This is a genomic window from Rhizobium chutanense (genome assembly GCF_002531935.1).
Classification (GTDB): Bacteria; Pseudomonadota; Alphaproteobacteria; order Rhizobiales; family Rhizobiaceae; genus Rhizobium; species Rhizobium chutanense.
In genome coordinates, this window is the sequence record NZ_NWSV01000007.1 from 111,850 (window position 1) to 168,161 (window position 56,312).

Below are 56,312 nucleotides of genomic sequence, written 5' to 3' on the forward strand. Positions count from 1 at the left end.
TTTGCCGCGACCTATTTCAGCCCGGAAAAATTCTGGAAGTTCGAAGTGCTGCCGGCGGCGGTCCGATAGTCGGCTGGGCGGCGTTGCGACGAGGGCAGGGCGGCACCAGGCAAGCCCTGGTCAGGCCTGCCGTCTTCGAGCGATCAGCAATACCGCCAACAAAAAGCTGAGCAGGCCGAGGGACGACGGCAGCCCCTGATGCCCGATCAGTTGCATCGCCAGTCCCGTTGCGGGCGAGCCGACGATGCCGCCGATGCCCCAGACGAAGGCGAAGGCGGCGTTGCCGGCGATCAGGACTTGACCGGTGAAACACTCGCCGAGCTGGATCAGCGAAAGGGTGTAGATCCCGAAGGAGACTCCGCCCCAGACAAAAACCAGCGGCCAGATGAGCCACGAATGAAAGACCAACGGCAGCAGCAGGCAGCCGGCCAGGCACGTGAGCGCACAGAAGAACATCGTCCGTCTCGAGCCGAACCCTTCGGCCACCCGCCCGAGCAGGATCTGCAGCACGGCATTGCCCGCAATGAAACAGGTGATGAGCGAAGCGATACGTTGCTCGCCGCTTCCGAGGGCGGCGCCATAGACCGTAAGCAGCGAAAGCAGGATCTGCTCGAAGGCGGCGGCGGTGAAAACCGCAAATAACAGCAGCGGCGCCAGCGCGACGAAGCCGCCGACCGATATTGCCTCGCCTTCATCAGGCATGTCGGGCAGGCGAGGGGCGACCGCAAGCACGATCAAGCCGCAGAGAAGGAAGGCCGCGATGCCGATCACGAAAGGCGGCCAACCCTCTGTTCCGGCGAGGCCGAGCGACAACGGGCCGATGGCAAAACCGGCCGAAACGATCGATGAATAGAAGCCCATGATCCGGCCCCGGCGTGACGCCGGCGCAATCTGGATCAGCCATGTTTCGCTGATCACGTAGAGCGGATTGGCGAAGAAGCCGAGCAGGAAGCGCAGCGGCATCCATATCAGCACGTCCTGCTTCCAGCCGATCGCAATCAGGGCGAGGGCGGCGAGAATCGAGCAGAGAATCGCCAGCCGCGCCCCGCCGACGCGCCGCGAAAGCGCCGGAATGAACGGCGCCGAGATGATGAAACCCAGCGGCGTCATCGCCGCCGACAGGCCGATCAGGCCTGAAGTCGTTCCCTGCCGCTCGAGGATGAAGCTGAGCAGCGGATAGGTCAGCCCCTGTGCTACGGCGAACACTGTGACGGTCGCGATGATTCCCGCCATCGCGGCCCAGGGAATGCGGTCCTCTCGGAGTGATGCCGTGCTGTGCGGCTGCCTATGCGACACGTCCGCCTGCTCGGCGCAGTGAATATCATTCACGGCAATCTCCATAGGGTTTGTAGGGCCGGGGGCCGTTCACCGGAAAGAGGATGAATTCTGCAGGAGAGGGTGAGCGCCGTCCTTAAGCTCTTCCAAAAAGTTCTCAAAAACGTCCAAACGGATTAAACAGGTCAGCATCGAGTTTGCCCCGCTACAATTTCAGCCGGATATCATCAGGACCATCAGGAATGACCGCCTCACCTTCTTTTCTCGGCCTTCCCGATCGCCTCGCCGATGGGCGTGTACCCCGAGCGGTGATCATTGCCGCCGCTCACGGCAGCACCTACCCAGACAAGGACAGCCGCGGCTACGCTCTCGCCGCTGACGTCATCCGCGCGGCCAGCCAAGACGATGCCGGGCTCGTCGAACACTGGGATTTCGATCTCGGCGGCCCGCTGTTCGATGGCAAGCCGGTCTCATGCATAGACGCCGGAAACATCGAAACCACCATGCATGACAATGCCGGCAACCGGAGGCGGATCGAGGTGAAGACGCGCGAGGTGCTGGCCTTGCAGGCGGTACCGATCCTTTTCGGCGGCGACTGTTCCCTGACCATTCCCTTCCTCGCCGGCTTTGCGGATCAAGGGCCGCTCTGGATCCTGCAGATCGACGCTCATATCGACTGGGGCGACGAATTGCATGGCGAACGCTACGGTTATTCAAGTCCGATGCGGCGGGCGAGTGAGATGCCGCATGTCGCGGGCATGGTGCAGGTCGGCCTGCGCAGCGTCGGCAGCGCGCGCACCGCCGACATAGAGGCGGCCCAGCATTATGGAAGCCGCTTCGTCACTGCTCGCGAGGTTCACGCTGAGGGCGCGGAAGCGGCTCTCCGGTATATTCCGGAAGGCGCCCGGGTCGTCGTCACCCTCGATTGCGACAGCATCGATCCCGCCATCATGCCTGCGGTGGCGGCGCGTACGCCTGGCGGCCTCACCTATACTCATGTGATCGACCTGATCGCCGGTCTTGGCAGGCGGGCGAGGATTGCGGGATTCGACCTTGTCGAATTCTATCCTCCCGCCGACATTGACGGCCTGTCGGCCCTGACCGCCGCGCGCCTTCTCGTCAACGCGATCGGCGCCATCGTCCGGCAGGATTGAAACCTGCTTCCGCTGGCCGCTGGTGCTTTCCGGATTCTAGGCAGCCTTGCCCAGACGAGGCTCCGTCCCGGCTAGCAGCCGCCGAATGTTGGCGCGATGGCGCACAATTACGTAAATGCCGCCCGCGATCACCAGCAGCCGATAGGGCAGCGGCTGTTCCATGCCAAAGACGAGCGCGATGGCCGTCAACGCCGCCAGCATCGAACTCAGGGAAACAATCCGGAAGGCCGCCAGCGCAAGGCCAAAAACCGTCACAGCCCCTAAGCCGACGGGCCATGACATCGCCAGCAACACGCCGAGCCCCGTCGCAACGGATTTGCCACCTGTAAAATTCAACCAGACCGAACGGCCATGCCCCAGCAATACGGCAAGTCCCGCTAGACAAACAGCCCAAGGCGCCAGGCTTTGCAGATCAAGCGCCGCCGGTGGCGTGGCTGATGAGGCCGTCGAGAGCCAGGGATAAAACCAGCGGGCAAAGACGACGGCTCCCACCCCTTTCAGCACATCGACCAGAAGCACCGCCAAGGCAGGCCATTTACCGAGCGTTCGCAACACGTTCGTCGCGCCGGTGGATTTGGAGCCATGCTCCCGGATATCGATGCCCTTGAGCAGTTTACCCGCCAGATAGCCCGTCGGTATGGAGCCAAGGAGATAAGCGATCGCCAATCCCACCGCACTTGCTATCCAGAACACCATGGAAGTCACCTCGACGCTCTCTTTCTCAGGGCGTTATCAATGGTCATTATCGTCGTGATCCGTGGAATACACCGCTCGCGTCCTTAGTTCCATCCGAGCTTTAAAGTCTCTAGGATGCGCAGCATGGGATTGCGCTTTGCCTTTGGTCCGTTCGTGCTTGATCCGGCTGCGGGAACGCTTCTTCGGAACGGCGATCCCGTGGCCGTTGGCCACCGAGGGTTAAATCTGCTTGCAGCCCTTATCGGGCGACCCGGCGCAATCCTCGGCAAGGCCGAACTGATGGATGCGGCCTGGCCGGGCAGGGCGGTCGAAGAAGGCAACCTTACCGTCCAGATCGCCCAGTTGCGGAAGCTGCTCGGTCCGCCCGCCGGCGGCGGTGAATGGATCTCCACGGTGCCGCGCGTCGGCTACCGCTTCATCGGGGTCATCAATCGGCTCGGCGCGACGCGAAAAGCTTTGCCGCTGCCCGACAAACCATCGATATCGGTATTGCCCTTCGTCAACATCAGCAACGATCCCGAGCAGGACGCCTTCGCGGATGGGCTGACCCAGGACCTGATTACCGATCTCTCCAGGATGCCGGGCCTGTTCGTCATCGCCCGCAACTCGGCCTTCGCCTACAAGGGGAAGGCGATGGACGGGCGCGGGATCGCCGAAGAGCTCGGCGTGCGCTATCTGCTGGAGGGGAGCGCAAGGCGCGCTGCGGGAAGGGTGCGCATCAACGCCCAGCTAATCGATGCGGCGAGCGGCGCGCATCTATGGGCAGAACGCTTCGATCGCAGCCTGGAGGATATCTTTGCCGTCCAGGACGAAGTCACCGGCAAGATCGTCGAGGCGTTGCTCGGCCGGCTGCGCACACCGCCGCCGCGCAATCGGCCGAGCAGCATCGAGGCCTACGATCTCTGCGTGCAGGCGCGCAGGCTGATGGACGACTCTCCGCAGTCGGCACAGGAAGCGCATCTGATGCTGACGCGCGCCATCTCCCTCGATCCCGACTATGCCGAGGCCCATCGCTGGCTGGCCATCAACCATTGGATGGGATGGGTCCATAGCGGCGGACCGACGGAATCCGCCCGTAGCCTCGCTTTGCAACTGGCACGCAGGGCTGTCGCGCTCGATCCCGAAGATGCCGGCTGTCGCTGGATCCTGGCCTATCTGCTTGCCTATGGACGCTGCTTCATCGAGGCGGATGCGGAATTCGCCAAGGCGCTCGAACTCGACCCGAACGAGGCCGACACCTTTGCGGCCCTATCCGACATCGCGGTCCTGTCCGGGCGGGTCGGGGAGGGCCTCGAACACATCGCCAAGGCCTTCCGGCTGAACCCGTTTCCGGCAAGCTGGTATTATCTGACGCTGGGCCAGGCGCAATATGCCGCCGGTGCGTACGAAGCCGCCGTCGAGACATTGCGCCGGGACGAGACCTATCGGACGAGCTCCCGCCGTTTCCTGGCAGCAAGCCTCGCCCAGCTCGGCCGGCTCGACGAGGCGCGCGCCGAGGCCGAACTTTTCCTCGTCGCCAACCCGCATTTTTCGACCCGCCACTGGGCGGCGACCGAACCCTTCCGCGACGCCGGGCTGCTTGCGCATTTCGTCGAGGGTTACCGCAAGGCCGGCCTTCCCTGACGCGCCATCGCAGCGCGTCGAGGAAGGATCACAACGATCATCCGTTTCAAACAGCCATATTCGACGCCGCCGACATCACCTCCCGGGGGGCGGGACCGCCGAACATATGACGGCCGCCGTCCTCGACTTCGGTGAAGCACCAGCGCACAACACCATCGCGATCGAGCAGGAATTCGCCGACCAGCTGGCCATGGCCGGTAGCGATCATTTGCGTGTCCTCCTCGGTGAATTCATAGCCATCGGCCTTATCGAGATATTCCACCGCCGCCATCACGTCCATGGGCTCTGGGAGTTCGCCCGGCATGTCGATACGCATCGAGGTCACCGTGCTCATGCTGACTTTGTGCGGCCAGTCGTTTTCGTCTTCCGTGAATTGAAGATTCGGCAGGCCGAAGGCCCTGTGCGACACTCGTTCCGGGTCTGAGGCCGCCAGCAGATTGGGAAGCGGATGATAGCGGAAATAGAGGCGGGCGCGGTCGATCGGCGTATTGACGACCGTCAGGCTGTCGATGCCTTTCTCCTGCAACGCATCGGTGAGTTCGGCCATGGCGGCGATCTGCCGGCGGCAGAAGGGGCAATGCAGCCCGCGGAACAAGCCGACGAGCACCGGCTTCTGGCCGCGAAAATCGTCGATGGCGATTTTGCCCTGGCGGGTGATCGCATCCAGCACCACGTTGGGCGCGCGATCTCCCGGCTGCAACGGTCTTTCCGAGTGGTTCTCCTGCATGATTAATTCCTCCCTATATGCATTTGAATCGATTTGCTTAATCGATCTCCAGCAATCCTCTCCGAACGAGGGCGTTCAGTCGAGAAACGGCAAAACGACGAGTGTGCCTGGATCGAGGTTGTGGCGGATGCACACATCCTGTGCCAGCGTGAAATACCGTTCTGCCTCGTCCATATCGTCATGTTCGAGGCTCAGTGTCGCCAAGCCATCATAACACGGAAAGAGCAGCTGCGGCTCGTCAATTTCCTGTGCAACCTCAAGGGCTTCCTCGTAATACTTACGGGCTAGCTTCGGCTGCCCGTGGCATTGATGAATCTGCCCAAGGACGATCAGCGGCACAGAGAGATGGTCGCGCTGATCGAGCGCCCGGTCGATTTCGACGGCCTTTTCCGCTGCCGGCACACCTTCGGCGGCGCAGCGGTCGGTGAAGGTGCAGCAGGAAACCGCAAGATTGGCGAGAAGGCGCGCCTGAAAGCCGAGATCGCCGATACGGGTCGCGACCTCAAGCCCGCGCCGGCAGATCTTGATGGCATTGGCCGGATCGACGATCGTGTAGAGCACGCCGAGATTGGAATAGGCGCGACAGGCGGCACTTTGCAGATCGGCCTTTTCGGCAACCGAGAGGCTGTGCTCCACTTCCTGCACGGCATCGCGGCGGCGACCGAGCCGCGCGAGAGCTGCCCCCTTGGTGTTCAGCGCCTCCGCCATCGCGCGCGCCGCCTCCCGGCCGGCCTCGGTCGTTCCGTCGATCGGCAAGGTTTGCAGGCATTGCAGCGCCTGCGTCGCCCACTCTGCGGCGGCCGCCTGATCGCCCATGCGGAAAGCCAGATGGCCGCGCTCCTGCAGGAGATGTGCATGTTCGACCGGCGCATCGATCTCCGCAATCATCACCTCGGCCGCGGCGCAATGCGTTTCCGCCTGGTCGCGGCGCCCCGCATCGAGATGCAGGCGGCCGATCTTCCGCAATATCCTCGCCGCGGCGATCCGGTCGTCTCTGGCGCGATGGATCGCAAGCGCCTGCTGATAGTGGTTCAACGCATCGTCGCGACGTCCGGCGGGAGCGCAGAGATCGGCAAGGCGCTCCAGCAGCGCCAATTGCTCTGTCGTGGCCTCCGGCTCGTTTGCAAAGGTCGCAAGGGCCTGGCGGTAGAGACGCATGGCATCGTCATTGGCGTAGGTCTTGCGCGCCAGATCGCCCGCCGCCATCAGATAGCTGGCGCCCTTGGCCTTTTCGGCGGTCAGGCTGAAGTGATGGCCGAGCTGGGCCAGATGCTCGGGCCGCTCGGGCGCCAGGCCATATTGGCGTTCCAGGACCCGGCCGATCCGAAGATGCAGCTCCATGCGTCGTTGCAACAGGAGATTGTGGTAGACGACATCGTGCATCAGCGTCTGGCTGAAGCGGTAGCCCGGAGATGTCGCGGCATCGGGCCCGCGCAATTCCTCCGTGATATTGGCATCGCAGAGATAATCCAACGCCGCATCGACGGCAGACGGGTCGGCGGCGATCGTGCGGAGCAGGGCGGTATCGAACTTCGGGCCGACCACCGCTGCCTCCTGGGCCAGGCGTCTGATCTCCTGCGGCAGACGGTCGACACGGGCAAGCAGCAGGGCTTGCAGGTTGACCGGTATATCGACGTCGGTGTCGTCGGCGGCGAGGTGCCAGCGCTGCCCATCATTGTGCAACGTGCCCATATCGATCAGCGCCCGAAGGATTTCTTCGATGAAAAGCGGATTGCCGCCCGCCCGGTCGAGAATGCGTTTGCGCATCGCCACCGGCAACTTGCCATAACCCTCGCCGAAAAAGGCGGCAAGCAGCCTCTGCCCATCGGCCGCGGCGAGGGCGCCGAGGCGTTGCACGGTGACGTTGACACGATTGGAATCCAGCGGGTCGGTCTGCGATGTCGGCCGGTAGACCGCAAGCAGCATCAGCCGGCTGCGTTCCAGCCGATCCATCATGAAGCGCAGCACCTCGAGCGAGGCGGCGTCCGCCCAGTGCAGATCCTCGATGACGAGCAGCAGCGGACTTTGCGCCAACCGCCGCTCGAAGACGGTGCGAACCGCATAGAAGATCTGCCGCCGCAACTGCTCCGGCTCGATGTGGCGCAACGCGCCATCGGGATCGCCGAGGCCGAGGACATGCTGAAACAGCGGCAAAAGCCCCTCGACATCCTCCTGGGTGAGATCGAGCGCGCGGAACCCGGTTGTCAGCAGCTGCCGTGTCCGGTCGAGATCATCCCGCTCGCCGATGCCGTAAGCGCTGCGTACGACCGCAGCGAGCGTGCCATAGGATTGTTCGCCGAGCGGAGAGCAGGTCGCCTTGCGGATGGCAAGACCCGGGAAACGGGTCGCGTTGCCGGCGATCGCCACGAATTCGTTGGCGAGCCGCGACTTGCCGATACCGGCTTCGCCGATCAGGCGGACGAGCTGTGCCGCACCGCTACAGGCAAGATCGAGGCATGTCAGGAGCCGCGACAGCTCCCCATCCCGTCCGATCATCGGCGCCTGAAGGCCGAAACTTTCCAGCCCGCGCGCCGTATGCGGCGCTTCCAGCAGCCCTGTCAGCCGGTGAACGAGGACGTTTCCGCTTTTGCCGCGCAAGGTCTGCGCGCCGAGGCTGTCGAAGGCAAAGGCATGGCGGGTGAGGCGATAGGTCAGCGGCCCTACCAGGATATCGTTTTCACCGGCCATGGATTGCAGCCGTTGGGCGGTGTTCACCGTGTCGCCGGTGACCGAATAGGATTTTGCACTGACCGCGCCGAAACCGCCGGTGACCACAGGCCCGCTGTTAATGCCGATATGCAGACGCAACGGCACGCCGGCGCGTGCGTGCCAGCGCTCGCCGACCTCGGTGGCCCGGCGGATCATATCGAGGGCGGCGCTGAGCGCCCGGACGGGATCGTCCTCATGGGCGACCGGCGCGCCGAACAGCGCCAGCAGCGCATCGCCGACGAATTTGTCGACGAAGCCGCCATAAGCCTCGACCGCCTGCGTCATCTCTTCGAACAATTCGTTCTGCAGCACCCGCATGACTTCGGGATCGATCTGCTCGCTCAGCGCCGTGAAGCCGCAGAGATCGGCAAACAGTACCGTCACCGGCCGCCGGTCGGCATCGCCATCTGATTTGGTGGGAACCGGCTCGATGTTCGGCTTCGATACGGGCTGGACCTTGCCGGTGATCGACGCGCCGCATCGGGGGCAGAAGGCAAAATCGGGCTGACAGGCATAACCGCAGGCGGCACAGGCAAGGGGTTGCCTTGCGCCGCATCGCGGACAGAAAGCAAAACCGCTCTGAATATCGAAACCGCAGCCGGCGCACTCCATCGCACGCGTCCCACGAAGCCCGATCGGTCACGGCGTTTTCACTCGTAACCGGCAGGCTTTAAACAGCGGCAGCATGAACCTGCTGCCCGGGGCCTGCAAGCACTAAACAAAGCGGCAGAACGACGATCGGTGTTTCCTCGCGCCGTTGAAGGACGCCGAAAGAAGAGCACGCATGCCGGAGGTGATCGATTGCGTGTGCGGGCGCAAAGGCTATAGCAGTAGGGTTGAGATCTGGACGTTCGCACGCCATGATGGCGGTGACGGCATTAGGAGGTGGATTTATGGCGTCGACGCCGCTGGAAATGCCGGCGAGTTCGACGCTCTGGGTCTTGGTCGCTTTCGACAGCTTGAAGACCTCGGCCTTGAACGGGATGACGGCTAAGTCATCCTGACTCGTCGAATAAGGGAAATTCTCTATCCCATTGTTTTCACAAAATTCCTGACGCGAAGCGCGTCGCGCACTTTCTACGCGTTTGTTCGACATGATCTACCGCGGTGCCATCGAGGTGATACTGAGGCGGTAGCGCGGCGTGTTCGATGACGTCTCCGTTCGGAGAATCGAATCCAGCGCAACACAATCTCCTAGATCTCGTTCAGGCCGGGGAGAGTGACATTCCAACTTTGCAGAAACAGGACACTTCAACTTTTGTGACTTCTAATGTAAATGCAACAAGGGCTGCTACGGGGCAGGGAGATCAGCCCCCGATCCGACCGGCTGGGCCGGGTTGCAAGGGAGGAACGGGGGCGGGTGGGATGCACCCCTTCGGCTTTAGCTTTCTCAGTAGCAATTGTTCCGTCACCGGTTGATAGTCGCTTGCACCCGCATGGGGCGGGGTATGGATCACAGCCGCACGATGCTTCCGGAGATCAACCTGCAAGGTGACGTCGACATCGCCGCGCTGTCACCACTTCTTCGCGGCATGCTTCTTTCGGTTGCCTATGCTGACGGTGAGGATGGCATAGGATTGACGGCAACCGGCGCCATGAACCGCAAGTTCGTGCATTGGGCCGCTGTGCACTTCCTCTGGCCAGGGTTCACAGCCGAAGATCTCTACAGCATGAACAAGGTGCTCAATGAAAGCGACATGCCGCCGCTTTGGGTCGTGCGCGACATGACCCGCCATCTGAAGCTTCTACGCCGTAAAAAGGATGTACTGCTGCCAACCAGACGCGGCCGGGAGTTTTTGGCGAACCCGCAAACCTTCTTCGATCTGGTCGCCACGGATTATCTCTATTCGTATGTCCACGCCACCGAGCGGGAAGAGGAGGTCCGAGCGCGGTTACGCTGGTGGCGCATGTTCCTCAATCTTCTCAATATCAAGACCAGAGAAGGTTGCACGCCAATGGACGTTGTGAAGGTCCTCTATCCAGACCTGGCGCCTCTGTCGGACACCGAAATGACCATAGAAGCCTGGGCGTTGAAGTCCGATCTCCAATATGGCGTCTTTCGACGCTTGTGCTGGCTTGGTTTGCTCTATGAGGCACGAGAGGGGCTCACGCTCTTCCAGGATGGATCCTTCCACAAGACGCCACTTTGGGCAGCTTGCCTGCAGTTGGATTCGGATACGCAAAGCGACATCGGCGTGCATTGACCATCTTTATTCCGCCGCTGGCTGCCTCAATAACGCTTTCTCTCGTCGCGCAATCACCGCAGGATCATTCATGAAATCCGTCCTCCGCCCCGGCTTGCCGTCATTTGTTCACTTCACGCCGGAACACTTCAGCTGGGGTGTGGAAACCAAGGCATTTCCTCGGCGTATTGTTCAATTGATCGATCAATGATCGTATCGATTCATCAGGAACTGACAGGACAGCAGTATCCCTAGGCAGGTAACGCCGAATCCGCCGATTCATGTTCTCAACGGAGCCTTTTTGCCAGGGCGCAGACGGATCGCAGAACCAGGCATCGGTTCCCATTCCTTGCTTCAGTCGCCGCCAGGAGACGAATTCAAACCCGCGATCAAACGTCAAACTTTGGCGGGCATGCCTGGGCAGGGGGCTGAGCACGTTGATGAGCCGCTCCATGATCGGCTTGGACTGCCGGTCGTTGTTCTTGAACAGCATTGTGAACCGGCTCGTCCGCTCGACAACCGTTGCCACATTGGCATTGCCCTGAACCCTTTCGAAGATCATGAGATCGGCTTCCCAGTGACCGAATTCCTTGCGATCGTTGATGGCTTCCGGCCGATGTTTGATCGAACGCTCATCTGGAAAGACTGGATTCTGCGGCTTGCGAGCATATCGCGGCCGGCGCTTTCTCCGCCGTTCCGGGAGGAGCCGCGCCAGTTGCTGCCGTTGTCCTTCTGGTGAATAGACATACCGGTAGATCGTCTCGTGACAGACGCTTGCCTTGGCCGCTGGTTCGATCTTCAGTCGTCCAGCAATCTGTTCCGGCGACCAGCCGGATTCCAACTTTCCGATCACTTCGTTCCGCAGATCCTCGCGACGAAAGAGCTTGCCGATCCGCCGGCGCCTTTCGCGCGCCATGTCGTTGGCGGTCATCGCCCAGTAGCCCTCGGCATCGGGGAATTCCTGATCGTGCCAGTAGTTGCGTTTGATCTCCCGGGAGATGGTCGCACGATCCCGGCCGAGGCGTCTGGCGATCTCAGACTGGCTAAACTTCTGATCCGACATCCTGGAAATCGATCGGCGTTCGTCAAAACTCAAATGGGAAAAGGTACGGCTCAAAACCATGGCTCCCGAAAAGTAGGCAGCTTAGCGCCTTGTTGCAGTTCGAGATAGAATGTCCCTTTGCCACAAACGAAAATCGCATAAGACAGATTATGGAACATAAGAATACCTTTTGATTACAACAACCTGCCTTCGCCAGTCATCTCACGGCCCATTCTCTTCAATCGTCCCGCTGCCGGACCTGCCCTTATTCCTGCGGTGTCGGGATGACTTTTGCGGGCCTCTGGAGTTCCGACGCGGCGGCGGTTGCCGCTGCATCCGTGCCGCTGGAGACATGAACCGTCGGGGTTGCAAACTGGATCCCTTTTTCCGCGAATGTCTTCTTGAGCATGGCGAGCGCCTTTCGGCGAACGCCGAATTGTTCGCCGGGTTTCGCCATGAACTTCAAACGAATCTGTACGCCATAGTCCGCCATCTGCTCGATCCCTTGCATTTTCAATGGTTCGATGATGTTAGGACCGAGTTCCGCATCCTCCAGAAGCTCGACGCCGATGCGCTTGATGGTCTTGCGGACCTCCTCGAGATCGCTGTCGTAATTCAGGGTAAGCGTGATGATGTCGATCACCCAGTCGCGGCTGAGGTTTTGCACTGCGCCGAGTTCGCCGAACGGAACGATGGTGACCGGGCCGCGGTGGTGTCGCAGACGGATCGATCGCAGCGAGAACCCCTCCACCGTCCCTTTATATTTCGCCGCCTGAATGTATTCGCCGATGCGGAAGGCGTCGTCGAACAGATAAAAGACGCCTGATATGATGTCCTTGACGAGTGTCTGTGCGCCGAAGCCGACGGCTATGCCGACGACGCCGGCGCCGGCCAGCAGCGGTCCGATCTGAATGCCGACGGCATCGAGGATCATCAGGAATCCGACAGCCCCGATCGCCAGGAACAACACATTGCGAAGGATAGGAAGAAGAGTATTCAAGCGCTGACGCCGGCGCGCTTCGGGGCCGTCGTGATGTCCTGCCTCAGCGCTTCTCGCCGCCGCCGCCATCTGACTGTCGATCAGCGTGCTGGCGAGCTTCCAGATGACGTCGGTCACCAGCAACACGATAACGATGCGGATTCCCGCGCGGATCAAACGCGTGGTCACCGTTTCGGCTGCGGCGAGGTCGCTGAGATTGACGTTCCACGAGCGGGCAATAAGCAGCGCGGCGACGACGATGAGGCCGTTACGCAGGGTTTGCATGATGACGACAGACCATCCGACGATGGCCGGATCTTCCATGGCGTGCTCGCCGCCAGATTGTATGATGTGACGAATGATATCACGGGCCACGGAAACGGTAAGCGGCAGAAGCGCGATGACGACCACCGTCCAAAAAGCAGCGCGGAGCCCGGACTCCCATAACAGCCACGACAGCACGATGCCCGCACTGAAGCCGACACAGATCAACCGGTTTACCGGCGGGCCATCGGAGCGAAATTGCCGCAGCCAGATCATTGCGATCAGGGCGACCGAAACGACAGCAAGCCATGCCGCGGTAAAGAGGTCGACCAGGATGGGCGAAGCCCCGATCGTCTCTATCACTTCGATGATGGCCCAGCCGGCCGCCAGCACCGCGACGATTCCGAGAAGCCAATAGTACCAGAACCAGGCAAGCGACGTGACAAGCGTCAGAAGCCGCATATGCGGCAGGCGGGCGCCCGGCGCGATGACGATGCGGCCGACAAGCACGCCGAGGCGCACCATCAGCGCGGCCGACAGCAGGATGAGTGCGACATCGCGAAACACGGCAGGCCACGGAAAGAGAATAAATGCGCCGAGGCTTCCGATCAGGTAGCCGATCAAGGCGAGAACACCCATCGAAAGCCGGGCCGCATGCAGCTTGATCCGTTGCCGGACGGTGTCGGCAGGCGCGGTCATCACAAAATGGAGAAGCCCCCGCCCCGACCACCAGGCAATCCGCTGCGCGATGAATCCGCCTGCGACGAAGAGTGCGACCGCCAGGATCAGGCCGACAGGGTCGATACGATTATCCGTTTGGAAGGCGCGAACCGCCGCCCGGATCTGCCCCGGGAGGGTCGGCACGGCATTGACGAGTGCGAGCAGCCTCTGGCGCAAATCCTGCAGTGAGGTGGCAATCGACGGCGGTGGCGCCTCTTGCGGGGCTGCCGCCGGCTGCGTCGGTTCCTGATTGCCGGGAACGATCCGGTTGACCAGCGCGCGTCCGGCATCGTCATTCGGCAATTCGATGATAACCCGGATCGGCGCCGGGGAATTGGTCGCTTCGGCCGCCGGTGCGGGGTTTGCGCCGGCGAGCAGAAGCGTTGACAATACTACCGTCAGGAATGTGGACACTTTGCCGAAGAAATGACGGTCGTCGTTGATGCGCATGTCGCCGTGATCCCCGCGAGAGTTGTCGTCGCGTCTGCTTGGTTGTTGGCAATTTCGGACTTTGTGAAGCGTTGCACAATCAACGTCAATCGACGAGCTTGCCGGGCGGACACAAAGCTGGCGGTTGCCCTTGCTTATGTCCGCACCGTCTTGAACCCTGCCCTGATCTCCTGACTGAAGAGTTCCGGCTCCTCCCAGGCCGCAAAGTGGCCGCCCTTGGAGACGCGGTTGTAGTAGATGAGCTTCGGATAGGCCTTCGACAACCAGTACTTTGGCGGCTTGTAGACCTCCCCGGGGAATATGGTGACGGCGACCGGCACTTTGACGGCGGTAAGCTTGGCGCCCGCCATGGCGTTTTCCCAATAGATACGGCCGCTCGAGGGGCCGGTGTTCGTCAGCCAGTACAGCGTGATGTTGTCGAGAATGGCATCCTTGCCAAGCGCCCGTTCGGGATCGCCTGGGGTGAACACCCAGTCGGCGATCTTGTCGTAAAGCCAGGCGGCGAGGCCGGCAGGAGAATCCGCAATGCCGTAACCGACCGTCTCCGGGCGCGTGCCCATGATCGCCGCATAGCCGAAGCCGTTGTTGAGAAAATCCCGCGCCTCATTGAATATGACCTTCTCATCCGCAGACAGGCTATCGGGTGCCGGCCCTCCAGTTTTAAGAGCCTGGGCTGCGTCCGACGGGAATGTCGTGGCCCGCTCGATCCTGTTGACGTGGATCGCGAGCAGCCCATCGGGCGCCTGGCGGCCCAGGGCGTCGCTGATGATCGCGCCCCAGTCGCCGCCCTGCGCGACATAGCTGTTATAGCCGAGCCGCTTCATCAGCACGTCCCAGGCCGCCGCTATCCGTTGCGGGTTCCAGCCCGCCGCCGCCGGTTTCCCGGAGAAACCGAATCCCGGAATCGACGGGATCACCAGGTGGAAGGCATCGTCAGCCGTGCCGCCATGCGCCGTCGGGTCCGTCAGCGGCCCGACGACGTCAAGCAGCTCGAACACCGAACCTGGCCAGCCATGGGTCATGATCAGCGGCAGCGCCTTTTGATGGCGGGAAAGAACATGGATGAAGTGGATGTCTACGCCATCGATATTGGTGAGAAACTGCGGAAAGCCGTTCAGTCTGCTCTCCGCCTTGCGCCAGTCGTAGGACGACTGCCAATAGCCCACCAGTTCCTTCAGCCGCGCGGGCTGGACGCCTTGCGAACGATCCATGACGGTTTCGCCGTCGGGCCAGCGGGTCTCGGCAAGACGCTGCCTGAGGTCCGTAAGCGCCGCCTCGGAGACCTCGACCTTGAACGGTCGGATCTCCTCGGATGCGGCGCCGACGACATCAGCGGCCTCCGACGTGCCTGGAAGGAGAACGGCGGATAGGCCGGCCGCGGCAATCCCGGACATAAGCGTGCGCCGGGATACGGACATGTGTTTCAAAGAGCTGAGCAATGCCATGACATCTGTCCTTTCATGACGCAGAGGGTCAACGCACAGGTTGGGCTTGGGAGGGGAGACGATGGCCCTGCCCCGCTTCTGTCTTGTCGTTCGAGGGCCGCGGCAGCCAAACCGCTCCAGCCCAACTTAAGGCTTGGCGCTAGTCAAGCAGCTTGCGTATGGCCATGATCCCTTTCGCCGCATCCGACCAGGATTGACGCCAGATTAACATGCCGATGCTGAGGATGGTCGCCACAGCGAAGGGGATCGGCCCGAGAAACCAGAAGGCGGCTGCGAAGGTAAAGTAGTAAGACCGTACACCGACGCTGAACGATCGAAGCGCGGGATTCAAAACCAGGGTCAGCGCGTTTGTCCAGCTGACGATATCCCTGTCTTCATCGCGCGAGGGGCTCGCCCCGATCGCCGCCAGGCAGTAGTTGATCTGCCGCACCGCCCATATGAAATCGGATAATCCCCGAAGCAGCGTGGCCATGACCAGCAGCACCTTGCATTGGAAAAACCAGGCAGGATCCTCTGCCGCAAACATCGCGATCAGCCCGCCGCCCGAACCATAGTTGGGTTCCATGAACAGCGCGCCGCTGAGCCCGACGATGACGATGAGATTGGCGGATCCGAAGAAGGATGCCGAATTGATCGTATGCCCGAGGATCGCGGCGTCGCCGATGAAATTATTGTCGCGCGTCAGCACCTCGCGCATCCAGGCGGCGCGAATCCGCACCATGTCGACGGAAAGACTGTCGTTCCTCCGCGGCCATCCCATTGCCATCAAAGGCTCGAGCGTCACCCAGACGAAAAGGAAGAAAACGATCGCCGCGACGTTCAGAAAATCCATGCTGCCCCCGAACTGAATCTGGATTTTCTGAAACACTACTGCGAGGTGCCGGCAGCTCCAAGCGGGATCACCCTCCCGGCGCGGTTCCCAAGCGAGGAAGCTTCGGTCTGGGCTCCGAAATGTGCCTTCAGTTGCGGTGGAAACGGGGGTATGATCGGGGGGCGAAATGGTCGCCCGTCCTGTCATTGATCGAGCGTCGTGTCCGCTCAAGAGCCGGGCTGGTGCGATCAATCGGCGCGCAGACTGGGGGATGCGGAATGAACCTTGTCAAAGGAGCCTTTGGAACGCCCGAAATTCCTGTTTCCGAGGAGCCTGGTATCTTTACGTGGGATTTGGCGACCGACACGGTTTATGCGGATTCGGCGCTGGCAATCCTTTTTGGGCTCGATCCGAAGCAGACCATTTCGGGACTGCCGGTTATAAAATATCTCGACCGCATTCATCCGGACGACAAGCCATCCGTGGCCAAGGCGATTTCAGATGCGGTGATTACAGGTGATCCGTACCGCTGCGACTATCGGGTGTTTGATCGAAGCGGGCAAATCATAACCGTGGCTGCCTTCGGTCGTTGCTTTAGGGATGAAGCCGGGAACCCGTCGCATTATGCGGGCATCGTCTTTCAGACGACTGATCATGCCCAGCAAGACGACCTGACTGCCCACTGCCGGGAGGCACTGAAAATCGCCCAGTCATCCGGCCTGCAAGCGACGGCCGATGCGCTTGAAGCAATTCTGAAAGTGCTTGCAAAGCCGGCAGCTTCCGGCTCCGTGGCGGTTCATTGATTCCTCCACGCAGCAGTGCCGATGATCTGAACCCCGTTGTCTGCTTTCCGATCCGTTACGGTCGTCTTGCCTCCGAGAGATGACCGGCAAATCCGGCGAGCATGACCCCGAATGGAATGTTTCGAACAACTCTGGCAGCAACGAAGGTTGCGGTGATCGCCGCGGCAAGTTTCAGCCAGGGATAGTCGCCAAGTTGGACGTGGGCGTCGGTATCGACCGATCTCGCCTTGGCTTTCAGCGCCGCCTCGGCGTCCTCGCGCAATACACCGATCCGGGCCTTCAGCAGCCTTAACTCGTGCCGCAGGGCGTTCAGATCCTGATCGGCTTTTTCACGCGCGGTCGGCACGGCGGCATCGGCAAAAGGCGGCTCGCCCTCTGCTATCAGTTCGTCGGGATCAGGAAGGCGGCCGTCGCGGTTAACAGATGACTGCATGGACATATCCTCGAATGAAATGCGTGTTGAGATCAGGCTCGGCATTCCAGCCGAGCCTGGGCTTATTTCGCGGCATCAGTGGTCGCGTCGGCCCCCTGGCTCTGATGAGATCCGCTCTGCGACTGAGTTTGTGATTGGCCCTGGGACGGGCGATTGGCGTCGGTCGCCGACGCGGGATCATTGCTGAAGGTGTAGGCGCGCACCTTGGCGCTTCCGTGTGTGCTGTCTCGCATCGCCATCGGGTGCATGCCGCCGGACGCCGCACTGCCGGAAACCGACGATGGCCGCTCGTCGAGCGCGTTCTCCGAGACGGCAAGATCATCCGACGCTTTGCCACCAGAGATCTGGCCGGCAAAACTGCTGTTGGAACCGCTTTCTGCCCCGTCCTCGGACGCCCAGAGATCCGCCCGCTCATCCATGTCGATGCTGCCTTCGTCGTCCAGGATATCGTGGACCGTCTCATAGAGCGCGTCATCGATATCGTTGACTTGAACGAGGAAGCCGCCTCGTCGCAACCCTTCTGCATAGACCGCCCGATCCTCGTCGGGGAAGAAGAAGTCTGCCAGCGCGTCGAAAAAGCCGCTGCGGTCATCGCTCATGGCCCCGGCATTTTTTCCATCCGCCTCATATCCCGGCATCAGCCTTATTCTCGCAACCGGCACGCCGGCGTCCTCCAGACGGGAGACGGCGGATTCGGCTTCCGATCGGCTGTCGAAAAATGCGGTGAGGCTGCTGCCGCCTGCCGCGCCTGAGAAGGCCGGATGGCTATCGCTGTGAATGTTGCTCATGGAAATCTCCTCTCGATGCATAGAGCCAGGCCGTCGACCCGACGTCTGGTTCCCTGACCGGAAAACCGGCGGACAGGAGGAATGTTCCAAGCGAATACCAGACAGAGACGCGGGCATTGGCGGCACTGCCTGCCCGGGCTTTGAGTGGCTCGTTGATATCGAGTTGAGGAACGGTTTGGCCCCATGGATCGTTGTCCGGCGGCACCGCCGGCGGTTGACGTCAAACCGCCGAGACGCTAGCACGGCTTTTGACGCATTGGGGATATTTCATATGGACATCTTTACGGCAGCCGGTCTGACGGCTTTGCTGCAGGTCATTGCTATCGACCTCGTTCTCGCCGGCGACAACGCCGTGGTTATCGGTCTTGCGGCTGCCGGTCTCGAGGCCACGCAGCGCCGCAAGGCGATCATCGTCGGCATTGCGGCCGCAACCGTCCTGCGCATTCTCTTTGCCAGCGTTGCGGTCTATCTGCTGGCAATCGTCGGTCTGCTGCTGGCTGGCGGACTTCTGCTGCTGTGGGTCTGCTGGAAGATGTGGCGTGAACTTCGTGCCGGCCACGGCGAAAGCCACGACACGGCAGGCGCCGAACACGCACCGAAGAAGACCTTCTTCCAGGCGGCAACCCAGATCGTCATCGCCGACGTCTCCATGTCGCTCGATAACGTGCTTGCCGTTGCCGGTGCCGCGCGGGAACATCCGAGCGTGCTGATGGTCGGTCTTGCTCTGTCGATCGCGCTGATGGGCATCGCCGCCAACCTGATTGCCCGGTTGCTCAACAACCATCGCTGGATCGCCTATATCGGTCTGCTGATCATCCTCTACGTTTCGCTCGACATGATCTATCGCGGCGCCGTCGAGGTTATGCCCTACGTATAGTAGCCGTGGGATCGGGGCTCAGGCCTCGATCCTGACCTCGGTTTCGAAGCTCATCTGGTCATAGGCCGGCACCACATGGTCCGGCGTCTCGGCCATCACCACGTCGTAATCGAGCGGCGTGTGCATATGGGTGAGGATCGCCCGTTTCGGCTTCAGCCGGCCGATCCAGTCGAGCGACTGTTCCAGCGACAGATGGCTCGGATGATAGCTATATTGCAGCGCGTCGATAATCAGCACATCGAGATTTTGAAGCTTGTCGACGGTCTGCGGCGGAAAATCGCTGATATCGCTGCAATAAGCCACATCGCCGATCCGAAAGCCGAGCGAGTAGATATCGCCGTGCTGCTGAATATGCGGATGAAATTGTATTTTGCCGCCGGGGCCGCGGATTTCGACGGGTTCGTCGAGGTTCTCGATGACGACAGGCAGCACGATCGGCGGATAATTGCTGCCCGGCGGCGTTTCCAGGCAATAGCCGAAGGCTTCGCGCAGCCTGTCCATCGTATATTGGTCGGCAAAGATCGGCACGCGGCGGCGCGTATTGTGAAAATAGCCGCGCAGATCGTCGATGCCATGAATATGATCCGCATGCGGATGGCTGTAGAGCACGGCATCGACATGGTCGGCCCCTGCCCTGATCATCTGCTCGCGAAAATCCGGTCCGGTGTCGATGACGACGGTGGTGACGCCGCCATCCGGCGCGAATTGCTGCACCATGAAGGCGGCGCGCGTGCGCCGGTTCTTCGGATTGTCGGGATTGCAGGCGCCCCAGTCGCCTGTAATGCGCGGTACGCCGGGTGACGACGAACAGCCGAGAATGGTGAAGCGCCGCCGGTAAAGCACGCTCTCAGACCCTCGGCATCTTCGTAAACAGCCGCAATGCGTTCTCCGTCGTGATCCGCGCGACCTCTGCGTAGGAAAGACCGATCGTCTCGGCAAGCACCTCGGCAGTGTTGACGACATAGGACGGTTCGTTGCGTTTGCCGCGCCAGCGCTTTGGCGCCAGATACGGCGCGTCCGTTTCCACCAGCAGCCGATCCCGAGGGATCGTCCTGGCGATCTCGCGCAGTTCCTCCGACTTCGGAAAGGTCAGAATGCCGGAGAAGGAAATGTATCCGCCGAGCGCGACGCCGGTCTCGGCAAGCTCCGGGCCGGCCGAGAAGCAGTGCAGGATGAAGGGGAAGGCACCCTTCCCGGTTTCCTCGGTCAGGATCGCAGCCATATCCTCATCGGCGCTGCGGCTGTGGATGACGAGCGGTAGCCCGGTCTCGCGCGCCGCGGCGATATGGCGGCGAAAGCCGGTCTGCTGGTCCTCGGGCTTCTGCGTGTCGTAGAAATAGTCGAGCCCGGCCTCGCCGATGGCGACGACCTTCTCATGGGCATTGGCAAGACGCACCAGCTCTTCCGTCTGGATATCAAGCTCTTCATCGGCATTGTTCGGATGCGTGCCGACCGAGCAGAACACCGAAGGATATTTCCCGGTGATCGCCAGAAGGGCGTCGAGCTTGCGCACCCGCGTCGAGATCGTCACCATCTGCCTGACGCCGGCCTGATGGGCGCGCGCGACAATCTCGTCGCGCTCCGCCTCGAAGTCGGCGAAATCCAGATGGCAATGCGTGTCGATCAGCACGGCCTCAAGCCTCCGGAGCCACGTAACGCGGGAAGACCGGCGTCGGCGCTTCGAGCGGCGTTCCGGCAACGAGACGGCCGGCCTGCCCGAGAGCGGCGAAGTCGCGTTTGTCTTCGGGTGCCGCCACCAGGTCGAGCAGCTTGCCGGACGATTCCGGCATGAAGGGCTGCAGCAGGATGGCGATCTGGCGCACGACTTCAGCGGTGACATAGAGCACCGTGCCCATCCGCTCCGGATCGGTCTTCTTCAGCGCCCACGGCGCCTGGCCGGCGAAATAACGGTCGGTCTCGGAAACCACCGCGATGATCGAGGCGAGCGCCCGGTGGATCTGCTGTTTGCCCATGTCCTCGCGCGTCGAGGCATGCAGCGCGTCGGCTTGGGCCAGCATCGCCTTGTCCTCGTCGCTCAGCGCCCCGCATTCCGGGATCTTGCCGTCGCAGTTCTTGACGATCATCGACAGCGAGCGGCTGGCGAGATTGCCGATGCCGTTGGCGAGGTCGGAATTGATGCGGATGCCGATCGCCTCTTCGCTATAGCTGCCGTCCTGGCCGAAGGAGACTTCGCGCAGGAAGAAATAGCGCACCTGATCGAGGCCGAAATGGTTCACCAGATTGACCGGATCGACGACGTTGCCGAGCGACTTCGACATCTTCTCGCCCTTGTTGAGCAGGAAGCCGTGGGCAAAGACGCGCTTCGGCAGCGGCAGCTTTGCCGACATCAGGAAGGCCGGCCAGTAGACGGCGTGGAAGCGGATGATGTCCTTGCCGATGATGTGCACGTCGGCAGGCCAATATTTCGCCCGCGGACCGTTCCTGTCCTCGATATAGCCGGTCGCGGTGATGTAGTTGGTCAGCGCGTCGACCCAGACATACATGACATGGGAGGGATCGTTCGGCACCTTGATGCCCCAGTCGAAGGTCGTGCGCGAGACCGAGAGGTCCTTGAGGCCTGACTTGACGAAGGAGATCACCTCGTTGCGGCGCTCGGCCGGACCGATGAAATCCGGGTTCGCCTCGTAATGGGCCAGCAGCTTCTCCTGGTATTCGGAGAGCTTGAAGAAATAGCTCGCCTCTTCCACCCATTCGACGGGCGTGCCCTGCGGCCCGTAGCGCACGCCGTCGGCGCGCAGCTCCGTCTCGTTTTCCTGATAATAGGCCTCGTCGCGCACCGAATACCATCCGGCATAGCTGTCCTTGTAGATGTCGCCGTTCTCGGCCATCAGGTTCCAGATGTTGCGCGATGTCTCGTGATGGCGCTCCTGCGTGGTGCGGATGAAGTCGTCATTCGAAGCGTTGAGCAGCTTGGCCATCGCCTGGAATTCGCCGGAGTTGCGGTCGGCAAGCGCCTGCGCGGTGATCCCCTCGCCGCGCGCCGTCTGCTGCATCTTCTGCCCGTGTTCGTCGGTGCCGGTCAGGAAGAACACGTCCTTGCCGTCAAGCCGCTGATAGCGCGCCATCGCATCCGTCGCGATCAGCTCATAGGCATGGCCGATATGCGGCTTGCCGTTGGGATAGGAAATCGCGGTGGTGATGTAGAAGGGTGTCTTGTCTGTCATGGCGGCCAATGTCCGGCTAACTCTATAAAAATGGTCAGCCGCTCTTAGCGCATGTCACCGTCAAGCGAAACATCAAGTTTTACCGTCGCCAATGATTTCCGGGAGGTTGGCATGGTGAACTTGACTCAGCTTGTGCCGCAATCTACCCCTCATGAAAAAGAGGGCGGAACAGAAGCAAGTGCCAGTTTTCATCTACCGGGATAGTCGTGGCCGCGCGCCGTCGGAGGCGCTTGCTTGACATTCGAGCCTCTCTATTCGCTTTCGGGCCTGTTCGTCGGCGCGCTCGTCGGCATCACCGGCGTTGGTGGTGGTTCATTGATGACCCCGCTGCTGGTGCTGCTCTTCGGCGTCCATCCCGCCACCGCGGTCGGCACCGATCTTCTCTACGCGGCAATCACCAAGACCGCCGGCACCGCGGTTCACGGCGCGCATGGGCGCATCAACTGGAAGATCGTCGGCGGCCTCGCAGTCGGCAGCGTGCCGGCCGCCCTGCTGATGCTCTGGCTGCTGGCCGGCGTCGACCGCAAGAGCATCGGCGTCACCAATACGATCACCACAGCACTCGGCTGGCTTCTCGTCATGACCGCGATCATGCTGGTCTTTCGGGGCCAGATCCTCGAATTGGCGCGTCGCGCCATCGGCGATCGCACGCCGCCGCGGCCGGCGATCATCCTCACCTTTACCGTCATTCTCGGATTCGTTCTCGGCGTCCTCGTCACCCTGACATCGGTCGGCGCCGGCGCGCTTGGTGTGACGATCCTGCTCGTGCTTTATCCCAGGCTCGATGTGCGCGAGATCGTCGGTTCCGATATCGTCCACGCCGTACCGCTGACACTGATCGGCGGCATGGGTTATTGGCTGATCGGCGAGATCGACTGGCCGATGCTGTTTGCCCTGCTTATCGGCTCTATCCCCGGCATCATCATCGGCAGTCTGCTGGCGCCGAAACTGCACGAACGCACCATCCGCATCCTCCTTGCCGCCACCCTTGCCGTCGTCGCTTGGAAGCTGCTGGCCAGCTGACCTACAGGCCCGGCTGCTTGATATCGGCGAGAATGCCGATGATCGTCTGCTTGCGGTCGAGATTATAGGCATCGGAGATGGTCAGCCGCTCGGTGATCTCGGAATAGAGCCGCGCCAGCCGCTCCGCCGCGGTGATCCGCCCCTCGCCTGCCGCCGCGCGGGCCCGGTTCATGATGTCGTCGCCGACATGATTGACGAAGAAATCGAAGATCGTGTCGCTTTCCCGGCCCGAAAGCGCGTCGGCCAGCCGATGCATCGCCTTGCGGGCCGTCGGCCCTTCGGCGGCAAGCATCTCGTCATAGGCGGCGATGATCTCGCCGCCGCCGTAGTTCAGCAGTTTCAGCGCCTCGCCGACGCTGCCCTTGGCGGCAGAAAGCACCGCCCCACCCTCGCCTGATAGGCCGAGATGGGCAAGGGCCGCCACCAGCGCATCGTCGGCAAGCGGCGCCAGTTTCAGCGGCAGGCAGCGCGAACGGATGGTCGGCAGCAACCGTCCCGGCGCATGCGAGAGCACCAGGAACAACGCCCGTTTCGGCGGTTCCTCGAGGATCTTCAGGATGGCGTTTGCCGCATTGCGGTTCATGTCGTCGGCCGGATCGATAATGACGATCCGCCAATTGCCGGTGCCGGAGGTCTGCGAGAAGAACTTGCCGGCCCGGCGCACCTCGTCGACGGTGATCGCCGATTTCACCTTGCCGGTCTTTTCATCCACCGGCCGGGCGAGATGCAGCAGATTGTGCGAGGCGCCGGAGGCGATCTGCCGGCTGACGGCTGAGGCCGGATCCGGGTCGCCGATCGTTTCCGGCGCGGTGGCGGGATCGGGATGCGAGAGCACGTGATTGGCGAAGCGGAAGGCGAGCGTCGCCTTGCCGATGCCCTCGGGCCCCTCGATCAGGATGGCGTGATGGCCCTTGCCGGAGCTGTATGTTTGCGCCAGGAAAGCCTCGGCCTCCGCATGGCCGAACAGCTTGGTATTCTCGCCCGGCCAGATGGCGCCGTCGAGCAGTCCGGGCCTCTCTTCACTCATGATGGGCGGCTTCCGGCATTCGCGCACGGCCTGCGGGCGACAGCAGTTGTTTGACGATCGCCAGGATCTCGGCGGCGATCGCCTCCTCGCTCTGCATGGCATTGACCACGTGGCAGCGCTCGGGCTCGCGCGCGGCGATATCGAGAAAGGCCTCGCGCCGTTTCTCGTGCGTTTCGAGCCGCTCCTTCTCGAAGCGATCGGGCGCATCGGCGGCAGCGCGCTTCTGCGCCCGCTCCAGCCCGATCTTGGCGGGGATGTCGAGGATCACGGTGCAATCCGGCATGACGCCGTTGATGGCGATGCGCTGCAGCGTCTCGATGAAATCCGGCTCGAGATTGCCGGTGATGCCCTGATAGACGCGCGAGGAATCCATGAAGCGGTCGCAGAGCACGATCTTGCCGGCGGTCAGCGCCGGCCGGATCACCTCTTCGACATGGTCGTTGCGCGCCGCCGCAAAGAGGATCGCTTCCATCCGCGTACCGTAGGCTTCGGCAGCCCCCGACAGCAGTACATGGCGCACGGCCTCCGCCCCTGCCGATCCGCCCGGTTCGCGCGTCATCAGCACGTCGTGGCCTTCGCCCTTCAGCGCCGCGGCGAGACGGCGGATCTGCGTGGACTTGCCAGCGCCTTCCCCGCCTTCAAACGTAACGAACAATCCCGTACCGGATGACAATGCCTATTTCCCGCATTCCAGGCGCCGTATATGCGCCCCATCTCTTCTATCTATCCGAAGATATCGGAGAGGAAAACCTTTCGCCGCGGCGACATATTCACCTTTCCCGGCAAAACGCATGAGAAGGCCTGCCGTTCAGCCGGGCGCCGACTTGTCCCAGAGCCAGGAGAAGAACAGCGATTCGCCGAGTTCCAGCATAGCGTCGACCGCCCGGCTGCTGAGCGAGCCTTCGCCGACCGCCTGTACGGTATAGAGCGGCACTTCCCTGAGAAGCCGGGACCCCGCGAAAATCCTCAGCGCGCCTGCCTGGGTATCCGCCTCTACCGGCGCCGTCAGCGGCCAGCGATAGACGATACGCGCCGACAGTCGGTCGGGATTGCTGATCGGAATGTAGACGCTGACCGGCGCCTTGGCGACGAGATCGACGGTGCGCGACGTGCCGCCATAGACGCTGGCGGCGCCGATCACTTCCTTGTCGGCGAAGATCTGTCGATTCTCGAAGGCCGTCAGCCCCCATTCGAGCACCCGCTTGGCCTCCTCCGTCCGCTCCTTGTCGGAGTCGATGCCGGCCAGCGCCAGAAACAGCCGCCGGCCGTCGCGCTCAACCGAAGCAACGATCGAATAGCCCTCGCCCTCGGTAAAGCCGGTGGCCAGCCCGTCGGCGCCGAGATCGAGCCCGAGCAGCGGGTTGCGGTTGCGCTGGAAGATCTTGTTCCACTCGAAATCCGGCTGGGCGAAATAGGGGTAAAGGTTGGGGTAGGACTGCTGCAGGGCCGTGGCCAGCGTCACCATCTCGCGCGCCGTCACCTTGCTCTTTCCATCGGGAAGGCCGGTGGAATTGCCGAATTCGGCTGTCTCCATGCCAAGCTCGCGGGCGCGCCGCGTCATCGACACGGCAAATTGCTGCTCGCTTCCGGCCATGCCCTCGGCGAGGATGATGCAGCTGTCATTGGCGCCCTGAATGGCGACGCCCTTGATCAGGTCCTCGACGCGCACGCGCGATTTGAGGCTGGCAAACATCGTTGCCGTCCGCGACGGCGCGCCGCCGGTTCGCCAGGCATATTCGGAAACCGGATATTCGGTATCGAACGTGATCTGGCCCTTCGTCACCGCCTCGAAGACGAGATCCATCGTCATCAGCTTGGCGAGCGAAGCCGGTGAAAAGCCCTGGTCCTCGTTCTTGGCGAGAAGCACGGTGCCGGTGGCGGCCTCGATCATATAGGCCTGCGCCGCTTTGGTGACGAAACCGGCGGTACCGCTATCGGCTGCGAATGCGCCGGTGGCGAGCGGCATGATGCAGAAAAGCAGGCGAAGCAAAGGCCTCAGCATCAAGAATTCCCATCGATCAGGGGGCGTATTTCAGGAGGTTAGAGCGAGAGGAAATCCGATGCAATTGCCGCGCTCAGCGCGCGGCGAATTTGGTCTGACGACGCTTGGCCGCGGCAAGGATCGACTCCTCAGTCAGTCCGTCATTGCGCACCATCACCGCATCGAAGGCGAGATCGACGGTCACCGTCTTCACGCCCTCGTCCTGATAACCGAGCGCGAGGGAGCCCAGCGGCCGTTCATAGGGCATGGGACCAATCTCCGGCAGCACGACCATCTGGTCGAAGGCCTGCTGGGCATTGTTGGCGGAGGGTGCTGATGGTGCCACCAGAACATGGGCGGGCGCTGCCAGGGCGGGGGCTGCGGCGGGCGCCACATTGTAGCGCGCGCTCGGCGTCGAACCGGCATAGGATGTCGCCGACATCGGCACCGGCACGTTGGCCGGCGTCTCGTAATCTTCCGAACTCTGGAGTTGGTCGCGGGTGATCTTGCGGCTGTTGGAGGCGACCATCACGCCGGTTGCGATCTGGCCTTCGGGATTGACGCCGGGAATGCGACTGCCCTTCGGCACATAGGAGGCCATCAGATAGGGCATGTCGTGGCCGTCCATGCGGGCGCGGCCGACATATTGCACGCGCACCTTGCCGGTGCCGCTGTGCTGCAGATCCAGCATGTCGGCCGTCTTGTTCGACAGGTCGATGATGCGGCCTTCGTGATAGGGACCGCGGTCGTTGACGCGCACGATGACCGACGAGCCGCTTTCGAGATTGGTGACGCGCGCATAGCTCGGCAGCGGGAAGGTCGGATGGGCGGCAGACAGATGCATCTGGTCGTAGACCTCGCCGTTCGCCGTCAGGCGCCCGTGAAAGGCCGAGCCATACCAGGAGGCGACGCCGACCTTGTTATAGGAGAAGTCTTCCTTTGGATAATACCACTTGCCCTTCACCTCGTAAGGATTGCCGACCATGTAGCGGCCGCCGCCCTTGGGGATATTATTGCCGGTGGCGACCCGCGGGCTTGCCTTCACGCCATATTCGGATTCGGAGAAATATTCTTTGCCGTGGGATTTCTTCTTCGGCACCGCCTGTGTCGTGCCACAGGCCGCAACCGTCGCACACATCGCCGAGATTGCCAGCCACCGTGCTGTCGTTGCGAAAGACGCCGCCCCGTATCCCAATTTCATATGCCCCACGCCGCTCAAAGATCGTTATGGTTAAGGAACTCTGCCCCATTGTGGGCCATTACGCCTTATCCCCGCCCGCCTAACGAGACTTTAATCTTGTTACGTTCGTGGCAAATTTACGAAGGATTTCGCAGCGATAGCGATAATTCTAATGATTATGGTTTACAAACTATTAACGCGAGCCTTGCCGCCTTGCCCTTCCGCCGTCGGAATAAGGCCCGGAATCCGCGTGCCGATGCGGGGCATATGGTAAATCCGAACTCGCTTCCGAAGGCCCGAAAAGCCCAAATTGGCACAGGCCGGAGCGGGCTTCCCAAGCGGCGCGCCACCGCTTGCCTCGCCTGGCGAAATGACGCTAAGCATTCTCCGCGCAGGGTCGGGGGATTGCCATGGGCGGAATTCTTAAAAACTTGATTTTGCTTGTTGCAATGACCGTCTCATCGGCGGTCAGCGCCGCCGCGGAAGACTTCCCCGCCTATTGGCGCAAGACGATGACCAATGATCCCGACACGAATTTCTATCTTGCCCAGGCCCTGAAGCCCTTACCGAACAAGGAAGCAGAAACCATCAGGGTGCTCAGGCTGTCGCTGATCGCCGGCAATCTGTGTCTCGGCGCCATTGTCAATACGAGGATGCGCGAGGCCTTTCTGCAGCAGGCCGGATATAACAGCCTGCGCGGAAAGGCCTGGGACGAAGCCGCCTTCCTTGCGAATGATTGGTTCAAATACTTCAACTACCGTTCCCTCGCCCATCTCTGCGCCGGCATCGACTATATGTTCGGGCCGGAGGGAAGGCTGGCGCCCAATCTGGTAAAAGCCGGCAAGGGCGAACCAAAGGGATCCTATGACCCTCTGGATTCCTACTACATGCGGCTTCCGCCCTTGCGCAAACCGAACGGGTAAGTCACGTCACCGATTGCAGGTGATGCAAGTACGCTGCCGGTGGACGATACCGAACCGACTTGGCCTTTTCCAAGGCTTCGATCGTATCCTCGACGCTGAGAAGGACAGTCATTTCCATCGATCGGAGCGCACCACCTGCACCTATAGCCAGCGCGACAGCCGCCATCGATACATTGTCGGGCGCCTCCCACAGATTCCAACCGTCATGCTCGCCGAAGGCGTACCAGAACCCATGGAGCTTTCCGCCCACCGATTCAATATAGGTCCGAGCCGCCTCCCGGCGATCTTCGGGGTTTTCGATCATACGCGCCCACGTCTCGGGCGTGTAACTGAAACGCGTGAGATACATGGCCATGGTTTGCGTCCTCCGCCACAACAGAACAGTAAACGCTCAAGTCGAGGAGAACGCCAGTTATTTTCGCCTGGACGTGCCAGATTCTGCAACCAAACCAAAGCCTTTGCTTGTTCGCCGTTCTCACTTTGCCTGCTCGTTCGTCGGTGCAAAAACCTTCAATGCCTGAGCCAACGAACATCGCGCATCACTTTGTCCCCCCGTGCATTCAAGAATACGAAGCCTTGCTCGGTCACCCAAGCAAGGCCCAATTCGAGCAAACGCTGTTCAAGCTTCGCCTTTTGCTCGGGATTATTTTCACCGAACAGGTATGGGAACATCACTGCCAATTCCGCCTCTGACGAGTTCGGATCACCAATCAGCATTGCTCTGATCTTCATTCCGCGCGCGTTAAAAGTCAGACGCGGAGCATCCCAAAGACCGAGCCGCGCCAAATTGGCCCTGCGTTCTTCCTGTCCTGCCAGATGCTGGCGGTCTGCATGTTGTCGGACGGCGGCAATTTCTTCTTCCGAGAAGTCATCTGTATCCGACAATTCAGCCTCCCTGGGACACATGCGTGACGATGTCATAGGTTTTTCGCGAGTGGCCAGAACTGATAATCTTTCCATCGACCTCCGACTTGGCAGCTTCTGTAAAATATTCGGGTGCAGAGTCCTTGTCCTCAACCCTGATGTGTTCGAAGTTCATCTTTCCTTCGAGGTTTGCGATTGCCTGTGAAGTCATGAGGCGTTCTTGGCTCTACAGCTGGTATCGGACGCGCTCTTCAATGAGGGCTTCGATACGATTGCGCCGTGCAACGGCAATTGCGATCAAAGGTGTGACGAGAACTGCCAGCGCCAAGCTCGCAACCGAAAGCGTCAGCAGCCAGCGTCCCAACTGCCGCACCAGGGACGCAAGATCGGCAGGGAGCCAATCGATCTCGCGGGGAGCATGGCCATTGGCGGAAACCCAATCCCGGATGATCGCCATGCGCTCGCGGTGAACGTCAGGATGTAAATCCTTCACATCCTCGATCCTGCTGAGGAAATCAGAGGCCTCGGCCACCTCACCCTCAAGATAGGCAATCTGTGCAAGCGTATAAGCCGCAAGCGAAGGATCGATATCCGGTTTCCCGACAGAGGAAGGGGTATTCTTTTCCGCAGCGATCGACCCGCGAAGATTGAGAGCCAAGCCCTGGAATCCGTTGGTGTCTGGCTGCGGAATATTTCCAGCCGCGACGGTTGATCCATCGGCTGCTAGTTTCAACTTTGAACGCAGAAGCTGCGAGAATTGCTGGGGTAACGCCTCATGGCGCGCGTGCTGTGCAACCTGAACATTTTGCAGAGCCAGGCATGCCAAGAAAGCCAGCGCGGTAAAAACGCCCAGATATCCTGATCGGCGTGTCGCCAGAACAATCGCGACGATGCAGACCGGATATTTGAGCCAGGTGAGCAAGAGCGACCAGCCAGTCCAGTCCCGCACGCCGACGATGACAGTAACGCCATCCTGCTGCGCATAATCGGCCGTATTTCCCGCAAGCGCCACAAAATGGAAAGCCGTGTTTTTTCCTGCAGCGGGCAGCCAAACCCAATAGGCGGCCAGAGCTGAAAGCGAGGCGCATGCCAGGAGACTGAGGGATGTTAGAAGATAGATGCGTGCGCGCGAGGCTATTGCATCAATCGCACGCTCGCCATTTGCAATCGAAGGCGATTGAACCGACTTTTTGGCAATGCTGGTGCCAAACAATCTCCCTGCATTCTTCAATGCATCCGGCAGCCTGGCCCGGCGATGCCCCAACTCGCGCTCAATCGAGGAAACCCTTCGGCTCCGGCGGGCTACCCACCAGCTGAACCCGTTCGCCAGAGGCGCCGCAATTCCAAACAGCAGGCCTGCCAACAGCAACAGAAATGCCTTCTGCGATTGGGCGGCATTGTCGACGATGAACTTTTCGCGAGCCTCCGGACCGAATCCGCCGGATGCGAGCGTAAAGTTCCGTATCGCCTGAAAGCGGGCGCGGTCGAAATTATTCTGGGGGACGTCGCTTGCCTCCAACCTATCAAGTGCAGCCGCAGCAGCGGCGGCATCGCCGCGGAGGGCCGCCACTTGCGCCAGGAAGTAAGGGGCGATTTTCGCATCGGTGCCCACATCGGTGTTTGCTTGGTCGATGTTGGAAGGGAGTTCGGAAAGGCGGATCACCCTGTATTTGGCATAGGTCTCCCGGACGCCGACATGCCTGGAGAGGTCGAAAATCAGTGCGAAAATAAGAGGGCTGGCCAAGACGCCGACGGCAACAAAGGCAATGATCCCACGGCGGGAAAGCGGCGCGTGGAAAGCCACGGCAATGAATGCGAACAGTGCGAGCGCATAAGGGCTGAAGTACAGGGATTGACCGAACAATCCCCATGGTATCAGAAAAAATGCAGCGGTCAGGCCAGCGAAAAACCAATGCCTTTTGATGATGGTGAAAACGGTCGCAAGCGCCAGGATGGCAGATATCATTTGCGCCGGCTGGGCGAACGGTATCGAGCCGATGGGAACTGAAGAAACCGCTGGCTTGACGTTCGCTAGTCCCAGTGCATTGGTGAAGGCATCGAGCACGTAGATCGAGCCATCCAGCATCCGCAGATCACTCGGATCAGATGGTCGCATGCACGCTGCTGCAAAGAGCAGCATGAAGGCGACGAAAGCAAATCCCTGGGCAACAAACGACAGCAGACCGGATCGACGCTCCAATCCGGCATGCTGGTCGTCAATTATGTGGTCGGTGGGTTTTCCCGTCCCGGAGCCGGAGGCAAGTGGAGACGAGGTTGCGCCGAGCACCCGCCTCCCAAAAGCCGAAGCGTCAGCCACGGGTGGCCCCGGCCGCCTTGACGCCGGACAGCATCTCGCCGCGAAGGCGTTCCAGCTCGCCAATCGCCTGACGACGATCCGTTGCGCCCTTCTCATGGACATCGCGAACGTCGGTCAGCGTGAGCAGGATCTTGTCATGGACGTGCTGAAGCGTTTCGACATCGACGACAAGACGCTGGTTGGATTTCGCCGTCGCCACCGAATTCTGGTGCAGAAGTTCGGCATTCCTGCGCATGATGGCGTTCGTCGCATCGTCGATCGTGTCGGCCAACGCGACGGCGCTTTTCTGTTCGTCCAGGGTCAGGGCCAACATGAAGGCGCGTTTCCACGCCGGCAACGTCAACTGGCGGATCGTCTGGAACTTGTCGACGAGCGCGAGATTGTTTGCCTGGATGATGCGAACCATCGGCAGGGTCTGCATCGCCGCATGCTGAAGCACCCGCATATCGTCCGCGCGCTTCGAAAGCTGCTGACGGTTTGCTTCGAGGACCGCGAGATACTCGCTCGAGGCAAGGTCACCGGATGCGTTACTGTGGCGGCCGATTTCGGCTTCCATGTCATGAAGCCGCAGTTCGATGGCTTCGACATGCTTGCCGAGCGCAGAATACTCGGTGCGAACGCCCTCGTACATGAGCTGATAGTCATGGTTTCGCCGCGACAGCGTCTGAGCCGTCGTCTCGATCTGCGCAACAAGCTTGTCGACCTGACCTTTGACGGTATCGAATCGAGCGATGGCGCGTTCCTTCGATCGCGCAAGCCGCTTCAAAAAGCCACCGATGACCGGAATTCGGCCTGCCGAATTGTCGAGTGACGACAGATTGAACTGTTGCGCCGCGAGCACGATCTCGTTCAGCTGAGCCCCGGTGTCGTCGAGGTCTGTCGCGCGCGCCGTTCGAAGAATCTCGTCGGCATATTGCGATGAGCGCTCGGCGACTTCCTGGCCGAACAGCTGGATGGAGAGGGCCGACGACAACTCGATGGTGGCTGCCAGACGCGCGACCTCAGGATCGACTTGGCGTTCGCCGGCGACCGCAGTTGATATGTCTTGCAGTGGCAATGCTGCGTTAATCATTCTTGTCCAACCTTCTTCAGGAAGCCTATGAGATTGCGGTGCGCATCAAGAAACGCGGTTACGACGGAGCTGCGAGCGGTGATTGCTTCGCCATGAATGATCGCCAGCGCGTTTCGCTGCCAAAGAGGCAACAACAGCGTTTCGATGTCGGTAAATCGGTCGAGCAAGGAAGCAAGCACACTTGCAGACAGTTCGATCTGCTGGATCGTCAGCGTATTGGCTGCTTCCATCGCCATAATGTTGTAGAGACGTCGCTCGAACCGGGCGACGAGCGACAGATCGGAGCCGTCCGACTGGGAAACAAGCAGCTTGGCATCGGATATCACGCGGGCAAGACGCCTCTGTTCGTCGAGGAGCTCTAACCGGGTTTTGTCGAAGACGCCCCGTATGCGTGTCCCGGCCTGGGCCGCCCGGCTCAGCTGCCGGAACAGATCGGCGACCCTGTGGCTGGCAAGTTCGAACTCCAGGCGGGCCTCGACGTCTGCTCCGGTGAAGCGGCCGATCAGGCCCTGCTTTCGCAACATCTTCTGGAGGTCGACCTCCTCCAGCATTACGATCAGTTCGTTCGCCGAGCTGCGGATGTCGCGCGCCGGAGCTGAGCTCAGGAGGTTGCCATCTATCCTCGGCGAGCGAGCCGCCATGTCAAGGACGGCAACCGCGTCGTCATCGATCACCGCAGCTGGAGTAGGCTGTTCCGCGTTGTCCGGACTGGAATAAGAATGATGGGTGTCGAGGGCCATAGCAATATTATGCTCAAAGAATGCAAATCTCTCAAAAAGACAATCTCGGCGGGAATATTGAAAATAAAATGAATCTGGTTGTGCGCCTTTTACCCGCACTGGAAAATGTTTTGCCTTTGCGCTCGGCGAGCGGATACGCGAGGTTGACGACGCTTGTAAGCCTTGGTTTCGAAGGAAATCAGGTCAGATCAGGCGCCGTATTCTTCTCGTCAACGCAAAGGACCACGCGAGAGACTCACCGAGTGCTTTAGAGAAGCCCAACCTTCTTGATGGTTGAAGCTCGTGCAGAACAGCAATTTTCGGAAACGACATATGGCGGAAGAGGTGGGATTCGAACCCACGGTACGGTTTCCCGCACGCCGGTTTTCAAGACCGGTTCCTTAAACCACTCGGACACTCTTCCATCTGCTTGAAAGGGTCAAGAAATCAACGTTCTGTTGATTTCTGTGAACCGGCCATTGCTGCCGATTGGCTACCCAATCACTCGATGGCTGGCTTTTTAGCAGCTTTGTTCCCAGCGTCAACTTGCTCTGCAGCATTTGCCGGTATCTCCATTGTGACATGCCGGTAGGTTCGAGCGTGACCCGATCTTTAGCGCTCTTCAGCCCGCGCGGGCCGATGTCAGATTGACGTTACGTCGTTGCCACGAGATCACGTGGTCGTCCTCTGGTCGGCGTCGCGAAGACTTTCAGAGATGGCCCTGCAACCTTTGCAACGTTGACGTCGCTCCGAATTGAGCTTGGTTCAACCTTCCAGGTGAGTGGCATTCTCAGTCAAGATTTTCATCAGACATCCCTTCACAAACTGGACCCTTGGCGTCTTAGCAGCCTGATCCTGCACGAGAAGCCACAGATCCAGCGCAAGTCTGGGAATATCCTCCAGCACGGGCACCAGCCCGGTTCGGTTCGCGGCAAAACACGGCAGAACCGCGATGCCGAGACCGCTTTCGACGGCGGTCTGCTGGGCGGTGAACGAGCTCAGCCGCATGGCCGGCTGCAGGTCGGGGAAAAGCTCGTCCAGCCACACGGACATCGAGAGGTAGCGCAGTTCCTCGCTCCAACCGATCATCCGGTGAGATTGCAGATCCCCGGCGGTCGACGGCTGGCCATGGATCTCCAGATAATCCCGATTGGCATAAAGGCCGAACGCGACTTTACCGACGCTGCGCATTCGGTAGCTGCCGCGCTCGGGCGGCACGATCCGAAGGACGATATCGGATTGCTGGCTGGCGAGCTGTACGGGCCGGACGCTGGAGCGGATGTCGAGCTGGATGCCGGGATGGTCCTGCAGGAAGCCGGCCAGATTGGGCAGCAGGATCTGCTGGCCGAGCAGTTCGGGCGCGTCGATGCGGACGGTGCCCGAGAGCGTGTCGCTGCTGTCCTTGGCCGATCGTTCGAAAGCCTTCAAGGACGTCTCGGCCTGTTCGGCCGGCATCTGCAGCTTCATCCCGGCCTCGGTCAGCTCATATCCGTCGAAATGATGCCGAAACAACGACAGTCCCAACGCCTGTTCGAGGGCGGTGATCCGGCGCGAGACCGTTGAGGTACTCACGCCCAATCGGCGTGACGCCGCGCTGAGCGATCTCGACTCGGCGACGGCGAGAAAGAATTTCAGGTCATTCCAGTCCATTCGTCTTTCCATTTTTGGAACGATGGTTGCCCAAATCGGCAATCGCCTACTGCCCCTGATTTGATATGATCGGGGCTGCAACGGCAAGGGAAATAACCGCCCCGGCTGGACTTCAAAGTCATAGAGTTTCCAAATTTGGTATGCCGATTTTCAAGCGGCCCAACAGGCGTGAGGCTTGTCACTATGATCGTTCAAGCTTGTATCAACGGCGCGCGCTCGAGCGATTTTCACCCGCGCCTTCCCCTGGCGATCGATGCCATGGTGCGCGATGCCACCGCTTCGGTCGCCGCCGGCGCGGCGGAATTGCACATTCATCCGCGTGCAGCGAATGGCAAGGAGAGCCTTGCCGCCGTCGACGACACCGTCGCTGCGATCCGCCGCGTCTGCCCGGGAACGCTCATCGGTGTGTCCACCGGTGCCTGGATCGAAGACGAACGGGAGAAAACGCGGGAAGCCATCCGCCGCTGGCGCGTCCTGCCGGACTATGCCTCGGTGAACCTGTCGGAAGACGATGCGCCCGGTCTCATGCAACTGCTGCGGCAGAAGGGCGTAGGGATCGAAGCCGGGCTGGCATCGGTTGCCGATGCGCAACGCTATATCGGCCTCGAAGACCATGATCGGGTCTTTCGCGTCCTCATCGAGCTCGATCACGAACAGGATCTGCAGCGCGCGCGTGATATCGCCGACGGCATCATCGAAGTGCTCGAGCGCAGCCGCGGCCATCGGCCGATCCTGCTGCACGGTTTCGACCGGACCGTCTGGCCCTTCGTCAGATTGGCGCGCGAGCGGCGCTATTCCACTCGCATCGGCCTTGAAGACGGCAAGCATCTCCCGGACGGAACGATTGCGCGGGACAATGCCGCGTTGGTCACCGCCGCCGTCGCGATCCTCAGCAGCCAATCGCCCTGACCCGATGGCGACTTTTTTTCTCCGTCGTCGGGTCAGCCTGATCCGGTCGACCTATCGTTCCCACGAGGCAACCATGACAATTGCAATAGACGCTTTCCGCTTTTCAGAATTCGGCGCACCTGATGTCCTGCGTCGGGAAACCATCGAACTCACCGCGCCGGCTGCCGGCGAAATCCAGATCAAACACCTGGCCATCGGCGTCAACTATATCGACGTCTACCATCGCAAGGGCGTCTTTGCGGCACCGCTTTCCTTGCCGAGCGGCCTCGGCGTCGAAGGAGTCGGTATCGTCACCGCTCTTGGCGATGGCGCCGGCAATATTAAAATCGGCGACCGCGTCGCCTATGTCGGCGGTCCGCCGAACGGCTATTCCACGCATCGAAACCTGCCCGCCGCACGCGCTTTGCCGGTGCCGGAGGCCCTGGACAGCGAAACCGTCGCCGCCCTGGTTTTCAAGGGGCTGACGGTCGAATACCTGATCCATCGCTGCGTGCCGGTGAGCAAAGGCGACACCGTCCTCTTCCACGCCGCGGCAGGCGGCGTCGGCTCGATCGCCACCCAATGGCTGAAGCATCTCGGCGCCACAGTGATCGGCACCGTCGGCTCGCAGGAAAAGGCCGAGATCGCCCGGGCAAACGGCTGCGACCACACGATTATCTATAGCAGGGAGGATTTCAAAGCCCGGGTTGCCGAGATCACCGGCGGCAAGGGCGTGAGCGTCGTTTACGACTCCGTCGGCGCCGACACCTTTGCCGGGTCGCTGGAGTGCCTCAGCCCGCGCGGCACGCTGGTCAGCTTCGGGGAAGCCTCCGGCCCTGTCGCGCCTTTGAATGTGGCATCGCTCGGCGCCAGGGGTTCGCTGTTCGTCACCCGCCCGTCCATCGCGCACTACACGGCCGATCGCGGCGAGTATGAGGCGGCCGCCAGGAATCTTTTTGCCGCCATCGAGGCCGGTATCGTCAAGGCGCCGAACCTGTCGAAGTACAAGCTCAGCGATGCGGTCAAGGCGCATGAAGATATGGAAGCCCGCCGCACGCGCGGTTCGATCATCCTCATTCCCTGACGCCCTGCCCCGATCGCGATCTCGCTATATCAAAGGAGAAGCCGATGCCGAAAACCATCGTGGCCCCCGAGGGAATCGGCGCGCCGATCGCGCCCTACTCGCCCGGCGTGCTTGCCGATGGCGTGCTCTATATCTCAGGGACGTTAGCCCTCGATGCGAACAACCACGTCATGTATCCGGGCGATGCCGGCGCTCAGACCCGCCATGTGCTGGAGACCATCAAGCTGGTGATCGAAACCGCCGGCGGCACGATGGAAGATGTGGCGATGAATCATATCTTCATCAGCGACTGGGCGAATTACCAGGCCGTCAACAAGGCCTATGCGGAATATTTCCCCGGTGACAAACCCGCGCGCTACTGCCTCCAATGCGGCCTTGTGAAGCCGGATGCGCTGGTCGAAATCGCGACCGTCGCTCATATAGGAAGACGGGCGGGAGATTGCGGCTCGTGAGAGCCCTCAGGAGAAGTGCCGGTATATCAGGACGCCGACAGACCCCCAGAAGATAAGCGGCGTAAATATCATTCCCGCAACGAAAATCTTTGTCACCGCAAACTCCGCAATTTCAGTCATGCCGCAAACCTATTGCAACGACGTGGGTTTGCCATGGGCATAAAGTCCGGGACAGATCGGGCCTTGGTCTGAGTTTTGCAGCAATTCCAAAATGCGACAGTGCCATCCGCATGGAGGCGATTATTGCCTATTCTGCGTGAGAACGGCTAACCGAGAGCGGCCAGCCGCTCGATGAAGCGCTCCTTCTGAGCATGGCGTTCGCGGATCGAATGCAGGCGGCGGGTGAAATCGGCCTTGCCGCCATTTTCTTCGGCAATTGTCTTGAGGTCGGCGAGGAGGCTGGCGGCCGCGTTATAGCCGGGCGCGTTGCGTCGCGCGATCTCGGTCTCGACCTCGCGCCAGACGGCATCGCCCCGTTGTATGATCGCGTTGAGCCGTGCGCGGCGGGCGTTAGCCTCTTTCTCCTCCTGCCGCTTTCTTTCTGCCGCGAGCCGCTCCTCCTCCTCGCGTTTGCGGATACCGCGAATCGCGCCGGCACGGGCCTGCAATTCCCCAGCCGTATGCGTGGCGGCTGCTGAATTCGCGCTCGGAAGGCTCCGGGCGCTTTTCCGCAACTCGCTTGCCACATACGGATCGCCCTCGATCAGACGGACCAGCATTTCCGTCTTCTCGCTATCGGGCAAGGCGGCGACGAACCGCCGGATGGCATCTGACGCCATGGGGCTGCTCAATACCGTCTCGGCCGGGCGTTCGGCGGCAGCCGCAACGAGGTCGGCATCGAGACCGAAGAAATGCGCGAAGGCTTCAAGCTCATCGGTCATCGGACCTATCCCGGGCAGCGGCGCCACCTCCTCCGGCCCGAGTGTTTCCGCTTGGACCGCCATCAGCCACAGCAGATAGAAGAGCCTGAGATCACCGCCGAGCACAGCGGCGCGCAACGGTGTCAGCGCCGCAAGCCAACCCGATCCGTCGTCACTGTAATCCTCTGGTTCCTGATCCTCGCATACAATGTCGAGGATCAGGTTTTCGCCCGAGGGCGTGAGTTCGACACCATCGACCTCGCGGAGAAATCCGTCGAACTGTTGCAGGTCGACAAGCCGCTTGGGAAAACGGATCATCAGGCGCCGCGTCCCCCAGTTCGCGAGATAAAGGTGCAGGTCGAACCAGCGTTCCATGAGGTCGGCCGGGTTACCCTTGAGGTCGCCCCAATCGTAGGAGTTGGTGAAGCTTGTGGACGTGATCCGCGCCCGTGTCGATAAATCCCGAAGGGATTGGCGATCTGCCTCGCTGAGGGGGCGGTCGATCGTTTGGAATTCGTAATATTGATATTCGCTCATGGCCGTGGTGATCGAGATTTCATCGTGGACGAAGGCGGTTCCAGTCTGCGATCCCGCTTTGATCAGACCGGATGCAGCACGCCGAGAACTTCGAGGATTCGCAGCGTCTCGGCAAGCATCCGGTTTCTCGCTCCACGATGTCCTAATCCTTGTTGCTTGCGCGTCATATCCTCAGCCCATATCGTTGCGGCCCAACCGGACCTCATCAACGAGGCTGGACAAAAAGGCAAACCGGCGGAAAGAGGACCTGACAATGAAATTGGGCTGGCAACCAAGGAAATGGCTCGAGAAAAAGATCAAACGAGGCGTCCACAGCTACCCCGCCGGTACGATTGCCTACTATGGACCCGACAACAGCCGCGCCACGAAGGTTGCCGTCGCCATCATCCCGGCACGGGATTCGGAGCCGGCCGATTTGCGCCGGTGGTTTGCTGAAAGCGGCGATCTCAGGAGGGATGAGGCGGTGATTGCCGAGATCGCCGCCTTCCTGCGCGAGAATGACGTCAAGTCGGTGACAGCGACGGACGGAATCTTCGGATGCCCTCACGAGGAGGGAATCGATTATCCGCTTGGCGAAGCCTGCCCGGAGTGCTCGTATTGGAAGGGACGAAACCGTTGGACCGGCAAGCTTGAGGCAAGTTGAATTGCGACGGTCCCGACCGATCTCCCCGTTCGTCATGGTTGACTAAGCCGTCTCGCCATGATTTCCCGTCCGGGATTATCGAATGAGGACATCATGGCCGACGACATCATCGTAAAGGACAGCAACGGAAGCCAGCTTCACGACGGCGATTCCGTAACCCTGATCAAGGACCTCAAGGTCAAGGGAACCTCGGAGACGCTGAAGCGTGGAACGCTGGTGAAGGGCATTCGCCTGACCGACAATCCCGGTGAGATCGAGTGCAACACCAAGCAGGTCAAAGGCCTGGTGCTGAAAACCGAGTTTTTGAAGAAGGCGTAGGGCCACCCCGCTCCATTAATCGCCCTCCTGCGGCACTTCCTCGGTAATCACTTCGAAACGGGCGAGTGTTGCCGGGCCGAACGCCGTCGACATCGCGACATCGGTGGCGTCGCGGCCGGTCGCCATCAATATTCTGCCGATGCGCGGCGTGTTATGGCGGGCATCGACCGTATGCCAGTGGCCACCGAGAAAGACCTCGAACCAAGCGCTGAAATCCATCGGATTGGGATCGATCGGAACGCCGATATCGCCGAGGTAACCGGTGCAATATCGCGCCGGGATATTCATGCATCGGCAAAGCGCGATGGCGAGATGGGCAAAGTCGCGGCAGACGCCTGATTTGTCGATGAAGCCGCCATGCGCGGTCCTGAGCAGGTCGGCCTTCAGGTAGTCGAAGGTGATGTGGTCATGGACGAAATCGCAGATCGCCTGAACGCGCGCCCAGCCGAGCGGCGTCGACGAGAAGGTTGCCCAGGCGAAATCGGCAAGCCTGTCGGTGTCGCAATAGCGGCTGCCGAGCAGGAAGACGAGCACCTCGTCCGGCAGGTCGTTGATCGCGTGCTGGACGGCATCCTCAGGAATGACGTCGGGTTGCCCGCTGTCGTAGATCTCGAACTCCGTGGAGATCGTCGTGACTCCCGCCGGGGCGACGATACGGCTGCAGGCATTGCCGAAACCATCGGTATATTCCCAGGCCTCGATCGCCCGGTCGAAGGTCACGACCTGCTCGCTGAGAAGATCGGCGCGGCGGGAAGGATGAATGTTGAGAACGAGCAGCATCGGTGTCGGCTGTATGCATTCATAGCCCAGATGAAACCCGGCGCGTATCTTCATTGTGGCTTCCTCGCGTCCCGCACAGATGCGTGACTATGCAACGTCGATGGCGCTGCCCGGTTCCCGCGAGCTGCGGCTGCGGCCAAACTGGGGATAATCCAGGCTCACCTCGTGGTGACGTTGACCTGCACCGTCATGCTGTCGAAATCCGCTCCATCCCCGTCATAACTGCCGCTCAGCGGTACGGCCTGGCGCGGATCGCGGGCGACCGCGACACGAATGAGATCGCGATTGCCGACGATCCCATTGGTCGGATCGAACTCCGCCCAGCCGGCGCCCGGAAGATAAATCTGGCACCATGCATGGGTGGACCCGCCGCCGAGCACGGTCGAGCCGTCCCGGTCGGGAACATAGACATAGCCCGTGACAAAGCGCGCCGCGAGGCCGAGCACGCGTGCCGCCTCCATCATCAGAAGCGCAAAATCCCGGCAGGTGCCGGAGCGAAGCTGCAAAGTCTGCAGCGGCGTCTGGGTTCCGTGCTCCATCCGGCGCTGATAGACGAAGCTCTCCCGAATGGCGTAACACATGGTCATCAGCAGATGCCCGGTCTCCGTCGGACGTCCCCGGCGCAAGAACTGGCGCGCCCAGCGTCCGACCTCGTCGTTGGGGTCGGGATAGTGGCGTTGCATCGCCGGCGTCAGATCGGCAATCTCGTCCTTGTCGTAGGAGAAGGGATAGATGAGCGCTTGGTCGTCGACCTTGAGATCCAGGGCGACCTGCGGCGTATGATCGAGCGTGATCCAGGTTTCGAACCGAAGCTCGGAGGACGGCTTCGAAATATCGACGAGCGCCACGCAATTGCCGAAAACATCGTGGATCCAGCGCACATGGCTTTCCTCAGGATAGGTCGTCAACGACACGTCGATCAGCCGCTGGTCGAAACTGTCGCGCGGCCGGAACATCAACCGATGCTCGCCGAAATCGACCTCCCTGACGTAGCGATAGGAGGTAATGTGGCGGACGGAGAAAATCGTCATCGGCCGCCGTCCGATAATCTGTCCACTGTCCTTCTCCAAGGCGGCGGCGCCACCTCTCCTATGCGAAAGCGCCCTGCTCGCTTCCCCGCTCATCCCGATTTCTTGTCATATAAGCACATTCGAAAGATTGCTATTGTGCGTCAACCGATCGACGGCAGAGCCGTCCAACCTAAGAGGATAACATGCATATCATCTGGGACGTTCTGACACTTCTGCTGACAATCGGCTCGCTCTATGGCGGTCGCGAATACCGGATTATTCGCGCCCGTGCCCGCGCTCAGAACTGGGGCAATTTCTGATCTTTCGATAGGCTGGTCGCATGGCCTCGCTGCCGGAAGGGCGCCGGTCGCGGATACGTCGAATGACGTAAAGCCATGCGCTTCAGCAAGTGCTTTATTAGCCGAGACGGCGTCAACCCGTCCATTCTCCTGTTATTCCAAGCCCGCCTCACCCCAGGCGGGCTTCTTTTCGCGGCAATTCTTCTGTCGCGCGTATCTTCCTGGCGCCTGCCTCACTTCTTGGCGCCGGCCGAAAGCACCCGATGCGTGGCATTGTCCATCGCGTGGCTCGCCTCCTGTCCATCCTTCTTCAGCCCGTATGCGGTATTGCCGCAGCCGGACAGGAGGAGCAGGCAGATACCGGCGATGGCGATTGCAGCTTTTGACATCAAGTGTTCCCCCGGATCGAAATGGCTTCCGGATAAAATGATGCGCTTCGCGCCAAAATCAATCCGCATGAATCGCATGGGCGACGGATTAATCCGCTGAAAGATGCCGCGAACGACTGAAGTGTAGTCACCCCAAGGCAGTACCTGCCATCGCGCTTTCGGGCGCTGCTTTTCAAAACATTCTCAGATCATCTCTCATGACGTGCGCCAATTACTCCAGTATTTATTCTTCCGTATTGTAAAGGAACACATGTATCATTTTGATATTTTAAGTTTTACTCAAATTGGATGCTTAACTATTTATTAGTAATAACCTTGCGCCGCGGCCGCTTGAGTTTATTCTTTTCTCAAAGGGGAGAGAGAAGAATGTTTAACAAAAGCCTGATCATGCCTTTCGGCTTTGCGATGCTCGCCATATCGGGCCTTCTGTTCCAGCTGGTTGTGTATGCGCTGGAAACGCCGGTCACCCATTTGCAGCCGTAAGCCGCTTTAAATTCTGCCGGGAGTGGAATTTCCTTCCGTTTCATGCATTCTTCGAGTCGGTTTACCAGGAGGGAGCTAACCATGGAAAACGCAGGTGTAGGTTGGATTGCAGCCATCATTATCGGCGGCATCGCCGGATGGCTGGCGGAAAAGGTCATGAGCAGCAACATGGGCTTGCTCATGAATATATTGCTCGGCATCGTCGGCGCCATTGTCGCCAACTGGATCCTGGGTCTGTTGCACATCCAGCCGCTTGCCGGTTGGCTGGGTTACCTGATCACCGGTTTCGTCGGTGCCTGCATCCTGATTTTCGTCGGCCGCCTCATCCGCCGCTGACCCCGGTCGCGACAGCTGACCCGGTCGCGATAGCTCGCCATCGAAACACCAAAAGCCGGGCAATCATGGCGCCCGGCTTTTCATTGTCCAGAAGTCTTTTTCAGCGACGGCTCAGCAGCCCGAAAACATAGGCGATGCCTGCCGTCACCGCCAGCGCCATGAGCGGTTCTTCGCGAACCTTGTCACGCAGCTGTTCCGTCATCAGCGATGCCTCGTCTGTTACCGCCGACTTTGCCCCCTGCCCGAGCGCGACCACGCTTTCCGTCAGCCGGGCGAGGTCGTTGCGAAGGGCTGCGACCTGGGCCGACAGGTCGTCTGCCGCCATATCGGCCTTGACGCGCGCAGCGGTGGATTCGGCGGAAGCGGATTTCAATTCTGCCATGGTCTGCTCCTGTTTCATGGGATGCCGCTTCAACGAAATGGCGGCCCGAAAGGTTCCGCCGCAACCGATCTTTTGTTCGCCGTAAAGCCGCCTCGGCCGAGCGGCAGGCTTGTGCAGCTTTTCGCGCGACAAACCCTTCATTTCCTGTCGGGTTTGTTTTAAGGAACGTCGAATGTCCGCCCGCGCGCGGGCTCAATGATACTGCGAGGTTTGCGTTTCTATGTTCCATATCCTGAGAAGAGCCGCTCAGACCTGGGTCGCCAAGCTGCTGATGCTTCTGCTGGTCGCGTCCTTCGGCATCTGGGGCGTCTCCCGGTCGCTGATAACGGGCGGCAACAGCACCACGGTCGTGACCGTCGGCGATCAGCATGTGGACGTCAACGAATTCCACCTCGCCTATCAGCGCCAGGTGGCAAGCCTCAGCCAGCAGTTCGGCATGCGTCTCACCCCGGAACAGGCCCGCGCCTTCGGCGTCGAACAGCAGGTGCTCGCCCAGCTCGTCGCCGGCGCCTCGCTCGATCAGCTCGCCGAAGACATGAACCTCGGCCTCTCCGAGGATCGCCTCGCCCAGCTGATCGCCGACGATCCGGCTTTCAAGGCGGTCAACGGCAAGTTCGACCGTGAACTCTTCATCTCGCGCCTGCGCAATGCCAATATCCGCCAGGACGATTACATCAAGGAGCGCAGCAAGGTCGCCGTCCGCAGCCAGGTCGTCGACGCCATTTCGAATGGTTTCACCGCCCCGAAGACGCTGGTCGATGCCCTGAAGCTCTATGGCGATGAAAGCCGCAGCATCGACTATCTGCTGCTCACGAACGCCAATATCGAGCCGATCAAGGCGCCCGCCGACGACGTGCTGGCGACCTGGTTCGACGGCGTCAAGCAGCGCTACCAGGCGCCTGAATACCGCAAGCTCGTCTATCTCAAGCTGCAGCCCGCCGATATCGCCGACGCTGCGACCGTCACCGACGACCAGATCCATGAAGCCTTCGACAAGAGCAAGGATACGTATCGCACGCCGGAAAGCCGCACCATCGAACAGCTGACCTTTGCCAGCAAGGATCTTGCCGCCGCCGCCGAAACGGCGCTGAAGGGCGGCACCAGCTTCGACCAGCTGGTCTCCGACCAGGGCAAGACGGCAAGCGACGTGCTGCTCGGCGAATTCACCAAGGACAAGGTTCCCGACCAGGCCGTTGCCGATGCCGCCTTCGCAGTTTCGAAGGATGGCGGCACGACGCCTGTCGTCGAAGGCTCCTTCGGCTCCGTCATCCTGCGCATCACCAACATCAAGCCGGAAACGGTGAAGAATTTCGACGAGGTGAAGGAAGACATCCGCAAGCAGCTGGCGCTGTCAAACGCCTCTCAGGAAGTGATCAACGTGCATGATCGTATCGAGGATCTGCGTGCCGGGGGGGCGACGCTCGAGGATATCGCCGGCCAGCTGAAGCTCACCGCCGTAGCCGTCGACGCCGTCGACATGACCGGCGCAGACAAGGACGGCAAAGAGGTCAAGGATATCCCGGCCAAGCAGCAGCTGCTCGGCGAAGCCTTCAAGACCGAAGTTGGTGTCGATGCGCCGCCTCTGCCGATCGGCAATGACGGTTATGTCTGGTTCAATGTCCGCGAGATCACGCCGACCCGCGAGCGCCCGGTCACCGAGGTGCACGAAAAGGCGGTCGAGGACTGGACGGCGGAACAGCAGAAAGCCGAACTCGCCAAGAAGGCCGACGAATTGAAGGCTGAGGCAGCCAAGGGCAAGGCGCTTGCCGATATCGCGACGCCGCTCGGCATCGCCGTCGAAAGCAAGAGCGGCGTCACCCGCTCCACCGATGATCCGGTGCTCGGCCGCGCCGGCGTCACCGCCGCCTTCTCCGGGCCGATCGATACGGTCGCGAGCGCTGTCGGCGCCGATCCCTCGACGCAGATCCTGATGAAGGTCACCGAGGTCAACAGCCAGCCGACCAGCGACGCGCTGAACAACCGCGACGCCCAGATCACCGCCATGGCCAACGCCGCCGGCGATGATATTCTCGATCAGATGGTCAACCTGCTGCAGACGCAGTACGGCGCTCAGATCAACCAGACGCTCGCCGAACAGGCAACGACCCGCTAGGAGGCTTTATGACCGATCTGAAGCCGTTTCTGGCCAAGGCCGCAAGCCGCGAGCCGCTGACGCGTGACGAGGCTCGCGCTGCCTTCGACATCCTGATGTCGGGCCAGGCGACACCCTCGCAGATCGGCGGCTTCCTGATGGCGCTGCGCGTGCGCGGCGAAACCGTCAACGAGATAGTCGGTGCCGTCACCGCGATGCGCTCCAAGATGCTGACCGTCGATGCGCCGGCCGATGCGATCGACATCGTCGGCACCGGCGGCGATGCCAGCGGCACCTACAATATCTCGACGCTGGCGGCGCTGATCGTCGCCGGCGCCGGCGTTCCCGTCGCCAAGCACGGCAACCGGGCGCTGAGTTCGAAATCGGGCGCGGCGGACAATCTGGCCGCTCTTGGGGTCAAGCTCGATGTCGGTCCCGAAATCATCTCCCGCTGCATCGCTGACGCCGGCGTCGGCTTCATGTTCGCGCAGATGCATCACTCGGCCATGCGCCATGTCGGCCCGTCCAGGGTCGAACTCGGCACGCGCACCATCTTCAATCTGCTCGGCCCGCTTTCCAATCCGGCCGGTGTCCGCCGCCAGCTACTCGGCGTCTTCTCGCCGCAATGGCTGGTGCCGCTTGCCGAAGTCATGCGCGATCTCGGCTCCGAATGCGTCTGGGTGGTCCATGGCGACGGTCTCGACGAAATCACCACCACCGGCATTACCAAAGTCGCCGCCCTCGAAGACGGCAAGATCCGCACTTTCGAATTGTCGCCGGCCGATTTCGGTGTCAGCCCCTGCGTGCTCGCCGACATCAAGGGCGGTGATGGCGTCGCCAATGCCGCAGCGCTTCGCGAGGTGCTCAGCGGCGCAAAGAATGCGTATCGCGATGTCTCGCTCGCCAACGCCGCCGCCTCGCTGGTCATCGCAGGCAAGGCGGAGACGATCCGCGACGGCATGACGCTGGCCGCGCAGTCGCTGGATAGCGGCGCAACCGCGCTCGCCCTCGACAAACTCATCGCCGTTTCCAACGATATCGACTAGGATTGGCCGATGACCGATATCCTGAAGAAGATCGAACTCTATAAGCGCGAGGAAATCGCCGCCGCCAAGGCTGCCGTGTCGCTTGCCGACCTCAAGGCGATGCAGGCCGGCCAGTCCGCCCCGCGCGGATTTCACAAGGCCCTCGTTGCCAAGCGTGATGCCGGCCATTTCGGCCTGATCGCCGAGATCAAGAAGGCGAGCCCGTCCAAGGGGCTGATCCGTCCGGATTTCGATCCGCCGGCGCTGGCCAAGGCCTATGAAGCCGGCGGCGCGGCATGCCTGTCGGTCCTGACCGACACGCCGAGTTTCCAGGGCGCGCCGGAATTCCTGACGGCGGCGCGGGCCGCCTGCGCCCTGCCCGCCCTGCGCAAGGACTTCATGTTCGAGACCTATCAGGTCCATGAGGCGCGCGCCTGGGGCGCCGACTGCATTCTGCTGATCATGGCGTCGCTGAGCGATGACGACGCAGAGCGGCTGCAGGACGAAGCTTTCTCGCTCGGCATGGACGTGCTGGTCGAGGTTCACGACGCACCGGAGATGGAGCGCGCGCTGAAGCTTTCGTCGCCGCTTATCGGCATCAACAACCGCAATCTGCGCACCTTCGAGGTCAGCCTGACGGTCAGCGAGGCGCTGGCTGCGATGATTCCGGCAGACCGGCTGCTCGTCGGCGAAAGCGGCATCTTCACCCATGCCGATTGCCAGCGCCTGCAGGCCGTCGAGATCAATACCTTCCTTGTCGGCGAGAGCCTGATGCGCAAGGACGATGTGGCCGCCGCCACCCGCGCGCTGCTCTTCGGCGAAGCCGCCATCGCGGCCGAATGATATGAGCGGCGCAAAGCCAGGGCTCACCCATATCGATGCCTCCGGTGAGGCGCATATGGTCGATGTTTCCGACAAGGCCGAGACGGTGCGCATCGCCACGGCCGAAGGCCATGTGAAGATGGCGCCGCAAACGCTGGCCCTCATCCGCCAAGGCAATGCCAAGAAGGGCGATGTCATCGGCACCGCGCGCCTTGCCGGCATCATGGCGGCAAAACGCACCGCCGATCTCATCCCGCTCTGCCATCCGCTGATGTTGACGAAAGTCACGGTCGAGATCGAGGAGGATGCCGCCCTGCCCGGCCTGCGCGTCACGGCGACCGCCAAGCTGACCGGCAAGACCGGTGTGGAGATGGAGGCGCTGACCGCCGTCTCGGTGACTTGCCTGACGATCTACGACATGGCCAAGGCGGCCGATAAGGCAATGGAGATCGGCGGCATCCGGCTGCTTGAAAAGTCCGGCGGTAAATCCGGCGATTTCCGTCATCCGGAGGCAAAATGAACCTTCTCTCGGTCGCCGAGGCCCTGAACCGCTTGCTGTCTCGCGCCAAGCCGGTCGCGGCATCCCAAACGCTGCCGCTTGCCGAGGCCGAGGGCCGAGTTCTCGCCGTCGATCTCACGGCCGGCCTCACCCAGCCGCCCTTCAATGCCTCCGCCATGGATGGCTATGCATTACGCCGTGAAGACGCACCGGAGCCGGGCGCCGTGTTGAAGGTCATCGGCACGTCTGCCGCCGGCCACGGCTTCGAGGCAAACGTCGGCAAGGGAGAGGCCGTCCGCATCTTCACCGGCGCGCCGGTTCCGCCAGGCGCCGATAGCGTTCTGCTGCAGGAGGATGCGGAGAAGATCGAAGGCGGCATCCGAACCAATTTCCCGGTGCGACAGGGCCAGCATGTGCGTCCCCGCGGCCAGGATTTCGTCGAAGGCGAAGTTGTGCTGCCTGCCGGCACGGTGATAGATTTCTCGCGGTTGACGGTCGCCGCCGGCATGAATCGGCCCGACGTCGAGATTCTCAAGCGTCCGCTGATCGCCATTCTCGCAACCGGCGACGAGCTGCTGCCGCCCGGAAGCACGCCCGGCCCGTCACAGATCATCGCCTCCAATACGTTCGGTATTGCAGCCCTTGCCCGCAAAGCCGGCGCCGATGTGCTCGATCTCGGCATTGTGCCGGACGACAAGGTTAAAATCACCGCGGCGATCGACACGGCGCGCGACGCCAAAGTCGATGTCATCGTCACACTCGGCGGCGCGTCGGTCGGCGACCATGATCTGGTGCAGGCGACTTTGATCGAGGCCGGCATGCAGCTCGATTTCTGGCGCATCGCCATGCGCCCGGGCAAACCGCTGATGGTCGGCAGCTTCGGCGAGACGCATGTGCTCGGCCTGCCTGGCAATCCGGTCTCGAGCCTCGTCTGTTCGCTGCTCTTCCTGGAACCGTTGATCCGCAAACTCGCCTCCCTGCCGCCGGTGCAACGCGAGACAATGGTGGAGGCGGCCGTCACACTGCGCGCCAATGATCACCGGCAGGACTATATTAGGGCCAGGCTTTCGAAATCCACCGTCGGCAACTGGCTGGCCGAGCCCTTCGGCAAGCAGGATTCCTCGATGATGAAGATCTTCGCGCAAGCCGACTGCCTCATCATCCGCCCGCCACACGCGGGGGAATTGCCGGCCGGGGCGCCCTGCCCGGTCATGCTGCTGCGGCCGGACCTTCTGGCGTGAAATTACAGTTGCAATGTATTTCGACTTCTAAGCGATTTTTACCGGCTCCTCCCCGCCGACAACGCGCAGGAACCTGGTTTGTAGCTAATGCCAATGTTATCTCGCTGCATGATATCGGCTGTCGTCCTCCTCGCGGCCTCTTCGTCCGCCGTTGCGGCGGCAGAAAGAAGCCCCGCATTGAAGCCTCCTGCTAACACCAACGCTCCCTGGGCGATTGAGTGGCTAAGCCCCGATTTGAAAGATGCAGCGACGCCAAGAACTCTAGTACTTTGCTCGGATCGTATGGACGAGCAGCTCAGACGATATCGGTCGCTGATTGAAAAACTCAGTGTGCTGAAAGGCTATACGATCCTGGATGGAAGCAAGCCTCAGACGCACAAGCAAGAAGCCGGATCGATCGGCTACGTCATCTTCGCGCATCGGGGCAACGAGGACCTCGCCGTAAACAGTTGCGTTGCGAACTATCCTGAAGTTCGTGCATTTGTCGCCGATTTCATAGAAAAGGAGCTATCGTCTCAACAAAATAGCGTTCAAGACCTGATACGACTTGGAATCTTGCCGAAGGGAGCACTGCCGCGTCAATGCTTTGGAAAAACCTATTACCCGGCAGAGGGGACAAAGACGTGGCTGGCTGACGTCGGCATCGACGGTTCCTCCGACAATAGATGTCTTGACGAGTTCCTTCCATTCACCTTCGGCATCAATCCCAATTACTGTAGTTCATCCGCTGTTTGCCGCTGATGCAGAAAATGAAGGCCAGACCGCAGGCATCGACCACGCAGTCATTGTCTACGGGCAGATGAGGTAATGCGAGCATGTAGGCAAAATGTTGATCTTGCTTTTCAACCGTTGCCCGAGAGCGAGAAGATGCCCGCCTGCACAGCCTTGCTCTCCCTGCCTGCCCCGAAATCAGCAACCGCATGGGTGGCGATTCGGCTGAGCTCCCCTTGCGGAAGATAGGCGCGCTCGGGATCGCCGATCAGCACCTCGATGCCGTTTGCCTGGCACCGCCGCAGGAGGGCCATCACCCGCACGGCAAGGGCGGGATCGTAGAACAGGTCGCCGACTAAGAGAACATCCGTCTCCGGCGGCGGCGCCTCGATGATATCGGCGGCGACAGCAAAGATATTCACGCCGTTGATCACCGCATTGAGGGCGATCGCGGCAATCGCATTGGCATCGATATCGACCGCGGTCACCTTGGCCGCTCCGGCCTTTGCCGCCGCGATGGCGACGAGCCCGGAGCCGGCGCCGAGATCGAGGACACGGCGGCCGGCAACGATTTCCGGCCGATCGAACAGATGACGGGCAAGCACGGCGCCGCCGGCCCAGGGATAGGCCCAGTACGGCGGCGGATCGGTCTCTCCGCGGCCTGCAAGCCGCCAGAGCCCGCTCGCCGGCCCCGCGGTATGGAGTTGGATCTCGGGGACAGAGGGGACCGCTGAGATCGGCAGATTGGCCCTGATGAACACGGCGGGATCCGGACGCGGCGTGCCGAGGCGTTTCATTGTCGTCTGGTCCTGCCGGTCACGAAATCATGCGGCGATCGAAATCAGCCGGGCTTCTTTTTCGAGAATTTACCTTTCGGCCCAGCGCCGCCTTTGCCCTCGTGCTTGCCGCCCTCGAATTTCGGCTTGTCATATCTAGGCTTGTCGGATTTCTGGCCATCGAAACCGGGCTTGCCCGGCTTTTTGCTCCAGGGCTTGCTATCCCGTCTTTCCCCGGCGTTATTGTCGGCTGCCGCGTATCCGCCGCCCGAGCCTTTGCCGAACTTGTTATTGGGCCGCTCGCCACGGGAGGAGTCATCCGATCGGTCGTCACGCGACGGCTTGCCGGCATAAGGCTTTGGCGACGGCGCCCGGCTGAAATCCGGCGTGCCGGAAAGTCGGGTCACGCGGATGCCGCGTTCCAGCGTCTTGTTCGGCCCGAGGGCTTCCTGGAAACCATCGGCGTTTGCCGCGGCGATCTCCACGAAGGTTTCCTCAGGCTGCATCTTGATGGCGCCGATCTCGCGCTTCGTCACATTGCCGTTGCGGCAGAGCATCGGGATCAGCCAGCGCGGCTCGGCATTCTGCTTGCGTCCGACCGAGACGGAGAACCAGACGCTGGCGCCGAAATCCTCGCGCGGACCCTTCTGCGCCGGCGCGTAAGATTCGGCATTGTCGCGGCGCTTGCGGCTGCGGTCGTCTTGCACGGTGACCTCGATCAGATCCTCCGGCGCCGAATGATTGGTGCGATAAAGGCGCAGGAAGGCGGCGGCCAGCTTTTCCGCGCCGTGGCTGGAAAGCAGCTGCTGCACCAGTCCCTGTTCTTCTTCTTGCGGCGCTTCGCTGAAGATCGGATCGGCGAGCAGCCGCTCATCGTCGCGCTCGTTGACCTCCTCGGCCGAAGGCGGCCGCGCCCAGGCGGCCGAAATACCGGCATTCTCCAGCAGCCGCTCGGCCTTGCGCCGCGCGTTCAGCGGCACGATCATGGCGCTGATGCCCTTGCGTCCGGCCCGGCCGGTGCGGCCGCTGCGGTGCAGCAGCGTTTCCGGATTGGTCGGCAGGTCGGCATGGATCACGAGATCGAGGCCCGGCAGATCGATGCCGCGGGCGGCGACGTCGGTCGCGATGCAGACGCGGGCGCGCCCGTCGCGCATGGCCTGCAGCGCATGGCTGCGTTCGTTCTGTGTCAGTTCGCCGGAAAGCGCCACGACGGCGAAATTGCGGTTGTTAAACCGCGCGGTCAGATGATTGACGGCGGCACGCGTCGAGCAGAAGACGATGGCGTTGGTCGCCTCATAATAACGCAGCACGTTGATGATCGCGTTTTCGCGGTCGCTCGGAGCCACCATCAGCGCGCGATATTCGATATCGACATGCTGCTTCTCTTCGGCCTGCGTGCTGATGCGCACGGCATCGCGCTGGTAGCTCTTGGCAAGCTTGGCGATCGCCGCCGGAACGGTGGCCGAAAACATCAGCGTGCGGCGCTCGTCCGGCGCCGAATCGAGAATGAATTCGAGATCCTCGCGAAAGCCGAGATCGAGCATCTCGTCGGCCTCGTCGAGCACGGCCGCCTTCAGTTCCGACATGTCGAGCGCCCTGCGGCGAATATGGTCGCAGAGCCGGCCGGGCGTGCCGACGACGATATGGGCGCCGCGTTCGAGCGAGCGGCGCTCGCTGCGGATGTCCATGCCGCCGACACAGCTTGATATCACCGCGCCGGTCATCTCGTAGAGCCATTCGAGTTCGCGCTTTACCTGCAGGGCAAGTTCACGCGTCGGGGCGATGACGAGGGCGAGTGGGGCGCCGGCATTGCCGAAGCGTTCCCTGCCCTCAAGCAGCGTCGGCGCCAGCGCCAGCCCGAAGGCGACGGTCTTGCCGGAACCGGTCTGGGCCGAGACCAGCGCGTCGGACGCGGCAAGCGCCGGATCGAGCATCGATTTCTGCACCGGGGTGAGTTCGGCATAACCGCGCTTCTGCAACGCCTTGGCGATCGCCGGAACGACGCCGTTGAATTCTGTCATGAGTTCGATCTTTCGGAGCTGTCAGGCGCGAAATGCGCCATGGCCGGAGCCAGCCGGCGGGATATTTGCGCCGTTCCTAGCCGCTCCGGTGGCGATTGTCAAAGCGTGCGGCTGCGCCACAGCCAGGCGTCGATATGGCTTGCCCGGCCGCGCAGCGTCGTTTCCAGCGGTCCCTCCATTCGGTCGGACTGCGCAAGCACGCTGTCAGGACCCGCGGCGCGGACGATTTCGGCGCTGAGCGCCAGCTCGACGCCATGGCGGGCGGCGACCTCCATCAGCCGGCTGCCGACATTGATGGTGTCGCCTGCCGCGGTGATCTGCTGCCGATCGCCGGTGCCGAGACGCGAGGCGACGATCGGGCCGCAATGGGCGCCGACCTTGAAGCCGATCTTCTTTTGGGCAAAGCCGGCATGGGCGGCAAGCCAGGCCCGGGTGCGCTCGCAAAGGCTGACGGCACAGGCGGCGGCGCGCGCAGCATCGTCATCGGCGGGCTCCGGCAGGCCGAACAGGATCATTGCCCCGTCGCCCATGAAGCTGGTGATGGCGCCGCCATGGGCGCGCGCCTCCTCGTCGATTATTTCGAAGAAGCCGCTCAGCACCTCGCTCACCTTGACCGGTCCGAGGGTTTCGCTGAGGCCGGTGAAGCCCGAGAGATCGATGAAGATGACGGCGGCGTTCTGGCGCACCGGTTTGGCGAGGAAATTCGGATCGCGCGCCAGCCACTCGCCGAGACCGGGAGCCTCGATGCGCTGCAGCAGCGCGCTCTGCTCGGCGAAATGGCGGGCGCGGCCGCGGTCGAGCCAGAGTTCGGCCGCGCCGAGGATCAGCACCGGCGGCATCGCGGCTGCGATCGGCAGCGCGGCACTCAGCCAGTAGCCATGCGCAAAGGCCGACAGATTGAGCATCGCCCAGACGATGAGCGTCAGCACGATGATGACATAGCCTGCAGCACTCCGGCGCCAGGCGATCAGGCAAACCAGCACAAGCGTCAGACCGATGGCGATGCCGGCATCGATCAGCCTGGTTCCGCGGTCGCGCACCATGCCGTCGCCGGTGACGAGATGGGTGATCGCCGTCGACATTACCTCGACCCCGGGCATGACCGGATCGAACGGCGTCGGAAAGACGTCGCCGCCGCCGGTGACCGTCGAGCCGATGACGACGATCCGGCCGGCGACCGCATCCGCCGGCAGCTTGCCGTCAAGCGCATCGGCGGCGCTGAAGGTTGAGATGCTGCCGTGCCCGCCATAAAAGGTCACCGGCAGCCGTTGGCCGATATCGGTGGGGATGCGCAGCCCGCCGAGCATGATGGCATCGGCTTCGATGCTGGGATCGACACCCAGCGCCACCGACGCGGCCCGCAAAGGAAAGGCGGGATCCAGCCGGTCCGCGGCCCGCGAGATCAGCGGAATGAAGCGTGGTGTGCCGGTCTGATCGGTCGCGACGTTGACGATGCCGACCGCAGCCGACTCGGCAAAACGGGGAAGCGGCAGGAGAAGCTGGCTCGCCTCGGGAATGGCGGCCAGCGGATTGTTTGCCGCATCGCTGACCTGCTGACGGCTTTGCGCGAAGGTGGCGGCCGCGGCAATCACGCTCGGCCCCTGGGCAAGGGCGGCTGCCAGCGCCGTATCGCCCTGCTCCGGCCCGGGATCGACCAGCAGAATATCGAGCGCCAGGGCCTTCGGCTTCAATACAGTGATCGCACCGACCAGCCGCGCAAGCGTCGCCCGATCCAGCGGATAGCCGTGGGCGGCGGCGGTGCGGTCGTCGATGGCGACGATCGAGACGACGGGAGGCGGTGTCTTTGCCCCGACGATGGCGCTGCGAATATCCGCAAGCGAAGCCTCCATCCGATCGAGTAGGCCGCTTCCGCCATCGAGATTGACGTAGCCGAGTGCGGTCGCCCAAAGACCGGCGACGAGCAGCGCGATCACGGTCTGCACGCGATGGTTCATGGGACTTAATGGCCGAGACGGGCAAGAAGAGCAGCAACGCGCGGCGCCGGCCAGCGACGCACGACGAGCGGCTCCGTTCCATCAGAGACGTCGACACCCTCGCCCGGCGACAGCACCACTTGCTCGCCGGCCGGCCGGCGCACCGCGACGCTGCCTCTGACGACCAGCACCGAGGTCTTGCCGCTCGCGACGTCGACCGCCCATTGGGTGCCGCGCACGGCAGCGATTGCCTGCGGCGTCACCACCTGGAAACCGCCCGCATGCTGGCTGCTGTCGACATCGACGAGGATGGCCTTGCGCCGCAGCGATGCCGAATCGGGACTGCCGTCACCATTGCGGTCGGCAAGGCGGAAGGAAGCGCCGGCCTCCGCCGTCACCTTGACGCCGCCCGGGCAACTGAACACCTGGCGACCGCCGGCCTCGCGCGACATCGTGCAGCCGGCAGACTGCGCCAAGGCCGCCCCTTCCGGAAACAGGCCGACCGCGAATGCGCCGGCAAACAGGCAGCGAAGCGTGATATTCATGGAAAGCCCCCATGACCGGGCGGAGCGGCTCATGTCGAAAGCGCCCGCCAACCGTCTTCTTCCATGCCGGCCATGATAGCCGAATTCCGATATTTCCCTAGCCCAAAAAGCAGGCCGCCCAATCGCAGGCGGATCTTAAGGGGCGCTCCTTGTTTCAGGCGCCGGCCCGGCATAACGCGCCCGTGGCCGGATCAACTCTCCGCTCCCGATCTGCTCCATCGCATGGGCAAGCCAGCCGGCGGAACGGGCAAGCGAAAAAATAATGATCGGCACCTCCCGCGGCAGATCGAAGGCGACCGCCATCGCGGCAAGCGCGAAATCGACGTTGACCTTTTCGCCGACCATCGCTTCGCCGGCGTCACGGAGGTCTGTAAATTCCTGCGGCAAGGGAAAATGCGCAAGCAGCGCCTGAGCCCTGATATCGCCATCGGGATAGAGCGGATGGCCGAAGGCTGCGAGGTGATTGCCCTGGACAAGCGAGCGGCGGATCGCCTGCTCCGCCCCGAGCGCTGAAGCAGCCTCGATCAGGGCGTCGACGCCCTGCCAGGCGGCGCCATGCAGCGGCCCTGTCAGCGTCGCCAGACCGGACAGCACGGCGGCCGAAAGGGCTGCACCCGCCGACGCCGTGACCCGCGCCGCAAAAGCCGAAGCGTTGAGTTCGTGATCGGCAAGCAGCACCAGCGCCCGTCGCAGGCAATCGGCGGCATCCGGCCGTTCCCAGCTTGCGGCCAGCCGCAGATGCAGCGGCTCCTCCGAAGGCCGCGGCGCGAGCGCATCGGCAATGGTGGAGAGAACGCTGTGCGCCTCGCGCCGCAGGGCCGCCTGCGACCGGCCGAGCGACGGCAGATCCAATGTCACCCGCCCTGCAAGCGCCAGGAACGCCGCCTGAAGCGACGGAGTGGCGTGCCCGGCCTCAGCCTTGAAGGTCAGCACATCGGCACCATTCCAGAGCAGTGCCGCCGTCTGCTCCAGCGTCGCCGCTTCGGAGAAATCGGCCGCGTCCCGTCCGCGATAGAAAAGCCGTCCGTCACTGATGGTGGAGACTGCCGAAGAGAGAACCGGATCGCCCCAGCGGATGGCCTCGGCCGCAACCGTTTCGGCTTTACGCCGGCCGGCATGGCGTTCGGCCAGCCGGTGCACGTCGGCAGACTGGTAGAGGCTGCGGCGCGGATCGGCGGGATCCGGCTTGGCGCGGATGCGCCCGCGGCTGACATTGGCGTAGAGCGTCTGCGGCTTGGTTTTCAGCGCCCGCAGCGCTTCCTCGG

General features: G+C 61.7%; 54 protein-coding genes, 1 tRNA gene and 1 pseudogene (2 of these 56 only partly in view). 20 read left to right on the forward strand and 36 right to left on the reverse strand.

Annotated elements, in window-relative coordinates:
* Nucleotides 1-69, forward strand: partial view of a M16 family metallopeptidase gene (locus CO666_RS13750; protein WP_097612805.1) — the 3' end only. Its footprint begins 2,778 nt before the window's first position; only the last 69 of its 2,847 coding nucleotides appear in the window; the start codon falls outside the window, past its left edge; the stop codon is at nucleotides 67-69.
* Between the two features lie 51 nt (nucleotides 70-120).
* Here CO666_RS13750 and CO666_RS13755 read toward each other — a convergent pair whose 3' ends face one another.
* The gene (locus CO666_RS13755; RefSeq protein WP_097612667.1) at nucleotides 121-1,341 is read right to left on the reverse strand and encodes an MFS transporter; all 1,221 of its coding nucleotides are present in this window, start codon (nucleotides 1,339-1,341) and stop codon (nucleotides 121-123) included.
* A gap of 176 nt (nucleotides 1,342-1,517) precedes the next feature.
* On the opposite strand from CO666_RS13755, the gene CO666_RS13760 reads away from it, so the two are divergent.
* Nucleotides 1,518-2,429 carry an agmatinase gene (locus tag CO666_RS13760; RefSeq protein ID WP_097612668.1) on the forward strand — a complete coding sequence of 304 codons (912 nt, stop codon included), beginning with the start codon at nucleotides 1,518-1,520 and terminating at the stop codon, nucleotides 2,427-2,429.
* Nucleotides 2,430-2,465: 36 nt separating this feature from the next.
* Here CO666_RS13760 and plsY read toward each other — a convergent pair whose 3' ends face one another.
* The gene (plsY, locus tag CO666_RS13765; RefSeq protein ID WP_097612669.1) at nucleotides 2,466-3,125 is read right to left on the reverse strand and encodes a glycerol-3-phosphate 1-O-acyltransferase PlsY; all 660 of its coding nucleotides are present in this window, start codon (nucleotides 3,123-3,125) and stop codon (nucleotides 2,466-2,468) included.
* Nucleotides 3,126-3,239: 114 nt separating this feature from the next.
* Between plsY and CO666_RS13770 the strand changes: the two genes are divergently transcribed.
* A complete protein-coding gene (locus CO666_RS13770) occupies nucleotides 3,240-4,748 on the forward strand; it encodes a winged helix-turn-helix domain-containing tetratricopeptide repeat protein (protein WP_179869680.1) in 1,509 nt (502 codons plus the stop codon).
* Between the two features lie 46 nt (nucleotides 4,749-4,794).
* On the opposite strand, the gene CO666_RS13775 is transcribed toward CO666_RS13770, so the two are convergent.
* The 3 genes from CO666_RS13775 to CO666_RS33650 all read right to left on the reverse strand — a co-directional run bounded on the left by CO666_RS13775 (nucleotide 4,795) and on the right by CO666_RS33650 (nucleotide 9,280).
* A complete protein-coding gene (locus CO666_RS13775) occupies nucleotides 4,795-5,475 on the reverse strand; it encodes a peroxiredoxin-like family protein (RefSeq protein ID WP_097612671.1) in 681 nt (226 codons plus the stop codon).
* Between the two features lie 75 nt (nucleotides 5,476-5,550).
* A complete protein-coding gene (locus CO666_RS13780; protein ID WP_097612672.1) occupies nucleotides 5,551-8,796 on the reverse strand; it encodes an adenylate/guanylate cyclase domain-containing protein in 3,246 nt (1,081 codons plus the stop codon).
* A 58-nt stretch (nucleotides 8,797-8,854) separates the two neighbouring features.
* Complete coding sequence (locus CO666_RS33650) at nucleotides 8,855-9,280, reverse strand: hypothetical protein (RefSeq protein WP_143540303.1); 426 nt, start codon at nucleotides 9,278-9,280, stop codon at nucleotides 8,855-8,857.
* A gap of 370 nt (nucleotides 9,281-9,650) precedes the next feature.
* Between CO666_RS33650 and CO666_RS13790 the strand changes: the two genes are divergently transcribed.
* On the forward strand, nucleotides 9,651-10,388 hold the full coding sequence (locus CO666_RS13790) for a hypothetical protein (protein WP_097612806.1): 738 nt from the start codon (nucleotides 9,651-9,653) through the stop codon (nucleotides 10,386-10,388).
* Between the two features lie 100 nt (nucleotides 10,389-10,488).
* Here the strand turns inward: CO666_RS13790 and CO666_RS13795 are convergent, their stop codons facing one another.
* From CO666_RS13795 to CO666_RS13810, 4 genes are all read right to left on the reverse strand, one after another.
* Complete coding sequence (locus CO666_RS13795; RefSeq protein ID WP_179869681.1) at nucleotides 10,489-11,484, reverse strand: IS30 family transposase; 996 nt, start codon at nucleotides 11,482-11,484, stop codon at nucleotides 10,489-10,491.
* A gap of 190 nt (nucleotides 11,485-11,674) precedes the next feature.
* Nucleotides 11,675-13,822 (reverse strand): mechanosensitive ion channel family protein, encoded by a 2,148-nt coding sequence (locus CO666_RS13800; protein WP_097612675.1) that lies wholly within the window; start codon nucleotides 13,820-13,822, stop codon nucleotides 11,675-11,677.
* A gap of 134 nt (nucleotides 13,823-13,956) precedes the next feature.
* A complete protein-coding gene (locus CO666_RS13805) occupies nucleotides 13,957-15,267 on the reverse strand; it encodes an epoxide hydrolase family protein (RefSeq protein WP_097612676.1) in 1,311 nt (436 codons plus the stop codon).
* Between the two features lie 139 nt (nucleotides 15,268-15,406).
* Complete coding sequence (locus CO666_RS13810) at nucleotides 15,407-16,099, reverse strand: DUF599 domain-containing protein (RefSeq protein WP_097612807.1); 693 nt, start codon at nucleotides 16,097-16,099, stop codon at nucleotides 15,407-15,409.
* Between the two features lie 257 nt (nucleotides 16,100-16,356).
* Between CO666_RS13810 and CO666_RS13815 the strand changes: the two genes are divergently transcribed.
* A complete protein-coding gene (locus tag CO666_RS13815) occupies nucleotides 16,357-16,881 on the forward strand; it encodes a PAS domain-containing protein (protein WP_097612677.1) in 525 nt (174 codons plus the stop codon).
* 55 nt (nucleotides 16,882-16,936) lie between these two features.
* On the opposite strand, the gene CO666_RS13820 is transcribed toward CO666_RS13815, so the two are convergent.
* Together CO666_RS13820 and CO666_RS13825 are read right to left on the reverse strand one after the other, a co-directional pair.
* Nucleotides 16,937-17,314: a hypothetical protein gene (locus CO666_RS13820; RefSeq protein WP_097612808.1), complete on the reverse strand. Its 378-nt coding sequence runs from the start codon at nucleotides 17,312-17,314 to the stop codon at nucleotides 16,937-16,939.
* Nucleotides 17,315-17,389: 75 nt separating this feature from the next.
* Nucleotides 17,390-18,102 (reverse strand): annotated as a pseudogene (locus tag CO666_RS13825) (hypothetical protein).
* A gap of 271 nt (nucleotides 18,103-18,373) precedes the next feature.
* Between CO666_RS13825 and CO666_RS13830 the strand changes: the two are divergent.
* Nucleotides 18,374-18,979, forward strand: coding sequence for a TerC family protein (locus CO666_RS13830; protein ID WP_097612678.1), 606 nt, complete (start codon nucleotides 18,374-18,376; stop codon nucleotides 18,977-18,979).
* 18 nt (nucleotides 18,980-18,997) lie between these two features.
* On the opposite strand, the gene CO666_RS13835 is transcribed toward CO666_RS13830, so the two are convergent.
* The 3 genes from CO666_RS13835 to metG are packed head-to-tail and all read right to left on the reverse strand — an operon-like array spanning nucleotide 18,998 to nucleotide 22,164.
* Nucleotides 18,998-19,822 (reverse strand): MBL fold metallo-hydrolase, encoded by an 825-nt coding sequence (locus CO666_RS13835; RefSeq protein WP_097612679.1) that lies wholly within the window; start codon nucleotides 19,820-19,822, stop codon nucleotides 18,998-19,000.
* A 4-nt stretch (nucleotides 19,823-19,826) separates the two neighbouring features.
* Nucleotides 19,827-20,609, reverse strand: coding sequence for a TatD family hydrolase (locus tag CO666_RS13840; protein ID WP_097612680.1), 783 nt, complete (start codon nucleotides 20,607-20,609; stop codon nucleotides 19,827-19,829).
* 4 nt (nucleotides 20,610-20,613) lie between these two features.
* Nucleotides 20,614-22,164 (reverse strand): methionine--tRNA ligase, encoded by a 1,551-nt coding sequence (gene metG, locus CO666_RS13845; RefSeq protein ID WP_097612681.1) that lies wholly within the window; start codon nucleotides 22,162-22,164, stop codon nucleotides 20,614-20,616.
* A 234-nt stretch (nucleotides 22,165-22,398) separates the two neighbouring features.
* Between metG and CO666_RS13850 the strand changes: the two genes are divergently transcribed.
* Nucleotides 22,399-23,187: a sulfite exporter TauE/SafE family protein gene (locus CO666_RS13850; protein ID WP_097612682.1), complete on the forward strand. Its 789-nt coding sequence runs from the start codon at nucleotides 22,399-22,401 to the stop codon at nucleotides 23,185-23,187.
* A gap of 1 nt (nucleotide 23,188) precedes the next feature.
* On the opposite strand, the gene CO666_RS13855 is transcribed toward CO666_RS13850, so the two are convergent.
* The 4 genes from CO666_RS13855 to CO666_RS13870 all read right to left on the reverse strand — a co-directional run bounded on the left by CO666_RS13855 (nucleotide 23,189) and on the right by CO666_RS13870 (nucleotide 27,396).
* Entirely contained in the window at nucleotides 23,189-24,214 is a 1,026-nt protein-coding gene (locus CO666_RS13855) for a DNA polymerase III subunit delta' (protein WP_097612683.1), read from the reverse strand.
* Entirely contained in the window at nucleotides 24,207-24,887 is a 681-nt protein-coding gene (tmk, locus tag CO666_RS13860; protein WP_097612684.1) for a dTMP kinase, read from the reverse strand. Before tmk ends, CO666_RS13855 begins: the two co-directional genes overlap by 8 nt.
* A 135-nt stretch (nucleotides 24,888-25,022) precedes the next feature.
* Entirely contained in the window at nucleotides 25,023-26,216 is a 1,194-nt protein-coding gene (locus CO666_RS13865) for a D-alanyl-D-alanine carboxypeptidase family protein (RefSeq protein ID WP_097612685.1), read from the reverse strand.
* Between the two features lie 73 nt (nucleotides 26,217-26,289).
* Nucleotides 26,290-27,396, reverse strand: a complete 1,107-nt coding sequence (locus CO666_RS13870; RefSeq protein ID WP_097612686.1) for a septal ring lytic transglycosylase RlpA family protein — start codon at nucleotides 27,394-27,396, stop codon at nucleotides 26,290-26,292.
* A gap of 410 nt (nucleotides 27,397-27,806) precedes the next feature.
* On the opposite strand from CO666_RS13870, the gene CO666_RS13875 reads away from it, so the two are divergent.
* Nucleotides 27,807-28,298 carry a hypothetical protein gene (locus CO666_RS13875; protein WP_245436786.1) on the forward strand — a complete coding sequence of 164 codons (492 nt, stop codon included), beginning with the start codon at nucleotides 27,807-27,809 and terminating at the stop codon, nucleotides 28,296-28,298.
* A gap of 1 nt (nucleotide 28,299) precedes the next feature.
* Here the strand turns inward: CO666_RS13875 and CO666_RS13880 are convergent, their stop codons facing one another.
* The 8 genes from CO666_RS13880 to CO666_RS13915 all read right to left on the reverse strand — a co-directional run bounded on the left by CO666_RS13880 (nucleotide 28,300) and on the right by CO666_RS13915 (nucleotide 35,007).
* A complete protein-coding gene (locus tag CO666_RS13880; protein ID WP_179869682.1) occupies nucleotides 28,300-28,653 on the reverse strand; it encodes a GYD domain-containing protein in 354 nt (117 codons plus the stop codon).
* Between the two features lie 155 nt (nucleotides 28,654-28,808).
* The gene (locus CO666_RS13885) at nucleotides 28,809-29,183 is read right to left on the reverse strand and encodes a hypothetical protein (protein ID WP_097612688.1); all 375 of its coding nucleotides are present in this window, start codon (nucleotides 29,181-29,183) and stop codon (nucleotides 28,809-28,811) included.
* Nucleotide 29,184: 1 nt separating this feature from the next.
* Nucleotides 29,185-29,373, reverse strand: a complete 189-nt coding sequence (locus CO666_RS13890; RefSeq protein WP_097612689.1) for a hypothetical protein — start codon at nucleotides 29,371-29,373, stop codon at nucleotides 29,185-29,187.
* Between the two features lie 15 nt (nucleotides 29,374-29,388).
* Nucleotides 29,389-31,479, reverse strand: coding sequence for a hypothetical protein (locus tag CO666_RS13895; RefSeq protein WP_097612690.1), 2,091 nt, complete (start codon nucleotides 31,477-31,479; stop codon nucleotides 29,389-29,391).
* Nucleotides 31,472-32,551: a toxic anion resistance protein gene (locus CO666_RS13900; protein WP_097612691.1), complete on the reverse strand. Its 1,080-nt coding sequence runs from the start codon at nucleotides 32,549-32,551 to the stop codon at nucleotides 31,472-31,474. Before CO666_RS13900 ends, CO666_RS13895 begins: the two co-directional genes overlap by 8 nt.
* Nucleotides 32,548-33,291, reverse strand: a complete 744-nt coding sequence (locus CO666_RS13905; protein WP_097612692.1) for a hypothetical protein — start codon at nucleotides 33,289-33,291, stop codon at nucleotides 32,548-32,550. The genes CO666_RS13900 and CO666_RS13905 overlap by 4 nt, the downstream gene beginning before the upstream one ends.
* Before the next feature lie 313 nt (nucleotides 33,292-33,604).
* Nucleotides 33,605-33,694: transfer RNA gene (locus tag CO666_RS13910), tRNA-Ser, on the reverse strand.
* A gap of 341 nt (nucleotides 33,695-34,035) precedes the next feature.
* A complete protein-coding gene (locus tag CO666_RS13915) occupies nucleotides 34,036-35,007 on the reverse strand; it encodes a LysR family transcriptional regulator (RefSeq protein WP_245436787.1) in 972 nt (323 codons plus the stop codon).
* A gap of 96 nt (nucleotides 35,008-35,103) precedes the next feature.
* Here CO666_RS13915 and CO666_RS13920 point away from each other — a divergent pair, with 96 nt between their 5' ends.
* The 3 genes from CO666_RS13920 (at nucleotide 35,104) to rutC (ending at nucleotide 37,344) form a co-directional block, all read left to right on the forward strand.
* Nucleotides 35,104-35,829, forward strand: coding sequence for a 3-keto-5-aminohexanoate cleavage protein (locus CO666_RS13920; RefSeq protein ID WP_097612694.1), 726 nt, complete (start codon nucleotides 35,104-35,106; stop codon nucleotides 35,827-35,829).
* 73 nt (nucleotides 35,830-35,902) lie between these two features.
* Complete coding sequence (locus tag CO666_RS13925) at nucleotides 35,903-36,892, forward strand: quinone oxidoreductase family protein (protein ID WP_097612810.1); 990 nt, start codon at nucleotides 35,903-35,905, stop codon at nucleotides 36,890-36,892.
* A 44-nt stretch (nucleotides 36,893-36,936) separates the two neighbouring features.
* Complete coding sequence (gene rutC, locus CO666_RS13930) at nucleotides 36,937-37,344, forward strand: pyrimidine utilization protein C (RefSeq protein WP_097612695.1); 408 nt, start codon at nucleotides 36,937-36,939, stop codon at nucleotides 37,342-37,344.
* Between the two features lie 266 nt (nucleotides 37,345-37,610).
* Here the strand turns inward: rutC and CO666_RS13935 are convergent, their stop codons facing one another.
* Complete coding sequence (locus CO666_RS13935; RefSeq protein ID WP_097612696.1) at nucleotides 37,611-38,741, reverse strand: hypothetical protein; 1,131 nt, start codon at nucleotides 38,739-38,741, stop codon at nucleotides 37,611-37,613.
* Here CO666_RS13935 and CO666_RS34545 point away from each other — a divergent pair.
* Both CO666_RS34545 and CO666_RS13945 read left to right on the forward strand, forming a co-directional pair.
* A complete protein-coding gene (locus CO666_RS34545) occupies nucleotides 38,740-39,384 on the forward strand; it encodes a hypothetical protein (RefSeq protein WP_245436788.1) in 645 nt (214 codons plus the stop codon). The two genes, CO666_RS13935 and CO666_RS34545, sit on opposite strands and share 2 nt — an antisense overlap.
* Before the next feature lie 93 nt (nucleotides 39,385-39,477).
* Nucleotides 39,478-39,702 (forward strand): alkylphosphonate utilization protein, encoded by a 225-nt coding sequence (locus tag CO666_RS13945; RefSeq protein WP_010035073.1) that lies wholly within the window; start codon nucleotides 39,478-39,480, stop codon nucleotides 39,700-39,702.
* Between the two features lie 15 nt (nucleotides 39,703-39,717).
* Here CO666_RS13945 and CO666_RS13950 read toward each other — a convergent pair whose 3' ends face one another.
* The 3 genes from CO666_RS13950 to CO666_RS13960 form a co-directional block, all read right to left on the reverse strand.
* Nucleotides 39,718-40,536, reverse strand: a complete 819-nt coding sequence (locus tag CO666_RS13950; protein WP_097612698.1) for a transglutaminase-like domain-containing protein — start codon at nucleotides 40,534-40,536, stop codon at nucleotides 39,718-39,720.
* Between the two features lie 104 nt (nucleotides 40,537-40,640).
* The gene (locus CO666_RS13955) at nucleotides 40,641-41,513 is read right to left on the reverse strand and encodes a transglutaminase family protein (RefSeq protein ID WP_097612699.1); all 873 of its coding nucleotides are present in this window, start codon (nucleotides 41,511-41,513) and stop codon (nucleotides 40,641-40,643) included.
* 511 nt (nucleotides 41,514-42,024) lie between these two features.
* Nucleotides 42,025-42,180 (reverse strand): entericidin, encoded by a 156-nt coding sequence (locus CO666_RS13960; protein WP_097612811.1) that lies wholly within the window; start codon nucleotides 42,178-42,180, stop codon nucleotides 42,025-42,027.
* A gap of 564 nt (nucleotides 42,181-42,744) precedes the next feature.
* Here CO666_RS13960 and CO666_RS13965 point away from each other — a divergent pair.
* Nucleotides 42,745-42,999: a GlsB/YeaQ/YmgE family stress response membrane protein gene (locus tag CO666_RS13965; protein WP_010067678.1), complete on the forward strand. Its 255-nt coding sequence runs from the start codon at nucleotides 42,745-42,747 to the stop codon at nucleotides 42,997-42,999.
* 100 nt (nucleotides 43,000-43,099) lie between these two features.
* Here the strand turns inward: CO666_RS13965 and CO666_RS13970 are convergent, their stop codons facing one another.
* Nucleotides 43,100-43,381: a hypothetical protein gene (locus CO666_RS13970; protein ID WP_097612812.1), complete on the reverse strand. Its 282-nt coding sequence runs from the start codon at nucleotides 43,379-43,381 to the stop codon at nucleotides 43,100-43,102.
* A 220-nt stretch (nucleotides 43,382-43,601) separates the two neighbouring features.
* On the opposite strand from CO666_RS13970, the gene CO666_RS13975 reads away from it, so the two are divergent.
* From CO666_RS13975 to CO666_RS14000, 6 genes are all read left to right on the forward strand, one after another.
* On the forward strand, nucleotides 43,602-45,494 hold the full coding sequence (locus CO666_RS13975) for a peptidylprolyl isomerase (protein WP_097612700.1): 1,893 nt from the start codon (nucleotides 43,602-43,604) through the stop codon (nucleotides 45,492-45,494).
* Nucleotides 45,495-45,502: 8 nt separating this feature from the next.
* Nucleotides 45,503-46,519, forward strand: coding sequence for an anthranilate phosphoribosyltransferase (gene trpD / locus CO666_RS13980; protein WP_097612701.1), 1,017 nt, complete (start codon nucleotides 45,503-45,505; stop codon nucleotides 46,517-46,519).
* Nucleotides 46,520-46,528: 9 nt separating this feature from the next.
* On the forward strand, nucleotides 46,529-47,341 hold the full coding sequence (gene trpC, locus CO666_RS13985) for an indole-3-glycerol phosphate synthase TrpC (RefSeq protein WP_097612702.1): 813 nt from the start codon (nucleotides 46,529-46,531) through the stop codon (nucleotides 47,339-47,341).
* A gap of 1 nt (nucleotide 47,342) precedes the next feature.
* Nucleotides 47,343-47,840: a cyclic pyranopterin monophosphate synthase MoaC gene (gene moaC, locus CO666_RS13990; protein WP_097612703.1), complete on the forward strand. Its 498-nt coding sequence runs from the start codon at nucleotides 47,343-47,345 to the stop codon at nucleotides 47,838-47,840.
* Nucleotides 47,837-49,060 carry a molybdopterin molybdotransferase MoeA gene (locus CO666_RS13995; RefSeq protein WP_097612704.1) on the forward strand — a complete coding sequence of 408 codons (1,224 nt, stop codon included), beginning with the start codon at nucleotides 47,837-47,839 and terminating at the stop codon, nucleotides 49,058-49,060. Before moaC ends, CO666_RS13995 begins: the two co-directional genes overlap by 4 nt.
* A gap of 282 nt (nucleotides 49,061-49,342) precedes the next feature.
* Nucleotides 49,343-49,801 (forward strand): hypothetical protein, encoded by a 459-nt coding sequence (locus CO666_RS14000; protein ID WP_245436789.1) that lies wholly within the window; start codon nucleotides 49,343-49,345, stop codon nucleotides 49,799-49,801.
* A gap of 101 nt (nucleotides 49,802-49,902) precedes the next feature.
* Here CO666_RS14000 and CO666_RS14005 read toward each other — a convergent pair whose 3' ends face one another.
* From CO666_RS14005 to CO666_RS14025, 5 genes are all read right to left on the reverse strand, one after another.
* Entirely contained in the window at nucleotides 49,903-50,568 is a 666-nt protein-coding gene (locus tag CO666_RS14005) for a class I SAM-dependent methyltransferase (RefSeq protein ID WP_097612705.1), read from the reverse strand.
* Nucleotides 50,569-50,612: 44 nt separating this feature from the next.
* Complete coding sequence (locus CO666_RS14010; protein WP_097612706.1) at nucleotides 50,613-52,568, reverse strand: DEAD/DEAH box helicase; 1,956 nt, start codon at nucleotides 52,566-52,568, stop codon at nucleotides 50,613-50,615.
* A 98-nt stretch (nucleotides 52,569-52,666) separates the two neighbouring features.
* A complete protein-coding gene (locus CO666_RS14015; RefSeq protein WP_097612707.1) occupies nucleotides 52,667-54,523 on the reverse strand; it encodes a CHASE2 domain-containing protein in 1,857 nt (618 codons plus the stop codon).
* Nucleotides 54,524-54,528: 5 nt separating this feature from the next.
* The gene (locus CO666_RS14020) at nucleotides 54,529-55,047 is read right to left on the reverse strand and encodes a FecR domain-containing protein (protein WP_097612814.1); all 519 of its coding nucleotides are present in this window, start codon (nucleotides 55,045-55,047) and stop codon (nucleotides 54,529-54,531) included.
* A 135-nt stretch (nucleotides 55,048-55,182) separates the two neighbouring features.
* On the reverse strand, nucleotides 55,183-56,312 hold the 3' portion of the coding sequence (locus CO666_RS14025) for a citrate synthase (RefSeq protein ID WP_179869683.1). The gene runs 16 nt beyond the window's last position; only the last 1,130 of its 1,146 coding nucleotides appear in the window; its start codon lies off the right edge, out of view — the gene reads right to left on this strand; it ends in the stop codon at nucleotides 55,183-55,185.

Coding starts and splice junctions, on each gene's coding strand:
- CO666_RS13820 (WP_097612808.1), bottom strand. CDS start 17,314: ATGCAGTCATCTGTTAACCGCGACGGCCGCCTTCCTGATCCCGACGAA.
- CO666_RS14005 (WP_097612705.1), bottom strand. CDS start 50,568: ATGAAACGCCTCGGCACGCCGCGTCCGGATCCCGCCGTGTTCATCAGG.
- moaC (WP_097612703.1), top strand. CDS start 47,343: ATGAGCGGCGCAAAGCCAGGGCTCACCCATATCGATGCCTCCGGTGAG.
- CO666_RS13760 (WP_097612668.1), top strand. CDS start 1,518: ATGACCGCCTCACCTTCTTTTCTCGGCCTTCCCGATCGCCTCGCCGAT.
- CO666_RS13810 (WP_097612807.1), bottom strand. CDS start 16,099: ATGGATTTTCTGAACGTCGCGGCGATCGTTTTCTTCCTTTTCGTCTGG.
- CO666_RS13970 (WP_097612812.1), bottom strand. CDS start 43,381: ATGGCAGAATTGAAATCCGCTTCCGCCGAATCCACCGCTGCGCGCGTC.
- CO666_RS13920 (WP_097612694.1), top strand. CDS start 35,104: ATGATCGTTCAAGCTTGTATCAACGGCGCGCGCTCGAGCGATTTTCAC.
- CO666_RS13975 (WP_097612700.1), top strand. CDS start 43,602: ATGTTCCATATCCTGAGAAGAGCCGCTCAGACCTGGGTCGCCAAGCTG.
- CO666_RS13775 (WP_097612671.1), bottom strand. CDS start 5,475: ATGCAGGAGAACCACTCGGAAAGACCGTTGCAGCCGGGAGATCGCGCG.
- CO666_RS13830 (WP_097612678.1), top strand. CDS start 18,374: ATGGACATCTTTACGGCAGCCGGTCTGACGGCTTTGCTGCAGGTCATT.
- CO666_RS13935 (WP_097612696.1), bottom strand. CDS start 38,741: ATGAGCGAATATCAATATTACGAATTCCAAACGATCGACCGCCCCCTC.
- CO666_RS13995 (WP_097612704.1), top strand. CDS start 47,837: ATGAACCTTCTCTCGGTCGCCGAGGCCCTGAACCGCTTGCTGTCTCGC.
- CO666_RS13880 (WP_179869682.1), bottom strand. CDS start 28,653: ATGGCCATGTATCTCACGCGTTTCAGTTACACGCCCGAGACGTGGGCG.
- CO666_RS13925 (WP_097612810.1), top strand. CDS start 35,903: ATGACAATTGCAATAGACGCTTTCCGCTTTTCAGAATTCGGCGCACCT.
- CO666_RS13815 (WP_097612677.1), top strand. CDS start 16,357: ATGAACCTTGTCAAAGGAGCCTTTGGAACGCCCGAAATTCCTGTTTCC.
- CO666_RS13945 (WP_010035073.1), top strand. CDS start 39,478: ATGGCCGACGACATCATCGTAAAGGACAGCAACGGAAGCCAGCTTCAC.
- metG (WP_097612681.1), bottom strand. CDS start 22,164: ATGACAGACAAGACACCCTTCTACATCACCACCGCGATTTCCTATCCC.
- CO666_RS13770 (WP_179869680.1), top strand. CDS start 3,240: ATGCGCAGCATGGGATTGCGCTTTGCCTTTGGTCCGTTCGTGCTTGAT.
- CO666_RS14020 (WP_097612814.1), bottom strand. CDS start 55,047: ATGAATATCACGCTTCGCTGCCTGTTTGCCGGCGCATTCGCGGTCGGC.
- CO666_RS14000 (WP_245436789.1), top strand. CDS start 49,343: ATGGACGAGCAGCTCAGACGATATCGGTCGCTGATTGAAAAACTCAGT.
- CO666_RS13855 (WP_097612683.1), bottom strand. CDS start 24,214: ATGAGTGAAGAGAGGCCCGGACTGCTCGACGGCGCCATCTGGCCGGGC.
- CO666_RS13805 (WP_097612676.1), bottom strand. CDS start 15,267: ATGGCATTGCTCAGCTCTTTGAAACACATGTCCGTATCCCGGCGCACG.
- CO666_RS13870 (WP_097612686.1), bottom strand. CDS start 27,396: ATGAAATTGGGATACGGGGCGGCGTCTTTCGCAACGACAGCACGGTGG.
- plsY (WP_097612669.1), bottom strand. CDS start 3,125: ATGGTGTTCTGGATAGCAAGTGCGGTGGGATTGGCGATCGCTTATCTC.
- trpD (WP_097612701.1), top strand. CDS start 45,503: ATGACCGATCTGAAGCCGTTTCTGGCCAAGGCCGCAAGCCGCGAGCCG.
- rutC (WP_097612695.1), top strand. CDS start 36,937: ATGCCGAAAACCATCGTGGCCCCCGAGGGAATCGGCGCGCCGATCGCG.
- CO666_RS13950 (WP_097612698.1), bottom strand. CDS start 40,536: ATGAAGATACGCGCCGGGTTTCATCTGGGCTATGAATGCATACAGCCG.
- CO666_RS13755 (WP_097612667.1), bottom strand. CDS start 1,341: ATGGAGATTGCCGTGAATGATATTCACTGCGCCGAGCAGGCGGACGTG.
- CO666_RS13790 (WP_097612806.1), top strand. CDS start 9,651: ATGCTTCCGGAGATCAACCTGCAAGGTGACGTCGACATCGCCGCGCTG.
- CO666_RS34545 (WP_245436788.1), top strand. CDS start 38,740: ATGGCCGTGGTGATCGAGATTTCATCGTGGACGAAGGCGGTTCCAGTC.
- trpC (WP_097612702.1), top strand. CDS start 46,529: ATGACCGATATCCTGAAGAAGATCGAACTCTATAAGCGCGAGGAAATC.
- CO666_RS13800 (WP_097612675.1), bottom strand. CDS start 13,822: ATGCGCATCAACGACGACCGTCATTTCTTCGGCAAAGTGTCCACATTC.
- CO666_RS13780 (WP_097612672.1), bottom strand. CDS start 8,796: ATGGAGTGCGCCGGCTGCGGTTTCGATATTCAGAGCGGTTTTGCTTTC.
- CO666_RS14010 (WP_097612706.1), bottom strand. CDS start 52,568: ATGACAGAATTCAACGGCGTCGTTCCGGCGATCGCCAAGGCGTTGCAG.
- CO666_RS13965 (WP_010067678.1), top strand. CDS start 42,745: ATGGAAAACGCAGGTGTAGGTTGGATTGCAGCCATCATTATCGGCGGC.
- CO666_RS14015 (WP_097612707.1), bottom strand. CDS start 54,523: ATGAACCATCGCGTGCAGACCGTGATCGCGCTGCTCGTCGCCGGTCTT.
- CO666_RS13890 (WP_097612689.1), bottom strand. CDS start 29,373: ATGACTTCACAGGCAATCGCAAACCTCGAAGGAAAGATGAACTTCGAA.
- CO666_RS13905 (WP_097612692.1), bottom strand. CDS start 33,291: ATGGCCCTCGACACCCATCATTCTTATTCCAGTCCGGACAACGCGGAA.
- CO666_RS33650 (WP_143540303.1), bottom strand. CDS start 9,280: ATGTCGAACAAACGCGTAGAAAGTGCGCGACGCGCTTCGCGTCAGGAA.
- CO666_RS13900 (WP_097612691.1), bottom strand. CDS start 32,551: ATGATTAACGCAGCATTGCCACTGCAAGACATATCAACTGCGGTCGCC.
- CO666_RS13955 (WP_097612699.1), bottom strand. CDS start 41,513: ATGACGATTTTCTCCGTCCGCCACATTACCTCCTATCGCTACGTCAGG.
- CO666_RS13865 (WP_097612685.1), bottom strand. CDS start 26,216: ATGCTGAGGCCTTTGCTTCGCCTGCTTTTCTGCATCATGCCGCTCGCC.
- CO666_RS13960 (WP_097612811.1), bottom strand. CDS start 42,180: ATGTCAAAAGCTGCAATCGCCATCGCCGGTATCTGCCTGCTCCTCCTG.